58 protein-coding genes (1 of these 58 running past the window's edge) are annotated in these 57,671 nt (G+C 42.6%); 23 read left to right on the top strand and 35 right to left on the bottom strand.

Annotated elements, in window-relative coordinates; genetic code table 11:
• The 4 genes from dsbD to FTT72_RS12240 form a co-directional block, all read right to left on the bottom strand.
• A protein-coding gene (dsbD, locus tag FTT72_RS12255; RefSeq protein ID WP_180178454.1) for a protein-disulfide reductase DsbD crosses the window boundary here: on the bottom strand, positions 1–748 show its 5' portion. Its footprint begins 1,052 nt before the window's first position; only the first 748 of its 1,800 coding nucleotides appear in the window; it begins with the start codon at positions 746–748; its stop codon lies beyond the left edge, outside the window.
• A gap of 54 nt (positions 749–802) precedes the next feature.
• Entirely contained in the window at positions 803–1,573 is a 771-nt protein-coding gene (locus FTT72_RS12250; protein ID WP_168379690.1) for a transporter, read from the bottom strand.
• 14 nt (positions 1,574–1,587) lie between these two features.
• Entirely contained in the window at positions 1,588–2,130 is a 543-nt protein-coding gene (locus tag FTT72_RS12245; RefSeq protein ID WP_078190592.1) for an ankyrin repeat domain-containing protein, read from the bottom strand.
• Between the two features lie 129 nt (positions 2,131–2,259).
• Complete coding sequence (locus tag FTT72_RS12240; protein WP_168379689.1) at positions 2,260–2,625, bottom strand: HPF/RaiA family ribosome-associated protein; 366 nt, start codon at positions 2,623–2,625, stop codon at positions 2,260–2,262.
• Positions 2,626–3,120: 495 nt separating this feature from the next.
• On the opposite strand from FTT72_RS12240, the gene FTT72_RS12235 reads away from it, so the two are divergent.
• Positions 3,121–3,858, top strand: coding sequence for an outer membrane protein OmpK (locus FTT72_RS12235; RefSeq protein WP_078190594.1), 738 nt, complete (start codon positions 3,121–3,123; stop codon positions 3,856–3,858).
• A 101-nt stretch (positions 3,859–3,959) separates the two neighbouring features.
• On the top strand, positions 3,960–4,460 hold the full coding sequence (locus tag FTT72_RS12230) for a GNAT family N-acetyltransferase (protein WP_180178453.1): 501 nt from the start codon (positions 3,960–3,962) through the stop codon (positions 4,458–4,460).
• 17 nt (positions 4,461–4,477) lie between these two features.
• Here the strand turns inward: FTT72_RS12230 and FTT72_RS12225 are convergent, their stop codons facing one another.
• The 8 genes from FTT72_RS12225 to FTT72_RS12190 all read right to left on the bottom strand — a co-directional run bounded on the left by FTT72_RS12225 (position 4,478) and on the right by FTT72_RS12190 (position 13,977).
• Positions 4,478–4,810: a DUF1877 family protein gene (locus tag FTT72_RS12225; protein WP_373686918.1), complete on the bottom strand. Its 333-nt coding sequence runs from the start codon at positions 4,808–4,810 to the stop codon at positions 4,478–4,480.
• A 502-nt stretch (positions 4,811–5,312) separates the two neighbouring features.
• Positions 5,313–6,011, bottom strand: a complete 699-nt coding sequence (urtE, locus tag FTT72_RS12220; protein ID WP_068532840.1) for an urea ABC transporter ATP-binding subunit UrtE — start codon at positions 6,009–6,011, stop codon at positions 5,313–5,315.
• Between the two features lie 10 nt (positions 6,012–6,021).
• Entirely contained in the window at positions 6,022–6,843 is an 822-nt protein-coding gene (gene urtD / locus FTT72_RS12215; protein ID WP_068532837.1) for an urea ABC transporter ATP-binding protein UrtD, read from the bottom strand.
• A complete protein-coding gene (urtC, locus tag FTT72_RS12210; RefSeq protein ID WP_180054174.1) occupies positions 6,840–7,913 on the bottom strand; it encodes an urea ABC transporter permease subunit UrtC in 1,074 nt (357 codons plus the stop codon). The genes urtD and urtC overlap by 4 nt, the downstream gene beginning before the upstream one ends.
• A gap of 4 nt (positions 7,914–7,917) precedes the next feature.
• Entirely contained in the window at positions 7,918–9,552 is a 1,635-nt protein-coding gene (gene urtB / locus FTT72_RS12205; RefSeq protein ID WP_180178452.1) for an urea ABC transporter permease subunit UrtB, read from the bottom strand.
• Between the two features lie 95 nt (positions 9,553–9,647).
• Complete coding sequence (urtA, locus tag FTT72_RS12200) at positions 9,648–10,934, bottom strand: urea ABC transporter substrate-binding protein (protein WP_180078537.1); 1,287 nt, start codon at positions 10,932–10,934, stop codon at positions 9,648–9,650.
• Between the two features lie 374 nt (positions 10,935–11,308).
• Positions 11,309–13,189, bottom strand: coding sequence for a DNA topoisomerase IV subunit B (gene parE / locus FTT72_RS12195; protein WP_180178451.1), 1,881 nt, complete (start codon positions 13,187–13,189; stop codon positions 11,309–11,311).
• Positions 13,190–13,377: 188 nt separating this feature from the next.
• Positions 13,378–13,977, bottom strand: a complete 600-nt coding sequence (locus tag FTT72_RS12190; protein WP_180178457.1) for a YqiA/YcfP family alpha/beta fold hydrolase — start codon at positions 13,975–13,977, stop codon at positions 13,378–13,380.
• 243 nt (positions 13,978–14,220) lie between these two features.
• Here FTT72_RS12190 and FTT72_RS12185 point away from each other — a divergent pair, with 243 nt between their 5' ends.
• Entirely contained in the window at positions 14,221–15,552 is a 1,332-nt protein-coding gene (locus FTT72_RS12185) for an alpha/beta hydrolase (protein WP_180178450.1), read from the top strand.
• A 69-nt stretch (positions 15,553–15,621) separates the two neighbouring features.
• Here the strand turns inward: FTT72_RS12185 and FTT72_RS12180 are convergent, their stop codons facing one another.
• A complete protein-coding gene (locus FTT72_RS12180) occupies positions 15,622–16,149 on the bottom strand; it encodes a disulfide bond formation protein B (RefSeq protein WP_078190602.1) in 528 nt (175 codons plus the stop codon).
• A gap of 21 nt (positions 16,150–16,170) precedes the next feature.
• Positions 16,171–17,748 carry a glutamate--cysteine ligase gene (gshA, locus tag FTT72_RS12175; protein WP_180178449.1) on the bottom strand — a complete coding sequence of 526 codons (1,578 nt, stop codon included), beginning with the start codon at positions 17,746–17,748 and terminating at the stop codon, positions 16,171–16,173.
• 210 nt (positions 17,749–17,958) lie between these two features.
• On the opposite strand from gshA, the gene FTT72_RS12170 reads away from it, so the two are divergent.
• The 4 genes from FTT72_RS12170 (at position 17,959) to FTT72_RS12155 (ending at position 21,152) form a co-directional block, all read left to right on the top strand.
• Positions 17,959–18,498, top strand: a complete 540-nt coding sequence (locus FTT72_RS12170; RefSeq protein ID WP_180178448.1) for a DUF924 family protein — start codon at positions 17,959–17,961, stop codon at positions 18,496–18,498.
• A 59-nt stretch (positions 18,499–18,557) separates the two neighbouring features.
• Positions 18,558–19,115, top strand: coding sequence for a hypothetical protein (locus tag FTT72_RS12165; RefSeq protein WP_180108874.1), 558 nt, complete (start codon positions 18,558–18,560; stop codon positions 19,113–19,115).
• Between the two features lie 26 nt (positions 19,116–19,141).
• Positions 19,142–20,452, top strand: coding sequence for a DUF445 domain-containing protein (locus FTT72_RS12160; protein WP_180178447.1), 1,311 nt, complete (start codon positions 19,142–19,144; stop codon positions 20,450–20,452).
• A gap of 106 nt (positions 20,453–20,558) precedes the next feature.
• Positions 20,559–21,152, top strand: coding sequence for a hypothetical protein (locus tag FTT72_RS12155; protein WP_111885114.1), 594 nt, complete (start codon positions 20,559–20,561; stop codon positions 21,150–21,152).
• A 59-nt stretch (positions 21,153–21,211) separates the two neighbouring features.
• Here FTT72_RS12155 and FTT72_RS12150 read toward each other — a convergent pair whose 3' ends face one another.
• The gene (locus FTT72_RS12150) at positions 21,212–21,499 is read right to left on the bottom strand and encodes a DUF2798 domain-containing protein (protein WP_372491143.1); all 288 of its coding nucleotides are present in this window, start codon (positions 21,497–21,499) and stop codon (positions 21,212–21,214) included.
• A 177-nt stretch (positions 21,500–21,676) separates the two neighbouring features.
• Here FTT72_RS12150 and argS point away from each other — a divergent pair, with 177 nt between their 5' ends.
• Positions 21,677–23,467, top strand: a complete 1,791-nt coding sequence (argS, locus tag FTT72_RS12145) for an arginine--tRNA ligase (RefSeq protein ID WP_180178446.1) — start codon at positions 21,677–21,679, stop codon at positions 23,465–23,467.
• A 302-nt stretch (positions 23,468–23,769) separates the two neighbouring features.
• Positions 23,770–24,369: an SPOR domain-containing protein gene (locus FTT72_RS12140; RefSeq protein WP_180004357.1), complete on the top strand. Its 600-nt coding sequence runs from the start codon at positions 23,770–23,772 to the stop codon at positions 24,367–24,369.
• 146 nt (positions 24,370–24,515) lie between these two features.
• Here FTT72_RS12140 and asd read toward each other — a convergent pair whose 3' ends face one another.
• The 5 genes from asd to FTT72_RS12115 form a co-directional block, all read right to left on the bottom strand.
• Positions 24,516–25,367, bottom strand: coding sequence for an archaetidylserine decarboxylase (gene asd, locus FTT72_RS12135; protein ID WP_078190610.1), 852 nt, complete (start codon positions 25,365–25,367; stop codon positions 24,516–24,518).
• Positions 25,364–26,212, bottom strand: a complete 849-nt coding sequence (locus FTT72_RS12130; protein WP_111885136.1) for a sulfurtransferase — start codon at positions 26,210–26,212, stop codon at positions 25,364–25,366. Before FTT72_RS12130 ends, asd begins: the two co-directional genes overlap by 4 nt.
• Before the next feature lie 153 nt (positions 26,213–26,365).
• Positions 26,366–27,574, bottom strand: coding sequence for a nicotinate phosphoribosyltransferase (gene pncB / locus FTT72_RS12125; protein WP_180163084.1), 1,209 nt, complete (start codon positions 27,572–27,574; stop codon positions 26,366–26,368).
• A gap of 146 nt (positions 27,575–27,720) precedes the next feature.
• The gene (locus FTT72_RS12120) at positions 27,721–28,221 is read right to left on the bottom strand and encodes an ankyrin repeat domain-containing protein (protein WP_078193253.1); all 501 of its coding nucleotides are present in this window, start codon (positions 28,219–28,221) and stop codon (positions 27,721–27,723) included.
• 181 nt (positions 28,222–28,402) lie between these two features.
• The gene (locus FTT72_RS12115) at positions 28,403–29,920 is read right to left on the bottom strand and encodes a catalase (protein ID WP_180178445.1); all 1,518 of its coding nucleotides are present in this window, start codon (positions 29,918–29,920) and stop codon (positions 28,403–28,405) included.
• A 229-nt stretch (positions 29,921–30,149) separates the two neighbouring features.
• Here FTT72_RS12115 and dtd point away from each other — a divergent pair, with 229 nt between their 5' ends.
• Positions 30,150–30,590 (top strand): D-aminoacyl-tRNA deacylase, encoded by a 441-nt coding sequence (gene dtd / locus FTT72_RS12110; protein WP_180036027.1) that lies wholly within the window; start codon positions 30,150–30,152, stop codon positions 30,588–30,590.
• A gap of 81 nt (positions 30,591–30,671) precedes the next feature.
• Here dtd and FTT72_RS12105 read toward each other — a convergent pair whose 3' ends face one another.
• The 3 genes from FTT72_RS12105 to serB all read right to left on the bottom strand — a co-directional run bounded on the left by FTT72_RS12105 (position 30,672) and on the right by serB (position 33,274).
• Positions 30,672–31,151, bottom strand: a complete 480-nt coding sequence (locus FTT72_RS12105) for an SCP2 sterol-binding domain-containing protein (RefSeq protein ID WP_180004346.1) — start codon at positions 31,149–31,151, stop codon at positions 30,672–30,674.
• 156 nt (positions 31,152–31,307) lie between these two features.
• A complete protein-coding gene (aciT, locus tag FTT72_RS12100) occupies positions 31,308–31,640 on the bottom strand; it encodes an AciT family ciprofloxacin tolerance protein (protein ID WP_078193317.1) in 333 nt (110 codons plus the stop codon).
• A gap of 413 nt (positions 31,641–32,053) precedes the next feature.
• A complete protein-coding gene (gene serB, locus FTT72_RS12095; protein ID WP_078193257.1) occupies positions 32,054–33,274 on the bottom strand; it encodes a phosphoserine phosphatase SerB in 1,221 nt (406 codons plus the stop codon).
• Between the two features lie 77 nt (positions 33,275–33,351).
• On the opposite strand from serB, the gene FTT72_RS12090 reads away from it, so the two are divergent.
• A complete protein-coding gene (locus FTT72_RS12090; RefSeq protein WP_168379711.1) occupies positions 33,352–34,608 on the top strand; it encodes a hypothetical protein in 1,257 nt (418 codons plus the stop codon).
• Between the two features lie 49 nt (positions 34,609–34,657).
• Here FTT72_RS12090 and ppk1 read toward each other — a convergent pair whose 3' ends face one another.
• The 5 genes from ppk1 to mhpT form a co-directional block, all read right to left on the bottom strand.
• Positions 34,658–36,721 (bottom strand): polyphosphate kinase 1, encoded by a 2,064-nt coding sequence (ppk1, locus tag FTT72_RS12085; RefSeq protein WP_180178444.1) that lies wholly within the window; start codon positions 36,719–36,721, stop codon positions 34,658–34,660.
• 206 nt (positions 36,722–36,927) lie between these two features.
• A complete protein-coding gene (locus FTT72_RS12080) occupies positions 36,928–37,896 on the bottom strand; it encodes a bile acid:sodium symporter family protein (RefSeq protein WP_180041563.1) in 969 nt (322 codons plus the stop codon).
• A 73-nt stretch (positions 37,897–37,969) separates the two neighbouring features.
• Positions 37,970–38,620 (bottom strand): bifunctional nicotinamidase/pyrazinamidase, encoded by a 651-nt coding sequence (gene pncA, locus FTT72_RS12075; protein WP_078193259.1) that lies wholly within the window; start codon positions 38,618–38,620, stop codon positions 37,970–37,972.
• 70 nt (positions 38,621–38,690) lie between these two features.
• Entirely contained in the window at positions 38,691–39,080 is a 390-nt protein-coding gene (locus tag FTT72_RS12070) for a hypothetical protein (protein ID WP_180004343.1), read from the bottom strand.
• A 152-nt stretch (positions 39,081–39,232) separates the two neighbouring features.
• Complete coding sequence (gene mhpT / locus FTT72_RS12065; RefSeq protein WP_180004342.1) at positions 39,233–40,444, bottom strand: 3-(3-hydroxy-phenyl)propionate transporter MhpT; 1,212 nt, start codon at positions 40,442–40,444, stop codon at positions 39,233–39,235.
• A 723-nt stretch (positions 40,445–41,167) separates the two neighbouring features.
• On the opposite strand from mhpT, the gene dapA reads away from it, so the two are divergent.
• The 3 genes from dapA to purC are packed head-to-tail and all read left to right on the top strand — an operon-like array spanning position 41,168 to position 43,444.
• Positions 41,168–42,067: a 4-hydroxy-tetrahydrodipicolinate synthase gene (dapA, locus tag FTT72_RS12060; protein ID WP_180178443.1), complete on the top strand. Its 900-nt coding sequence runs from the start codon at positions 41,168–41,170 to the stop codon at positions 42,065–42,067.
• A gap of 15 nt (positions 42,068–42,082) precedes the next feature.
• Positions 42,083–42,688, top strand: coding sequence for a lipoprotein-34 precursor (NlpB) (locus FTT72_RS12055; protein ID WP_078193263.1), 606 nt, complete (start codon positions 42,083–42,085; stop codon positions 42,686–42,688).
• A 36-nt stretch (positions 42,689–42,724) separates the two neighbouring features.
• On the top strand, positions 42,725–43,444 hold the full coding sequence (gene purC / locus FTT72_RS12050) for a phosphoribosylaminoimidazolesuccinocarboxamide synthase (protein WP_078190626.1): 720 nt from the start codon (positions 42,725–42,727) through the stop codon (positions 43,442–43,444).
• A gap of 337 nt (positions 43,445–43,781) precedes the next feature.
• On the opposite strand, the gene FTT72_RS12045 is transcribed toward purC, so the two are convergent.
• Positions 43,782–45,056, bottom strand: a complete 1,275-nt coding sequence (locus FTT72_RS12045) for a replication-associated recombination protein A (RefSeq protein WP_180036032.1) — start codon at positions 45,054–45,056, stop codon at positions 43,782–43,784.
• Positions 45,057–45,308: 252 nt separating this feature from the next.
• Between FTT72_RS12045 and FTT72_RS12040 the strand changes: the two genes are divergently transcribed.
• On the top strand, positions 45,309–47,105 hold the full coding sequence (locus FTT72_RS12040; RefSeq protein WP_180004336.1) for an EAL domain-containing protein: 1,797 nt from the start codon (positions 45,309–45,311) through the stop codon (positions 47,103–47,105).
• Between the two features lie 20 nt (positions 47,106–47,125).
• The gene (locus tag FTT72_RS12035) at positions 47,126–47,602 is read left to right on the top strand and encodes a DUF523 domain-containing protein (RefSeq protein ID WP_180022315.1); all 477 of its coding nucleotides are present in this window, start codon (positions 47,126–47,128) and stop codon (positions 47,600–47,602) included.
• Positions 47,603–47,629: 27 nt separating this feature from the next.
• Here the strand turns inward: FTT72_RS12035 and FTT72_RS12030 are convergent, their stop codons facing one another.
• Positions 47,630–48,082 (bottom strand): YcgN family cysteine cluster protein, encoded by a 453-nt coding sequence (locus FTT72_RS12030; protein WP_180178456.1) that lies wholly within the window; start codon positions 48,080–48,082, stop codon positions 47,630–47,632.
• Between the two features lie 167 nt (positions 48,083–48,249).
• Between FTT72_RS12030 and FTT72_RS12025 the strand changes: the two genes are divergently transcribed.
• Complete coding sequence (locus FTT72_RS12025) at positions 48,250–48,408, top strand: DUF1328 domain-containing protein (RefSeq protein ID WP_005006601.1); 159 nt, start codon at positions 48,250–48,252, stop codon at positions 48,406–48,408.
• 171 nt (positions 48,409–48,579) lie between these two features.
• Here FTT72_RS12025 and murJ read toward each other — a convergent pair whose 3' ends face one another.
• Together murJ and ampD are read right to left on the bottom strand one after the other, a co-directional pair.
• A complete protein-coding gene (gene murJ / locus FTT72_RS12020) occupies positions 48,580–50,121 on the bottom strand; it encodes a murein biosynthesis integral membrane protein MurJ (protein WP_078193266.1) in 1,542 nt (513 codons plus the stop codon).
• A gap of 86 nt (positions 50,122–50,207) precedes the next feature.
• The gene (gene ampD / locus FTT72_RS12015; RefSeq protein WP_180024661.1) at positions 50,208–50,780 is read right to left on the bottom strand and encodes a 1,6-anhydro-N-acetylmuramyl-L-alanine amidase AmpD; all 573 of its coding nucleotides are present in this window, start codon (positions 50,778–50,780) and stop codon (positions 50,208–50,210) included.
• Positions 50,781–50,979: 199 nt separating this feature from the next.
• Between ampD and nadC the strand changes: the two genes are divergently transcribed.
• Positions 50,980–51,825: a carboxylating nicotinate-nucleotide diphosphorylase gene (nadC, locus tag FTT72_RS12010; protein ID WP_111885101.1), complete on the top strand. Its 846-nt coding sequence runs from the start codon at positions 50,980–50,982 to the stop codon at positions 51,823–51,825.
• A 73-nt stretch (positions 51,826–51,898) separates the two neighbouring features.
• On the opposite strand, the gene FTT72_RS12005 is transcribed toward nadC, so the two are convergent.
• The gene (locus tag FTT72_RS12005) at positions 51,899–52,072 is read right to left on the bottom strand and encodes a hypothetical protein (protein WP_180049681.1); all 174 of its coding nucleotides are present in this window, start codon (positions 52,070–52,072) and stop codon (positions 51,899–51,901) included.
• Between the two features lie 212 nt (positions 52,073–52,284).
• Positions 52,285–53,001 carry a ribonuclease PH gene (rph, locus tag FTT72_RS12000; protein WP_078190634.1) on the bottom strand — a complete coding sequence of 239 codons (717 nt, stop codon included), beginning with the start codon at positions 52,999–53,001 and terminating at the stop codon, positions 52,285–52,287.
• Positions 53,002–53,177: 176 nt separating this feature from the next.
• Between rph and FTT72_RS11995 the strand changes: the two genes are divergently transcribed.
• Complete coding sequence (locus tag FTT72_RS11995; RefSeq protein WP_078190635.1) at positions 53,178–53,855, top strand: TetR family transcriptional regulator; 678 nt, start codon at positions 53,178–53,180, stop codon at positions 53,853–53,855.
• Between the two features lie 59 nt (positions 53,856–53,914).
• Here the strand turns inward: FTT72_RS11995 and FTT72_RS11990 are convergent, their stop codons facing one another.
• Positions 53,915–54,532, bottom strand: a complete 618-nt coding sequence (locus FTT72_RS11990) for a thiol:disulfide interchange protein DsbA/DsbL (protein WP_078193271.1) — start codon at positions 54,530–54,532, stop codon at positions 53,915–53,917.
• Positions 54,533–54,714: 182 nt separating this feature from the next.
• Here FTT72_RS11990 and ubiG point away from each other — a divergent pair, with 182 nt between their 5' ends.
• From ubiG to FTT72_RS11970, 4 genes are all read left to right on the top strand, one after another.
• A complete protein-coding gene (gene ubiG / locus FTT72_RS11985; protein WP_078190637.1) occupies positions 54,715–55,425 on the top strand; it encodes a bifunctional 2-polyprenyl-6-hydroxyphenol methylase/3-demethylubiquinol 3-O-methyltransferase UbiG in 711 nt (236 codons plus the stop codon).
• Positions 55,425–56,123, top strand: a complete 699-nt coding sequence (locus tag FTT72_RS11980) for an HAD family hydrolase (protein WP_180049679.1) — start codon at positions 55,425–55,427, stop codon at positions 56,121–56,123. The genes ubiG and FTT72_RS11980 overlap by 1 nt, the downstream gene beginning before the upstream one ends.
• A gap of 36 nt (positions 56,124–56,159) precedes the next feature.
• Positions 56,160–56,909, top strand: a complete 750-nt coding sequence (locus FTT72_RS11975) for a YciK family oxidoreductase (RefSeq protein ID WP_078190639.1) — start codon at positions 56,160–56,162, stop codon at positions 56,907–56,909.
• A gap of 170 nt (positions 56,910–57,079) precedes the next feature.
• Positions 57,080–57,499: a hypothetical protein gene (locus tag FTT72_RS11970; RefSeq protein ID WP_180121132.1), complete on the top strand. Its 420-nt coding sequence runs from the start codon at positions 57,080–57,082 to the stop codon at positions 57,497–57,499.
• The last annotated feature ends 172 nt before the right edge of the window (positions 57,500–57,671 follow it).

Below are 57,671 nucleotides of genomic sequence, written 5' to 3'. Positions count from 1 at the left end.
CCATCGCCATACTGGTGACAAAAGTCAGTGCAATCATCCATGCTTTTAAACCTCGGCTGTCGCGGACAATCAGTGAGGTTAAAATCGGCAGCATTGGCAATGAACAAGGGGTAAAAGCCAGCAAAAAACCCAGGCCAAAAAACAGCAAAAGTCCATAAAATATAGAGCTTTGCGCTAATTTTTCAGACCACATTTGGTCGCTTGCGGTATAGCGTTCAGAAGCCAGTGCAGCATTATCTGCCCTCTGCTGATCTAAACGATTCGCCGTAGGCTGTTCAGCATTATTTTCTGCTGCAAAGTCGAGTAAACGTTTGCTTGGAGTGGCTAGATTTTGCTGTGTGACCAAACCAGAAGCATCCGTTTCAAAGCTGATGCTCTGTGGTGGATAACACACCCGATCCTTGGCACAGCCTTGCCAACTGACTTGATAAGTCTGCAGTTTTTGAGTTGGAATTTTAAAACTCAACTGTTGGTAATACACCTGCGTATGACCATAGTTATCGTCTTTTAAATCCTCAGCAGCAGGCAAATCCAAAGCCAAAACTTGATTGCCCTGCTTCACCTCTATTTTGTGCTGATACAGATAATAATGCGCTGGAATATCCCAACTCAGCTCCGCCTGATCTGCACGATCGGAGACGACCGAGAAAGGAAAAGCATCTTCAGCTGAAAGTAATGCATCCTGAGCAGAGACGCCCATACTGAACGACAGCACAGCCGCTGCCGCAACATAAGTCCATTGTTTCATTCAGCTGAATTCATCCTCAGTCTGTATTTATACGTTTTAAAATTTAGGGTTCTTTTAGAACAGGTAAGATACGCCCAAACCGGACTGATAATTTTTATGACCGCCAGTGAGTTCTAGACCGACGCTCGCATCCAACTGCATACGATCCGAAACGGCATACGTCAGACCTGAAGCCAAAGACACTTCCTGATCGGTACTCTCTGCTTTGCGATAAACCAGCTCAGAAAAGCCCGATAAATTACCCGCAATGTGATATTCCATTCCCGGAATTGCACTCACAGCCCAATCACCATCTTGAACCTCATAACGCATGGTCATTGAAGTCCCAATTGTATCGCTATAATCATAAGCCACGGCTGAAGTCAGACTATAAATGTCATCTTCAGCACTAAAGCCTTCATTGCCTGTCGCAATAATAGCTTCAGCAAGAATAGCCATCGACAATTTCTCATCATTCAAATCAATGGCTTTTTTCAGGCCAATGCTGACATCACCCAAACCATCATCTTCAACTGAGCGACCCGCAACTTTGGTTTTAGACCATGCAGGACCTTGCCAACCCAATTGCAATTCCAAATCTTTTGCCAAACCAGTACGGAATAACATGTCTGCATTTAAAGTGGTGTTTTTTACTTTTTCACCATTTTCATCACGACTTTCACTATAGCTCGCTGCTGGCAAACTTTGTTCCCATGCCAAACGACCTACAGGGGTAATGCCTGTGCCCATACCCGCGCCCGGACGATCAAATGAAAAATCCGCCGCAAATGCAGACAGGCTCAAACTGGATAATGTTGCAATGCTTAAAACTTTAAATACAGTCATGTTTTTACTCACAATTATGCTAATTCTTTGGTCATTTTTGCGCCATGGCTACGCAAAAGCTCCAAGGTTTGTTTTTCTTCTTCCAATGCTTCTGACCAATTTACCGCATCAAAATCACAGTCAAAAAATAATTCACTAATCGACGATAAAATGGTTAAACCATCGCTATCAATCATATTTGGATTCACTTTTTCATCCAATAAACGCTGTACCGCAGGGACACATGCTGCACTCGCAGCATCCCATAATGGACCATAAATTTCTTCAGCATCCCATAAATGCACATTGGCTTTGGCTTGAATCAGCGCTTCCAAGATTTGCATATGTACATCTAAATGTTGTGTTTTCTGTTCTGCTGTTAAAGGTTGGCCTGCTTCATACGCTTCGCAAACCATTTCCCACCATTTAAACAAACCATCAGACCATACAGAAACCGCAGGTCCTTTCTCAAAGTCGATAAAATTTGGATTAAGACCATCTGCCAACAGGCGTTGCACCTGTGCAAGATCTTGTTCTTCTAACGCTTGCACAAAAAGCTGTTGTTGCGCTGTTAACATCTGGAAAGCTCACTTCAATTTATTTTGATCTATTATGCCGAATAAAGCTGCGTTTGTTTGAATTTCATGTAAAACAAAATACAAAACACACAAAAAAAGCCCCGCAGGGCTTTTTTTAAATTTTGAGACTTATTCGTCGTCTACGATATCATCCGCTTCAGCAAAAGCAGGTTGCGTACTGCGTGGGTTCTCTTTCTTTTCGAACACATGTTCAAGACTACGTTTAAGTCGATCAATTGCACCGTGAATAGCTGTATCTACATTATGACCACGATGGTTGACCACGACAGGCTTCAAACCTGCTGGACGCGCTTCAATCATACATTTGATGTCGTCGCTGCCGCCCTTGTCCCCATTTTCATCACTTAAATGCACCGAAAAGTGGGTAATGCGTTCACTATGGCGCTGAAATTCTTCATTAAGTTCTGCACGAACGTATGTAATTAGTCGATCACTGTTTATAATGTTTTTATCTGTACGGATTTCAATGTTCATAATATCATCCTCATATCTATCTGTATTAGCTATAAAAATTTGTGCAAAACTTATTATCTTGGCACGTTACATTTGCTGTAAATGTTACAGCAATGACCATCTTCAACTTTGTATGGAACGTCGTCCTCCACATTGAATGATGAACACTTTAGAGTCTGCAGATCCGTGTCCTTATACTTCGAATATCGGTCTTAAGTTAGAATTTTGCAAGTGCTATTTTGATATTTTTTTAATATCCATACAAAAAGTAAGACTTTATTGTAGATTTGCATTGTTTTAATTGATTTGGGTCATATTCTTGTGCAATTCCTCGACGCCCACCTTCTATTTGTACAATTCCATTCAAACTCAAAATCTCGCTTTTACCGTCATCGATCATTCACAGCGTATTTCCCCTTCAAATTACAAAACAATTTTGCCGTTGAGTAAAATTTGGCTTTATTTTTGCTTAATAATCTGTATGCTTTCAGTGCTTCTCGGGGGAGATATTTTTTAATGAAACTTACACAAATCGTTGCATCATGTGCATTAGCATCTGCTGCTGCTTTCACTCAAGCTTCACCTATCGTATGGCAAGATTTCAGCTTAACTGGCTTATATGGTGAAAACTATGAAGTTGGTACTGAAGACCGTACAACGATCACAGCCGAATATGCAGCCAAACTGAAATATTCAGATGTATTCTTCTTCGTTGACCAACAATTGGATGGTAACGATGATCAATCAACTTATGCAGAATTAGCGCCACGTCTAAGCTTAGGTGAAGTTTCTGGTAAAGACCTTTCTATGGGTCCAATCAAAGACGTTCTTATTGCAACGACTTGGGAACATAATGCGGGTTACGATCACCACAACTCTGAATTTAACAACTTCTTGTACGGTGTAGGTTTCTCTCTCGATATTCCATATACACAATATGCAAATGTGAACTTCTATAAAGCGGCTAACGACAAGACTAAAGATGATTATCAAATGACAATCACTTATGCAGTGCCGTTCAAATTAGGTTCAGAAGAGTTTTTAGCAGATGCCTTCCTAGACTGGTCAACTGCTGAAGCAGACCATGCAAGTGAATTAAACTGGACATCTCAGTACAAATGGAATGTGGGTAAACACATTTCACCAAAAACTAAGTTATATGTTGGTATCGAACATTCAGTTTGGAACAACAAATTTGGTATTAAAGGCGTAGACCAAAACGATGTCAGCGCATTGGTGAAATACCACTTCTAAGTTCGACTCAGAACGCTATGAAGAAAAAAGCAAGGTTCATCACCTTGCTTTTTTTATGCCTAAGTTTTTAAATTGACTTTATTTTTATCAGAAATTTGCGCATGTCTTTTCTCATTCGACCTGCAATTCCACAAGACTTAGCGGCCATTCTCGCAATCTATAATCATGAAGTTCTCAACGGCTTTGCGACATGGAATGATCAAGCTTATACCCTTGACTCTTTTCAACAGAAATTGCTGGATTTCCAAAAGCAAAATTTTCCTTTTGTGGTGATTGAAGATCAAGATCAACAGCAAATCGCCGGTTATGCTGACTATGGTTCTTTCCGTCATTTTGCTGGCTATCGACATACTGTTGAGCATTCTGTCTATATTGACCCAAACTATGCTCGACTAGGTCTCGGTCAGCAACTATTGGAGCACCTAATTCAGCATGCCAAAAGCCAAAATATGCATGTCATGATCGCTGGCATTGATCACGGCAATAGCGCCTCGATTGCCCTGCACAAAAAATTAGGCTTTAAGCAAACAGGTTATATGCCTGAAGTGGGACAAAAATTTGGTGAATGGCGAGATCTCGTCCTGATGCAACTTCAGTTATAGCCTGTGTTGAGCTGTGTTTATGGTAATTTATCCAAACGAATACCATCTTGTATCACACTCAGCACCGATAAATTATGACGCACCGCATCACGATAAAGATCTTGTAACTGTAAAAAAAGCAGTTTTAATTCGGCCAATTTAAGCTCTTGCTCAGGTGCGGTTTCTGCAATCGTGACCAAATAACGTTTTTTGATTTCATCCACGCTTAACTGTTGTAATGCCTGATGGATTTCTGCAACGCGAACTACAGTATTGTAATGCACTGCAAGGCTCAGTCCCGGTCGTCGCTCTGACAATGGATGTTCTGCCTGAATGGCATAATTCAGTGCCGCAGCTGAATCCCTGTTCACGCTTAATAATGGATTCAACTCTTGCCACGTTTCCCCTAAAAAAAGGAGTGTTGTACAAAAGGTGAATCCAAGACATCTTGAGGGGTTTCTGCTTCTAAAATCAGAGTTTCCAAATCATTCGGTGGGATCAAATATAATATCGCGTCCATATTCTTATCTTCTTGTTATGTCGTACATTTAGATTAATGTAATCCACACAAAAATAAAGCAGATATTTTGTATATTCGACTGCAGTTGATCGAATACTGATGGATGCCCATTCGCCCTTTACCAAAGTTTCAGTACTGCACTTAGCATCACTGAAGCACGACATGCTGAAGCTTCAAATGACGATACTGAGAACAACTTAAGCTTATGGTTTAAAACAAAAAAAATTTATGCCACTCGTTTTTTTGATGCCATTTCCATGACCAGCAACGATTTTTTGAGCGTAGTAAATTGAATGAAAAGAGTAACGAGCTTGATTGATACAAGCCCGCCACACATCGCAGTCAACTAAATATTAAATCGCCACCAATTCCCGAATGCCTTTTTCAGGCATTTCACTACCGACACCTTGTGCAATCACTTGCCCCCGCGCCATCACGGTATATTCATCTGCCAGTTCTTCTGCAAAATCATAAAACTGTTCAACCAAAACAATCGCCATTTCTCCGCCATCGGCTAACTGACGAATCACACGGCCAATGTCTTTAATAATCGACGGCTGAATGCCTTCGGTCGGTTCATCTAAAATCAATACCCGTGGTTCGGAAGCGAGCGCACGGGCAATCGCCAATTGTTGCTGCTGACCACCAGATAAATCTCCACCTCGACGATGTTTCATTTCATCCAATACGGGGAAAATCTCATAGAGATGTTCTGGCACTTTTCGGGTTTTAGCGCCTTTAAATTTTGCCATCCCAATCAAAATATTTTCTTCAACGGTCAAGGTTGAAAAAATGTCCCGTCCTTGCGGTACATAAGCCAAGCCTTCACGTACACGTTGCTCTGGACTCAGTTTAGAAATGTCTTTGCCATCCAGTAAGATCTGCCCAGACTTGATCGGTAAAATGCCCATTAAACATTTTAAGAGGGTGGTTTTACCCACACCATTTCGCCCGAGCACCACTGAACATGCCCCCACGGGAGCGGCAAATGTCACATCTCTTAAAATATGACTGCCACCATAAAACTGATTGACGTCTTTGACTTCTAACATGGTCTGCTCCTTAACGTCCGAGATATTTTTCAATGACATCTTCATTGGCTTGGACTTCGGCCAATGTACCCTCTGCCAAAATCGCACCTTGCGCCAACACGGTGACTTTTTCACTGATGGTGTCAATAAAGCTCATGTCATGTTCAACCACGATAAGGGTATGGTTCTTTTTCAACTCTAAACATAGCTCTGCGGTACGCTCTGTTTCAGCATCGGTCATTCCTGCTACAGGTTCATCCAGCAGAATCAACTTTGGACGCTGCATCAGTAGCATGCCTATTTCTAACCACTGCTTTTGACCATGTGACAACAGCCCTGCCGGTTTATGGATTAATTCTTCTAAGCGGATTTGTGCTAAAGATTCGTCCAAGGCATTTTGCGCATCTGGATCGAGTTTGCTGAAGAAACTCTTTTTCACCCGTTTATCTTTCGGTGCTGCCAATAACAGGTTTTCCATCACAGTAAAATTTTCAAATACAGTAGGCTTTTGAAACTTACGACCGATCCCAGCTTCTGCAATTTGCTCTGTACTCATTTTTGCCAAATCATAGGTTTGCCCAAAAAAAGCCGAACCTTCTGTCGGGCGAGTTTTCCCTGTAATCACATCCATCAGCGTGGTTTTGCCTGCACCATTGGGACCAATGATGCAGCGCAGCTCACCTTCTTTGATATATAACGACAAATCATTTAATGCACGGAAAGAATCAAACCAGACACTGACTTTTTCTAAATACAAGGCAATGCCGTGACTGAAATCCGCACCCTGCTCCTTTGGTCGTCCATAACCTTCAGCAGCATGACCGCCATGCGGTTGAACCCATTGATCATTCATTCGCTGCGCTCCTTTTTAAACCGCTCTAATAACCCAATCACACCTTTTGGCAAGAATATCGTTACCACAATAAACAGCGCACCTAAAATCAATAGCCATGCCTCTGGATAAGCCACCGTGAAATAGGTCTTCACCCCATTGATTAAACCTGCACCCAAAATTGGGCCAATCAGCGTACCGCGCCCCCCTGCAGCCACCCACACCGCCATTTCAATCGAATTGACAGGGTTCATTTCACTCGGGTTAATAATACCGACTTGAGGGACATACAGAGCGCCTGCAATCCCTGCGATCACAGCGGACAAGACCCATGCAGAGAGCTTGTACCATAAGGTGCGATAACCTAAATATTGCAAACGGTTTTCACTGTCACGAATTGCACCAAGTACGCGACCATAGGGTTTATTCATCAGGTGACGTAAACCGACAAAACAGATAAGCAAAGTCAGTGCCGTGAGGAAACACAAGGTTGCACGCATTGGTGCAGAGGTAATATCCATACCTAAGATGGTTTTAAAACCGGTAAAGCCGTTGTTACCGCCAAAGCCTGTTTCATTGCGGAAAAACAGTAGCGCCGCAGCAAAGGTCATGGCTTGGGTAATAATTGAAAAATACACGCCTTTAATTTTTGAGCGGAAGGCAAAGAAGCCAAAAATGAAGGCAATCAGTCCTGGGACCAAAACCACCAAAGCCAATGCCCACACGATATGTTCAGTACCCATCCAGTACCACGGTAGCTCGGTCCAACTCAAAAAGCGCATAAAGTCGGGTAAGCCATCGCCTGCCGCTTCACGCATGAGATACATACCGAAGGCATAGCCGCCCAAGGCAAAGTACAGACCATGCCCTAAGCTTAAAATGCCGGCATAGCCCCAAACCAAATCTAAGGCCAATGCCACCAAGGCGAGACACATAATCTTGCCAATGAGCGTGACCCAATACGCTGATAAATGCAGTGCTGAATCGGCGGGTAATACATGTAACCAAGGTAAAATCAGTAAAATGGCAAAGCACACGGCAATCGCCATACCGCTATAGGGTTTATCCGATAATAACGAAGTGATTTTCATGCGCTTACTCCACAAAACGGCCTTTGATGGCAAACAAACCTTGTGGACGTTTTTGAATAAACAAAATCACAAGAACCAGTAGAATAATTTTCGCTAAGACTGCACCCATGCCGATTTCCAGCACTGTGCCACTGACACCTAGACCTAAAGCCGCCAATACTGCGCCCCATACTTGGCCAACACCGCCAACCACAACCACCAAGAACGCATCGATAATATAGTTTTGTCCTAGGTCAGGACCGACATTGCCGACTTGTGCTAAGGCACAGCCTGCCAGACCTGCAAGCCCCGAACCTAAACCAAAAGCCATCATGTCAATGCGGCTAGAACGGATACCTACGGCCTGTGCCATTTGACGGTTTTGCGTCACGGCACGAACAAATAAACCAAAGCGGGTTTTATTCAGCAAGTAAACCAGTAATAGGAGTACCGCAACGGTAAAGCCAATAATGGCAATACGGTTATAAGGCAGCATCAGACTCGGTGTCACAGCAATGCCCCCTGACAGCCATGAAATATTCGACACCTCAACGTTCTGCGCACCAAAAACCATACGCACCACTTGCATCAAAATTAAGCTCACACCAAAGGTGGCTAATAGTGTTTCCAATTGACGGCCATACAAGGGACGAATAACGGTACGTTCAATCAACATGCCGATCAAAGCACTTACAATAAATGCGGCAGGAATCGCGGCAATCAAGTACCAATCGACATAGCTACTGAGATGACTCTTAAACAGGCTTTGCACCACATAAGTGGTATAGGCCCCGATCATGATCAGTTCACCATGCGCCATGTTAATCACGCCTAGCAGACCATACGTAATGGCTAAGCCCAACGCCGCCAGTAGTAAAATACTGGCCGTGCTGAGACCTGAAAAGACATGTCCAGTCCATTCACTGGCCTGAATACGAGTTTTAATATTGCTCTTGGCTTCTGTCAGTGCGGCTTTTAACTCAGGATGCAGGTTGGCTTGTTGTAATTCCTGTTCCACCATCGCCAACACATCGGGACGGTTAGAATCTTGCAGCACTTTGGCCGCCTGTATTTTTTGTAAAACATCAGGGTTTTGATAATCCAAGCGTGCTTTGAGCTGCGCTAAATGGGCTTTAACTTTGTTATTTTTTTCATTTAAATACAATTGATTAATATTTTTAACATCCAACTCAGCCAAGTTATTTTCTAAAATATCGATCGCATCTAAACGCTGGTTTAAATCATCCGATTGCAGCTTTTCTTTCGCTTGCGCAAACGTTAAGGCTTTACGAAGGGTATTCACCAAAGTCACTTGAGATAAATCGGCAGGCCAATCCGTCACGGTTTGCAAATCTGGATAGCTCAATAATTTTTCTTCAGTTTCTAAAATATAGGTTTGACCGCTTTGACCACTATATAACTGGTCTTTTTCGACCAATGCTGCCAACTGATCTAAGGATTCAATATCGCCCGGCCATTGATTCAGTAAACTACGTCGCTCGGTAAAACTCCCGCGAACAAATTGCTGAATGGCGTCACCTTGCTGCACAGATTGCACCGTAGGCACGACATTCGCTGCAGTTTCTGCATGCACGATTTGCAGACAGAATAATTGGCTCAGGAATAGAAAAAGGATCGGGAAATTGCGTAATTTTTTCATCTTATAAGCATCCCTATTGAGTAATAGAACAACCCCATCTAGGGATCACATCAAAACATGCCCACTACACAATGGCAGTAGGCATTTGGATTGAATTATTTCGGGATGTACGGGCTCCATGGCTCTGCAGCAATGGTTTTTGCGGTTTTGTGCACCACATCAAACTGACCATCGGCACGGATCTGACCAATCATGACTGGTTTATGCAAATGATGGTTCGACGCATCCATTTGCAAGGTATAGCCCGATGGCGCTTTAAATTCTTGGCCGGCCATAGCTTCACGCACTTTATCGACATCTGTGCTTCCTGCTTTTTCTACCGCTTGTTTCCACATATTGATGCCGACATAGGTAGCCTCCATCGGGTCATTGGTCACAAATTTATCGGCATTTGGCAGTTTGTATTCCACGGCATACTGCTTCATTTTATTGGTGAATTCAGTATTCACTGGATTTTTCACCGACATGAAGTAGTTCCACGACGCCAAGTGTCCTACCAGCGGCTTGGTATCGATACCGCGTAATTCCTCTTCACCCACAGAGAACGCCATCACTGGAATATCCGCAGCTTTGATGCCTTGGTTGCCCAATTCACGATAGAACGGCACATTTGAATCGCCGTTAATGGTCGAGATCACAGCCGTCTTTTTCCCTGCCGCAAACTTCTTCACATTGCCCACAATGGTTTGATAGTTGCTATGACCAAATGGGGTATATTCTTCCATGATGTCTGCATCGGCAATGCCTTTCGACTTTAAGAAAGCACGTAGAATTTTATTGGTCGTTCGTGGGTAAACATAATCCGTACCGAGCAGTACAAAACGCTCAGCTTTACCGCCCTCCTCACTCATCAAATATTCCACTGCAGGAATCGCTTGCTGATTCGGTGCTGCACCTGTGTAGAAAATATTTTTAGACTGTTCCTGACCTTCATACTGAACAGGGTAGAACAATAAGCCATTTAATTCTTCAACCACGGGTAAAACCGACTTACGAGATACCGACGTCCAGCAACCAAAAATCACGGCTACTTTGTCTTGGGTAATCAACTGACGGGTTTTTTCCGCAAATAGTGGCCAGTCCGATGCCGGATCCACCACCACAGGTTCTAGTTTTTTACCCAATACCCCGCCATTCGCATTAATTTCATTAATCGCCATCAAGGCCGTATCTTTTAGAGAAGTTTCTGAAATCGCCATCGTGCCTGACAGCGAATGTAAGATCCCGACTTTAATGGTGTCACCACTTGCTGCAGCGGCTTTTGGTTCAGATGCAGCGCTTTCTGTTTTTTCTTCTGCGGGTTTTGAACAGCCCGTTAAAGCAATCGCCCCAGTCATCGTTGCCGCTAAAATACTTTTAGCAAATACATTGCGTTGAAACATTATTCACACTCCCAACCTAAGCTTGTAAGTCACATTTTTAAAATGCATTTGTTGTCTTTCATCACAACAGAGCAATTCAATAACTGTGCCAAGCCTTATTTTTTATTTTGATTGAGTGCTTTTATTTATTTTTAAATATTATTTTTCATACAGTTACAATCATAAACTTTGCTTGTAATTTTTTATGGTTCGATCCAAACACCGTAAAATCACCGCAAAGATGCATACAAACTTGTATCCAACATTTGACCTATAATTGAACAATTTTGCGACGTTTTTCAAAAAATACGGTGTTTTAGCACACAAATCATGCAGCTTTTCCTACATTTGAAGCAAAAAAAAACCACTTGCGTGGTTTTTTTCTTATTGCAATTTTAAACCACCAAATCGGCCAAATTACCCTTCTGTTCTAACCAATGTTTACGGTCTGAAGAGCGTTTCTTCGCCAATAATTTGTCGAGTAAACCTGAAGTAAACTGTACGTCATCCAAATCCAGTTGCACCAAACGGCGTGTATCGGGATCCATAGTCGTTTCACGCAGCTGACTCGCGTTCATCTCGCCCAATCCTTTAAAGCGTGTGATCTGAGGATTTTTGGTTTTACATTTCTTCAAGATGCTTTCCAACTCATCTTCATCCAAGGCATAGTGCACATCTTTATTGTCATCTATACGGAACAGCGGTGGCATCGCCACAAACAAATGTCCTTCCTCAACTAGAGTATGGAAATGTTTGACAAACAGTGCGCAGAGTAATGTCGCAATGTGCAAACCATCCGAGTCGGCATCGGCTAAGATACAAATCTTGCCATAACGTAGTTCTGACAAGTCGTCACTGCCCGGATCTACACCAATCGCAATCGCAATATCATGTACTTCTTGCGATGCTAAGACCTCATCAGATGACACTTCCCAAGTATTTAAAATCTTACCGCGGATCGGCATGATCGCTTGGAAGTTCTTATCACGTGCTTGCTTGGCAGAACCACCTGCAGAATCCCCTTCCACAATAAACAGTTCTGATTCTTCGAGGGTATGGCCCACACAGTCGGCCAATTTACCTGGTAAGGCTGGACCTGAAACGATCTTTTTACGTTCAACTTTTTTCGCAGCTTTTAAACGGCGACCGGCTTTGGCAATCACCATTTCAGCCAGTTGCATGGCAATATCGGAGTTTTGATTCAGCCACAGTGCAAAGGCATCTTTGGCAATATTTAACACCACACCAGAGGCTTCACGGCTTGAAAGTCGTTCTTTGGTCTGACCTGAGAATTGTGGCTCTTGGAATTTCAAAGACAGAATAAAGTTGACGCCATCCCACACATCTTCGGCAGATAGCTTCATATTCCGTGGCAATAAATTCCGTAATTCACAGAATTCACGAATCGCATCTGTCACACCCGAACGTAAACCATTGACATGGGTACCGCCTTGCGCAGTCGGGATGAGGTTGACATACGACTCTTGAATGGACTCACCACCTTCCACATTCCAACAAATCGCAAACTCAGCGCTGGCACGCTCTGCCTCACCGGTCGCCACAAATGCAGGGGCAGGAACGATGTCACGGTCTTGCAGTTCATCCATCAAATAGTCAACCAGACCATTTTCAAACTGCCATTCAATTTTTTCGTTATTGATTTGATCTACATAAATGATTTGTAGACCGGCTGCCAATACTGCTTTGGCTTTTAAATTATGTTTAAGTGCTTTTAAGGCAAATTTAGGCGAGTCAAAATATTTCGCTTCAGGCCAAAAATGCACGGTTGTTCCAGTCGCACGTTTGGCACATTTACCTTCTAAAACTTCCAGTGGCGCAACTGGCTCACCGTGTTCAAAGGCCATTTTATACAGGTTGCCATGACGTTGAACTTCCACCTCAACACGGTTGGACAATGCGTTGACGACAGAAATCCCCACACCATGCAAACCACCTGAAAATTGATAATTGTCTGTGCTGAATTTACCGCCGGCATGTAGTTTGGTCAGAATGATTTCAATCCCGCTTTGACCATACTCAGGATGGATGTCAACTGGCATCCCACGACCATTATCTTCAACTGACAATGAGCCATCTTTATACACTGTCACGGTAATTTTATTGGCATGTCCTGCAAGCGCTTCATCGACGGCGTTATCTATCACTTCCTGCGCCAAATGGTTTGGTCGTGTAGTGTCTGTATACATCCCCGGACGACGACGTACCGGATCTAGGCCAGATAAAACTTCAAGTGATTGAGCCGTATATTGCGTCACGTTGCAAAATTCCCTGCTTTTTTGGTTAAAACATTTCTTCAAGCGCTACAGTATATGCTTTTTTATTAAAATGCATATCTCTTGCGATCAGCCGCCATTTTCTTAAACAATTTAAACGTCAAATGATGTCGTAACTGCCCATTTTTTGTATGTTAGATCTGGCATGTCAGCATTTGTATTGGATCATTTTATTTAGACATATTTTTGACAGCATCGGACAAAAACTGCAAGAGCATCGGTATTTTTTCTGCAAAATCATCCATGCCATGTGTTCCACCCACCTCAGTGATCAACATGGCCATGCCGGCTTGAGCCGCACTATAAAAACCAGCGGCATCTCGATAATCCAAGGTTTCATCACCTTGTTGGAGCAAGACCAACAGTTGATCTACATTCTTAACCTTAGATACCGCCAAAGCCTGCATTTGATTAAGCTGTGCATCATCCAAGCACCACGTTTCAGTCACCTGATAGGGCAATGCCGTCTCGCCAAATAAATCACGAAATAATTGCCATGGATAGACCGCAGGATTGATGAGCACCGCAGGAATGTGATGGCGTGCCATCAACTGCGTCGCATAAAAGCCACCTAAGCTGCTGCCCACTAAAACCACATCATCTAGACCGTCAATCAGCTCTGACATCTGCTGCATCACCTGTAGCGGTGGCATATTCAAATCTGGCAAATGCACATGCACACCATTTAAGTCTGCGCAATAGCACCGCAATATCTGCCCTTTCACTGAATTTGAGTTACTTTGAAAACCATGCAAATACACAATATTCATCATTTTGATTCCAAATTGATCTTTAAATTGCTTTAAAAGTGGCATATAAGTGCTAACTGCGTCACATTTTCTAAATTTGAATTTTTAGTAAAATTGTCAGACAAAAGGCATTCACCGACAGGTCTGTTATCGGTATTGTAAAAGCTGTTCGTGAGAATTTTATAAAATAAACAATGAAACTTCAGGCTATTCCAGTAATAAATACAATCGAGGGATAGCATTGAATGTAAGGATAGGAACATTATGCCTAGCTTAACACCATTGCATGAAACCTATTGTAAATGGGATCGCACACCACCCAGTCAAGCTGATGTTCTGGAAGGTTTGGCACAGCTCGTGACAATGCGTTTTAGTGATGTCGTGCATGACTTGATCAAAAACATTCAACGTGAAATTTTAATCAGTATTTTTGGAATGAGCGAACAAGGCTCGAAAGCCTTTCATAAGCAGCCGACCATTGCACGGATTTATGAATTTTCTTACAACACCTTTTTCAATTATGGCAATTATTTACTCGCACCAACGCTGCGTAGCATTATTGAAAAATTCCCACGCTTACACGACAAACCGCTCACGCCATCTTTACATTTTTTAGTGGGCGCGCTGAATGGGGTCTTGGGCGACTATTTACTGAAATATCACAACCCGATGGCCTTACCGATGGTGGTTTACGACCATTATGGTGCGGTACAAAAAGGCGAATTAACCGGTCGTATTACCCTGTTGATTCATGGGCTCTGCATGAATCATCTGTCATGGTCGACAGCCAAATATGGCGGCATTGGTGAAAAATTACTTTCTCAACGTGACCATAACACCATGCTGTATTTAAATTACAATACAGGTCGTCGTATCTCGACCAATGGTCGCAGCCTAGCCAATACATTAGAAGATTTGGTCCGTCGCAACCCCGGCATTACCAGTATCGACTTAATTGGTCATAGTATGGGGGGCTTAGTGTCCCGTAGTGCCATTTTTTATGGCAAACAAAATATGTATCAATGGATTCATCAAGTCGAAAATCTAGTCTGCTTGGGTTCACCACATCATGGTGCTGTGCTTGAACGTATCGGATTTCATCTGCAAGATCAATTGGGGCGTTTCCCCTTGGTCAAAATCGTGGGGCATGTGGTGAATATTCGCAGTAACGGCATTTTAGATTTGCGCTATGGCAGCGTGCGTGATGACGATTGGGAACATAATGATGTTCGTATTGGGCTCATGGATGACAACCGTAAACCTGCCCCGATTCCATCACACATCAATACCTACCTCGTGGCAGGGACCATCGAATATGAACATCGTCGCAATAAAACGCGGCATGTAATTGGAGATTACTTGGTCAGCGTGAAAAGTGCGTTGGGGGAACACCCAAATGCACGTTATCAACTGAAAGTGCCAGATTCACATAAAGCAATTTTTTATGGCTTGAACCATTTTGAAATTCAGCATCATCCGCAAGTGGCTGAGCAAATCGTGCATTGGTTCTATCCAAACAATGACGATAAAGCTTGTGATCATATCTATGAATTTATGATGGACTTGGAAAGTGTGGAAGGCATTGCCCTAACCTAGGGTAAACTTCCCCCATGCAGACTCGTATAAAAAAGCCCTCAGTTGAGGGCTTTTTTTTGCATCATAGAATTAAAATTTATCACGTAAACGTGGGACTGGTTTGCTTGGATATTTACGCAATAACTGCCAAAGACTGAGCAAGGTTAATACCGCAAAAAACACCAATGACCAAACCGGTAACGATTGCCCCAAGAACGTCCAATCCACTTTGGCACATTCACCAGAGCCGGTCAGCACTTGCTCAAAGACCGATTTTAACGGCAGCGTTTCTACCCAATAATCCAGTCCCGGGCCACAGCTCGGTACTTTGTCTGGCGGTAAGTTTTGCAGCCAAATATGACGCGCAGCCACCCCAGCAGACCATAAAATCGACAGTGTCCCCAACAATGCGTAAATGCGTTTACCCCAATTCGATGCTGGATTGTGAATCAACGCAATCAATGAAATGATGCCGAGTCCAATCAGACCAATACGTTGGAATACGCACAACGGACAAGGTTCTAAGCCTTGTACATGTTCTAAAAACAGCGCAAAAGACATACCGATCACGCTGGCTAAAAACAACAAACCACTCACGAAGCGGAAACTCCATTTCATGGTAAATCCTCTTAAAATTTTTTATCTAAAGTTTTTCAAATATTCTTCAAAACTCAAGGTGCAGTCTTGCTCAAGTTGCGCCTGTTTTTCTAAAGACTGCTCAGCAGCTTTTGCAAAATATCCTGCAGTTTCAGGGCTCAAGACATGCTGCTCATACACTTCAGCATGTTGTAAGGCCATAAAGCTACCAAAGCCCCAAGTTCCACCTTGTTCTAAAGTATCGCTAATCATACGTGCCGACAATGTTTCATCGACTTCATCGATGCGTGATTGCATCACAGCCATTGCCTGAGTGTAAATATCTGTATTGTAAGAATCATCCAGCAATTCAGCCAACGGTTGCATCGCTGCAACATGTGTACGACACCATGTTTCAATTGGAATCGCCTGACCTTGCTGTAAAATCACCGCGTTTGGCGCACGACCACGGTTCACTACTTCCGCCTGATTTTTCTCAATTTCATTTTGTTCGGCATCTAACAATGCTGGGCTGTCTTGCAATAAACAGTATAAAGCCACCACTTCAAGCAAGCCTGCTGTGTCTTCATTGATCCCAATCGGACTATAAGGATTGACATCTACTGCGCGTAATTCAACATAACCTACGCCACGATTTTGCAGGGCTTTAGATGGTGTTTCACCATCCTGTGGCACTTGTTTCGGACGAACCAAACTGTAGTATTCATTTTCAATTTGCAATACATGGTCATTAATTTGAATCGGTTCGCCCTGTTCATCATTTAAACCTAAATGACTAAATGCGGCATATGGGGTATGCACCGCTTTTTGCAAACCTTCCAAATACGCCTGAATGTCGTTGTAGTGAATCCCTAACTGTTTTTGTGCTGAATTTTGATAGCCAAAATTTCCCATACGCAGTGCCGTTGCATAAGGTAAAAATAACGTGCCTTTTAAGAGCGGTAACAGCTGATGTTCACGTCCAGTCATAAAACATTTACACACCGACGGGCTCGCCCCAACCAAAAACATCACCAATGGCGTTAAACGAATAAAATTACGGATCAGGCCAAAATAACGGTGACTGCGATAATCCTGTAAGCTCAATGCTTTGAGGGCATCGTCAGTTTCGTGCTGTTGCAGTGCTTCAAAGAAATGATCTGGGAAGGATAAATTATAATGCACCCCTGAAATGGTCTGCATCCGGCGACCATAGCGCACCCCTAAACCACGACGGTACAAGGTTTTAAAACGTCCTATATTCGAGCTGCCATATTGCGCTAAACGAATACTGTCTTCGTCTTTATCCAACATGCATGGCATCGACAACGGCCAAAGTTTTTCACCATGTTCTAAATGCGTATGTGCAACAGCGTGAATATCTTGCAGATAGTTCAAAGCCTCGGTAATGGTTTCTTTTGGCGGCGTGATAAATTCCATTAAAGCTTCAGAATAGTCTGTCGTAATATGCGGATGAGTCAAAGCCGCACCCAAGGCTTGGGGGTGGTCGGCCTGAGACAAGAAACCGTTGCTTTGCATACGTAAGCTTTCACGCTCAATACCGCGCAACATTCCTTTAATCAGCGAAGAATCTACCCAAGTCGGTAAAATGTCTTGAGAGGTCGATTCGGGTTGACTCATTGCTATCTCGCTTAAATGGAAGAAACTACTAAAATAAAATCATCAGTTTATATCAGTATAACGCGATTTGAAGTGGGCAAATGACCCACTGTATAGTTTTGAGACAAACCGTGATTTTATTTTGGCAATTTTTTATCACAAACTTACTCTATATGACATTTGAAATTTGTGATTTTATAAACAAATATATGCTAATAATGCTTAAAACTTATGAATTATCAAGATATTCTCGAATTTTGGTTTAACCCAGAAAATCAGCCCAATTGGTTCGCTAAAAGCAATAATTTTGATGTTTTAATCGAAAAAAAGTTTAAAGACATCCATCAAGCAGCCAGTCAAGCAGAACTATGGCAATGGCGTACTAATGCCGAAGGTCGCTTGGCTGAAATTATTGTTTTAGATCAATTTTCTCGAAATTTATTCCGTGATTCTGGCTTGGCTTTTGCCCAAGATGCGCTGGCTTTGGCACTTGCCCAAGAAGCCATCGCACAGGGTTTAGACCTACAATTAAGTCCTGAACAGCGCTCATTTTTATATATGCCCTTTATGCATAGCGAATCGACAAAAATCCATCAAAGCGCGTTAAAATTATTTGAGCAACTAGGCAATCCGATAAACTTAGAATTTGAAAAAAAGCATAAAGTGATTATCGATCGATTTGGACGTTACCCTCATCGCAATTTGGTATTGGGCAGAACATCCACAGCAGAGGAATTGGAATTTTTAACCCAGCCCAATTCTAGCTTTTAATTGACGGCTTTTGGCCAGTATCTCCCCTTGCCAAGAACCGACTGAACAGGAGTATGCGCATGAACAAACTCATTATCGCAGCAGCCATGACCGCAGCACTGGGCTTCACCGGCTGTGCAAGCACCCCATCGAAGCCTTTAACCTTCGAACAATTGGGTCGTTATACTGCAACGCCATTAAATGCTCAAAGCTATCGGATTAGCTTCCAAGCTAGACCCAATATGAGCTATGGCACTGCCGAAGAAATCACCTTGGTTAAAGCCGCTCAAACCACCCTACACAATGGCTTTCAATATTTTAAAGTCATGGATGACCCGAGTAACCGGAGTCAAAAACCGCCACGCCAAGCAGTGATTTACCCAGACCCTATGCCTTATCCATATGGCTATTACCGTCGCCATCCTGGTTTTTGGCCAGGCCCGTTTTATGACGTTCCACAGGTGGTCACACTCGATCCAACTCAAGTTTCCTACAGTATTACTTGCTATAAAGATCGTGCCAAAGCCCCTCAGGATGCCTTTGATGCTCGCTTGATTTTGCAATCACTCGGGGCTAAATATGGTTTAGACAGCCAAGGAAATCCTTTGCCTGTAGCCGCTGAGCCTGCCACCAAATAAGTCAACCCATAGAGACCCGATCATTGATGAACCCAATTGAACAGCCCGCTGTTTCACCCAGTCTGCAACGCAGTAAACGCTTTGCCACCATTGCTTTGGTGGTGGCTGTGCTGGCGTGGATTGCATTGATGATCGCAGCTAAATTGCTGCCCGAATACGTCTGGCTCATTCATATTTTGATGCTTTCAGCAGAAGCTGGCGTGGTTGGTGGTTTGGCAGACTGGTATGCGATAACCGTTTTATTTCGCAATCCCTTTGGTCGGATTCCGATTCCTAAATTTTTACGTGACCACACAGAAATTATTCCTCGTAATAAAGCACGCATTGCCGAGTCAATGGGCCGCTTTGTTCAGGAGAATTTTCTTTCACCACAAGTGGTTGAAAAAAGCTTAGCGGAGACGGATCTCTCTCTTGCCGTCGGGAAATGGTTGGCCAATCCGCACAATAATGCTCAAGTGACCCAAGTCATTCAGCAAACGGTACCGAAAATTTTTGAATTTGTCGGTCAGGAACAAATTGGACGATTTATCCAAAATAACAGCGTGCAATGGGTACGCAATACGCAAGTCAACCATCTTGCCAGTGAAATGCTACGGGCAGTTTTAGAAAATGACTTCCATCAAGATGTCCTGCAACGTGGACTGGATTTAGCCCATGATTGGATGCTACAACACCCTGAACAAACCCGTGATTTATCACGTCAATTGTTTAAAGAACTTGGGGTATGGAAGCTCGCCAAAGGTGCGAGTTGGATTGGTATTGATGTACAACAGCGCACCATTGATTCACTGGTCAGTCGTGTCGAGTCGATGCTTGCCGACCATGAACATCCGTGGCGTCGTAAAATCGAAGACATGGCACAGCAACTCATGCATGAGTTGGCAGACAATCAAAGTGTAGCCAGCCAACGCCTGAACAGTACCAAAGATGCCATGCTCGATAGTCCACAAATGTTGAATTTTATCAGTGGTGCAGTGGTGATTTTATGCGACGCGATTCGTTCTGATTTAGAAAAGCCCAACTCAGGCATTGCACAAAACCTACGCGTCGCCATTCAACAAGTGGGCGAAAATATTGTCTCTAATGTCGCTGTACGCCAATTGCTGAATGAGAAAATGAGTGATATTGCCATCAATCTCTCCGACCAATATAGTGAAAAAGTCATTCGGTTTATCAGTGAACGTATACATGAATGGGACTCACGTGAAATGATCGATAAGATCGAAAACGAAGTCGGTGGCGACCTGCATATGATCCGAGTCAATGGTGTCGTGGTCGGCGGTTTTATTGGCCTTGCACTGGGAATTATTCGTGCCTGTGTAGAATGGCTGCTTTAGCCGCCTGCAGCAGTCCTCCTCAAAGGAGATTGGCCGCAGGTTTGAGCTTTATGCGTAGAACCGTTAAACTTTGCCGATCCGAAAATTTAATAGAACAATAAAATCTATGCATTTACCTGCCATCTATACACTACCATTCATTCTAATCATCAGTAGCTTAAGCGCTTGCCAGACCATTTCCAAAACCAGTAGCACAGTCAGCGACAAAGTGATGGGCATGCTCGGTAAAGAAAAAGCCCCTGAAATCGATAAAAAAGGCACTGTCGATATCAGCAAAAGTACCCAACAACAGTTAGAAACTCTGCTGACCAATATGCCGAAAAATCAGTGGGTCTATATTGAAAATGATCAACAAGGCACATCTACCCTCAAAAATAAATCGGCAGACAATTTCACCTTGAGCCTCAAATTGAATTGCAAAATCAGCACTCAGCGCCCAACTTTCAGTATAAGCAACGCGGATGGCCAAGAGATCCTAAAAGCACATGATACAAATGTGGGGCAAATTCAAATTCTGCTCGACAATAAAAACTTTGGAAATCCGTTTGAGACAGCCCATCAGCAAAAGTTCCAAAGCTTTAAAACCGCTGTCGCTCAGGCCAAAGTCATTAAAGTGTTTAATGCCTCAAAACTCTATACCTTCCAAAACAACAAAGCCGAATTACTCTCTAAAGCCGTAAGTTGTCGCGATAGCCTATAAATATTTAAAGCGAAATGCAGTAAGTCACCGTTTTACTCAACTGTGACTTACATGCAGGCTTATTTTGCAGGTGGCTGTGGTCCTGACATATCAACCAGCAGGCCTGTAAATTTTCGAACAAACGGCAATAAAATCAGCACAATGGGAAAAGCAATTGCCCAAGAAATCATCCAATTATGCAGCCATAGGGTAAGAAAACCCTCAAACCAACCTAAATTTCTGAGCATATTAATAAACGAAATAATGCCGCTCATGAGACAAGACAAAATAAACGGCACGATAATCAGCGCCCAGCGTGCAGCTAACTTCGGCACATTGCCAAAAATTTTAGGGGTGGGTTGTGACATATCCATATACTCAAGCAGTGATCCTGAATCGCTAAACCACTTATATCGTTTTACTTCGATATAAGCAATGCTTCACTTTTATCGAATATTTTTTATTCGCAACAAATGGGTTCACCTAAAGAGCCTGAAATTTGCTATATTTACCGTTTTTCTGCGACATTTATTTTTCGACTGATTATGAATACGGCAATACAAGCAGCGCTCGATCATGCAGTGCAATCCCTTCAAGCTGAAGGTGTACTCCCAAATGACTGGAACAATACTAGCAATTTGACCCGAACCAAAGACCGAAGCCACGGTGACTTTGCGTCAAACATTGCCATGATTGCTTCTAAAGCTGCAGGTATGAAGCCGCGTGATTTAGCCGAAAAAATTCTGGCAAATCTTCCAGAAGTCGCAGATATCAGCAAAGCAGAAATTGCAGGTCCTGGCTTTATTAACTTCTTTTTAAATGCTGACCAACGATTTGCTGTCTTAGACCAAATTCAAGCTCAGAAAGATCAGTTCGGTCGTACACAGGCCAACGCTGAAAAACGTGTTCAAGTGGAATTCGTTTCAGCCAACCCAACGTCTAGCCTACATGTTGGTCATGGTCGTGGCGCAGCTTACGGTATGACCGTTGCCAATCTTCTTGAAGCAACAGGTGCCAAAGTTGACCGTGAATACTATGTCAACGATGCTGGTCGTCAAATGGATATCTTGGCGACATCGACTTACTTGCGTTATTTAGAATTGACCGGTCAACAACTGATCTTCCCTAAAAATGCATACCAAGGCGACTACGTTAAAGAAATCGCACAAAGCATTATCGACAAAGATGGCGATGCTTATGTACGCCCTGTTGCCGACATCTACAAAGATGTTCCAGAAGATGTGCAATATGCCGCTGAACTCGATAGCGAAGGCAATAAAGTCGTTGTTTCAGGCGATAAAGAAAAACACATTGATGGCCTAATTCATAATTCACAAAACCATTTGGCTGCGGGTTACCGTGTGTTCCATCAAGCTGCGCTGAAAGCCATTCTCGATGACATTAAAGATGACCTCGGTGAATTTGGCGTGACTTTCAATCAATGGTTCAGCGAAGCAACCTTGACTGAAAAAATTGATGAAGCATTACAAATGCTCGATCAACGTGGTTTCTTATACGAAAAAGATGGCAACATCTGGTTCAAATCAACTGATTTTGGTGATGAAAAAGACCGTGTTGTGAAACGTCGTAATGGTCAAACTACATACTTCGCATCCGACATTGCTTATCACTTAAATAAACTACAACGCGGCTATACCGATATCATTGATATTTGGGGTTCAGACCACCACGGTTATATTGCACGTGTGAAAGCAGCGATTGATGCGCTTGGCTATGATTCTAAAAAATTGACCGTACTTTTGGTTCAATTTGTGAGCCTATGGCGTGGCGGCGAGATGGTTCAAATGTCATCTCGTTCAGGTCAATTCGTGACTTTACGTGACTTACGTAAAGAAGTGGGCAACGATGCTGCTCGTTTCTACTACGTCATGCGTAAATCAGAACAACACATTGACTTCGACTTAGACCTTGCTGTGTCTCAAAGTAAAGACAATGCGGTGTACTACATCCAATACGCACACGCACGTATCTGCCGTATGCTCGAAAAAGCTGCTGCGACAGACGTTCAATTCTCTGCTGAAGCTGCACGTCAATTTGCAGCTAAACTTGAGTTAGAAGCTGAAACTGAAGTTCTTGCTAAACTTGCGGCTTATCCTGAAATTGTGGTTCGTGCAGCAAACAGCTATGAACCACACCAAGTGGGTAACTACTTGAAAGAGTTGGCGGCGTTGTTCCATGGTTGGTACAACGAAAATAAAGTCTTGGGTGATGATGCAGAACTGACTCAAGCTCGCTTATTACTGTCTGTAAACGTACAGCAAGTTTTACGCAATGGTCTTGAATTATTGGGTGTGAGTGCGCCTGAAAGCATGTAAGCAACCCTTTATGTTGCGAGCACAATAGAAATTCATCGGCATCGCCCATGCACAAACACAGCGCATGGGTTTAAGCGTCATCAATTGCATTGTGCTAAAAAGAATCCTTTTCAATACAGGCTCGAAATGAGCCTGTATTTCGTTTATATTCAGCAATATGTCCGTGTCATCTTGGCTGTGCTGAAATTGTGAAAATTAAACAAATTCCTGATGACACTCATGTAATATATAACAATCAAGACTTGCTACTTTGGGCTGCCCCAAAGTGGTTCGTGACAATTAAAATTAAATGAGGTTTCCACGTGTTTGGAAAAACGCAGCGCGGTGTATCTGATCGGCCAAATAAGCCTAAAAAACCATTGATTCCAGCATGGCTAGGTACACTTGTCATCATTTTAATCGTGTTGAGTTTCTTAGTTGCGCTCATGCTTTGGAAACCTTGGGAGCCTGTGAAGCCAAAAGGTCAAATTACCTCTGAACACTACCAAGAAGAAACCAATAAAGACTATCGTTTCTACGACCTATTGCCTCAGCAACAAGTGACGCCAATTCCTGAACAAGCTGTTCCAGAAACCGAAAATAAAGAAACGGTGGTGATTGTTGATGCACCAGAACAAAAGCCAGTTGAAACCACAGAGCTTGGACTAGAAACCACAGAAACTGCGCCTGTTGCTGCAAGTTATATTCTGCAAGTGCGCAGTTATGATGATCCTGATCAAGCCGATGCACGACGTGCTGAAATTATTTTGAACGGTTTATCTGCCGATGTGATTCAAAGTAATGAAAACGGCAAAGTTTGGTATCGCGTTGTGTCTGGCCCCTATGATTCACAAGAAGCTGCTGTGATTGCACAGCAAACTTTACGTCATAGCAGTATCGACTCGATTGTCGTAAAACGCTAAATTTTGAAATTAAAAAAAAGCGCCTGATGGCGCTTTTTTTTATTCATTCCTTTAATAAAGGGAGGTTAGAAGGGATTCTTTTTTGAATACATCAGCTTAGCTCAAAAACCTCTCCCTAACCCTCTCCTAAAGGGACAGGGAATTCATTAAATGGTATGCCCTAAAGCTTCGCCCATCACCACAGTCGAGTTGGCTTTAAAGGTCGCATCCCATTGCATTTTGTTTTCTTCAAACAACACAACCGCTGTTGAACCTAAATAGAAACGGCCCAATTCTGCACCTTTTTCTAAGAATAAATCGTGTTGATTCAGTTCCAAACGCCCTGTCGGTTTAACTTTACCTGTAGCCACGGTTTCAATACCTGCCACGATCATTGCACCTACCAGTACAACCGCCATACGACCAACTTCTGTATCAAATAAGCAGACCATGCGTTCATTGCGAGCAAATAAACCCGGAATATTTTCAGCAGTGGTTTGGTTTACAGAGAATAATTCACCCGGTACATACAAAGTTTCTGTCAATGTCCCTGCAAATGGCATATGTACACGGTGGTAGTCTTTTGGTGACAAATAAACCGTAGCAAACTGCCCATTTTTAAAGGGTTCAGCCAATTGTGGATCGGCAATTAGGTTTTCAACAGTGAACTTCTGGCCTTTGGCCTGAAATACATCACCATTTTCAATTTTACCCAGTTGTGAAATCGCACCATCTGCAGGTGAAACAACACTGGATGGATCAGCATCGACTGCACGCACGCCTTCTTTTAAAGAGCGAGTGAAAAATTCATTGAAGGATTTAAATTTTAAGGCATTGCTTTGCTCAGCAATCGACATGTCGATGCCATACTGCGCTTTAAATGCGGTAATCACGGCATTTTTCACCACAGGGTTTTCGCTTGCAGCCAATTTACCCACGATACGTGATAATTTGTGCTGTGGAACAACACGCTGAGCTTGAATAAAAATTTGTTTTTTTAACTGAGATGTAAGGCTCAAGACGGCAACTCTCCGGTGATCACAGGACTATCGAGTCGGTTGCCCCACTCGCTCCACGCACCATCATAAGCTCGAATATTCCAACCGAGTAAACGTCCCAGTATATAAGCTAGGCCCGACCGATGATGGGACTGACAATACACCACCACGGGTTCGTTTAAATTGAATCCCAATTGTTCTAAGCGTTGTTGTGTGCGTTCTAAAGGATGCAATTTTAAATGATTTTCTCGGTTAAGGGCAGTACTCCATTCGAAATGTCGTGCCCCCGGAATGTGACCGCCGCGTCGCGCAGCCAAACGTAAGCCTGTATATTCATCTTCGGTACGGCAGTCCCATACTTGGATCTGCTCCTGCTGTACACGAGCCAATAGCTCATCATAGTTTGTTTGATACTGAGCACGCGCCTCTGCACTTACTTCAACCAATGGGCTCACGGGTTCAAATTGCTCAATTTCAGACGAGGTCGGTAAGCCTGCCCCAAGCCAAGCATGGATGCCACCATTGAGGAGACTGGTATTTTCAAAACCGAGGCAATGTAAGTTCCAAATCAGTCGACCAGCCCATGCCCCACCTTCATCGTCATACACTACTACATGATGTTCTGGACTGATATTCAGATAGCTGATGAGCTGTTCTAAACCGGCTTGGTCAGGTAAAAGCCCCATCGCTTGTTCTTCTTGGCGCACTAACAGTTTCGGCTGCACATGCAGTGCATGTGGAATATGCAATTGGTCATACACCGAACGACGACTCAAATCGACGATCCGTAGTTTTTCATTACCAAGATGTGGAACCAATTCTTCCGCTTCAATCAGCAGACCAAAATTCAATGTAGATGCTGTCATCGTTGTTCGTGTTGTATTTTGTGCGATTAAATTCGATCTTAGCATAAGTCATTTTCACTATTATTCTGAATTTTTGCATTCCTTTAGCAATATTTTAGATATAAAAAAGCCGAATCATTGATTCGGCTTTTTTAGTTTTATCTAATGCTGTGTTTAAGCGCTAACTTCAGAGATGTCAAACACCTGACGTAGATACGCTAAGAAAGTATCATTATCCGTCATGGTTTTACCCGGACTATCTGAAATTTTTGCCACAGATTGACCATTACATTCAACCAGTTTCAGTACGATATTCAGCGCAGTTTGCCCCATATCATTGGTCAAGTTGGTGCCAATACCAAAGCTAACTTGGAAACGGTCTTTAAAGTAATTATGCAAATCCCACGCTTTTTCGATATTTAGACCATCACTAAAGGTCAGCATTTTACTTTTGCTATCGACTTTAAGCTTTTTGTAATGTGCATAGGCTTTATCGCCCCATTCATACGGGTCGCCACTGTCATGACGTAAACCGTCGAATAGTTTGGCAAAGTACAAATCGAAGTCACGTAGGAACGCATCCATACCGACAACGTCCGTTAAGGCTATTCCTAAGTCACCGCGGTATTCCTGTACCCATGTTTCTAGCGCAGACTTCTGGAAGTTACGTAGACGAACATCAAGCGCTTGGAATGCTTGTAGGAACTCATGCGCCATTGTACCAATTGGAGTAATGTTCAAGTCTTTGGCAATCAGAACATTACTTGTACCGCGGAAAATATACGGTGAAGCCTGATTTAATTCTTCAATTACATGCTTTTGCCATGCATAACTATAACGACGACGCGTGCCAAAATCAGAGACCAAGAATGGTGGATCATTTGGATTTTGCCGTGCTTCATACTGCTTCAGCAAGGCAATCTTATGTTGCAAACGGCGCTCACCTTCGGCTAAAACTTCTGGTGTACGAATACGTTGGAAATATAATTCATTGACGATGGCTAAAACAAAGATTTCAAACATCATCGCTTGAACCATTGGGCCTTCTACCCAAATATCTAAACGACCTTCTTCATCAATGCCAGCTTTAATAAAACGACGTTTAAGCTGAAATAATTCAAGATAATCAACAAAATCGCTTTTAATAAAACGTAAACTGCGTAAATACTGCAATTCATCTTCTTTAAACTTCAACTGACAAAGCATGTCGAGCTGCATGTTTAAATCATCCAAAATTTCAACCAGTGGATAGGCTGTATCATCCAAGTTACGGCAACGAAAGTGATACACACTATGGGTTTGCGGAAATTTGTGTAACACCACCTGAAGCATGGTGAATTTATACAGATCTGTGTCTAATAAGGATTGGATGATTGGAGACATAAAGACTTTCAGTTTTTATCAACTCTTTGCATTAAAGCATACTTTATTGATAAAAAGCCGATTGATTTAGTGGAATAACTTATAAATCACCGCGATTCATCGACTTTTTTCAATTTTTTTGCTGAAGCTGAGCGCGATCAAGCTCACTATTTTTTGAGTAACTGTCGATATTTTTCTTCTTGACCAAATTCACGCGCAAACTGTTCTGCAGTCTTTTGCCCCATTTTTTTGGCATTTGCATCGCAATCCACTTGGCGTAATTGCTTTGCAATCGCCCATTCTAATTTAAACATGGCACCCATCAATGCGGTGTTGCCTTTATTGTCACGTGCGCAGCGGTCTGCACCTTGTTCTAGCAAACGAGTCACAATATTTTGATGACCATAATAGGTCGCCATCATCAGTGGTGTAAAACCCGAAGCATTGCGCACATCGACCGGAAAACCGTGCTTAAGAAATTCATTGATGACTTCTTCATTGCCAGTTTTGGCTGCAGCAAAGAAGATTGCGATCAATTCCTGTTGTGAGGTCATCTGATCGCTTGCAGTTGCTTTAGCGGGGGAGATATCTTCCGCGATTGCCACGTTTGCGAATGCGGAACCAAACGCTAGAAGACTGGCTAAAGTCAAATGTTGCATAACTTTCATGATGAACTCCAACAGAAATCGAATGTAGAATTGAATTAGAAATAATTCATTTCATAAAAATGAATATTTAAGGAGTGCCTATGAAACTCCCCCTAGGGTGCAGGAAAGGTATGGAGCTTCATAGGACTTTTTTGAGGTAACGTTCTAGACCCTAGTTACCAATCCGTCAGACTGATCGAAATTAGTCTTTCAGTTGTGCTGCTTTGGCTTTTACAGTTGCAAGGTTACCGTTTACTGCTTTGGTCATACGCATACCGTAGTCTGCATCTGCTTTGTAGAAGTAAGACAACATGATGTGCTTGGTTTCAGAATCTTTTACGTTGCCAAGATCCGCAGCCAAGTTCATGATTAAATCGTCTTTTTCTTTAGCAGAGTATGAACGGTAAAGCTCACCCGCTTGCTTGAAGTTTTGCTCTTTCACACCTTTTTGTTGAACTGTGCCAGAAAGCGGCGTTTCAACCGCACGCGCTTTAGCAGTCGCTGGTTTTGGCTCAATACGGCTTGGCTCGTAGTTCACATTTGATGAAGTGCCGCCAACATTCATGTAACCATCTTGGTTGTTGTTGTTTACAGCAACTAATGGACGATTGACTGGAATTTGTTGGTGGTTCGCACCTAAACGGTACATTTGTGTATCTGAGTAAGAAAAGATACGGCCTTGTAATAGACGGTCTTCTGAAGGCTCGATACCTGGAACTAAGTTACCTGGAGCCAATACCACTTGTTCAGTTTCATTGAAGAAGTTTTTCGGCATACGGTTGAGCGTTAAAGTCCCCACTTTGGTTTCTTTCACTAAATCTGTAGGCCAGATTTTTGTTGGATCAAGTGGGTCAAAATCAAAGCTATTTAAATCTTTAGGATCTAACACTTGGATATAAAGATCCCATTTCGGGAATTTACCAGCATTGATGTTGTTATAAAGATCGTTAGTCAAGTGATTGAAATCTTTACCTTGTTGCTCAGCAGCTTCTTTAACGTTCAGACCTTTCACACCTTGTTTAGAGCGGAAGTTGAATTTAACGTATTTGTATTCGCCTTTGTCGTTATAAAGCTTGTACGCATGTACACCAAAGCCGTCTTGTTCACGGTAGCTGGTAGGCACGCCTTGGTTACCATACACATAAGTCAACATGTTGGTTGCCCATGGCTGGCTAGACAAGAAGTCAAATACGCGGTTTGCGTCTTGAACGTTGTTGATTGGGCTAGGCTTCATGGCATGGATGAAGTCTGGGAATTTGATCGCATCACGGATAAAGAATACTGGAGTTTGGTTACCCACTAAGTCCCAGTTGCCTTCTTGTGTATAGAACTTAATCGCAAAACCGTGCGGGTCACGTAAAGTTTCTAGAGAACCTTTACCGTGAATTACAGTAGAGAAGCGTAAGAATACTGGAGTCTTGGTACCTGCTTTGAACAATGAAGCAATGGTTAGATCAGATAAATCTTTAGTTGCAACGAATTCACCATAAGCACCTGTACCACGGGCATGTACCACACGCTCAGGAATACGCTCACGGCCAAAACGTTGTAATTTTTGAACCAATTGTACGTCTTGAAGTAGAACTGAACCATTAGGACCCGCAGTAATCGAGTTTTGGTTATCGCCTACTGGTGCACCATTGTCTTTGGTTAATGGCGCTGCTTGAGTCGCCGCTGTTGCTGTTGCTAACATCGCAACCAATAAAGAACGCTTAAACATCGTCTTAATCTCTCTGTTAAATACCTTTCCTGCCCCGCAAAGATACTGGCATTCAATAAATAGATAAAACAGATTATTTTTATAAATTCAATCGTATTATTGGATTTATAAAAAATATACAGTTCATTTTCAAATATTTGAGCCCAAAATTTTCTAAACATCGCCTCGAAAGAATGCTGTCTTTGCTACAATCCTTGCCCTATGTTCAATTTTCTACTCGGAAGAATTTATGCGGGCCTTGTTACAACGTGTTTTGGAAGCCAAAGTGGTGGTCGATGGTGAGATCACGGGTGAAATCAATCACGGTATTTTAGTGTTTTTAGGACTTGGTAAAGCTGACGATTTAGAAAAGGGCAAAAAACTGATCGATAAGATCTTGAAATACCGTTTTTTTGATGATGAACAAGGCAAGATGGGCTGGAATGTCAGTCAAGCTGGCGGCGGTATCCTCTTGGTGTCTCAATTTACTCTGATGGCACAAACGCAAAAAGGCCTGCGCCCTGATTTTGGCCCTGCCATGCCGCCAAGCGATGCCAAAGCGCTGTATGAACAGTTGGTCGATTACACCAAGCGCCAATATGACCATGTACAAACAGGCATCTTTGCTGCCGACATGAAAGTGCATTTGGTCAATGACGGTCCAGTGACCTTTAATTTAGAAGTTGAATAACCACTGAAGCATTAAAAAAGCCCTCTTTTGAGGGCTTTTTTTAAATTCTCCCCCCTAACGGAGGAGAACACAGAGTAAATCTTACTTACCTGTTTTTTCTTTAATAAACGCACGTGCGATTTTGATTTTTTCTTTAACCGGTTTTGGAAGTTTAGGTGGAATTAACTTCGCCACTTGGTTAAACCAAACCAGTAGACCAAAATCACCTTCCATTTTAATACTGCCATTTTGCATACCCGTCATGAATGCAGTTGGGTCACCTTTCATTAGGGTTTTCACGCCCTGTTCACTGTCCGCAAATTGCAAAATAAAGTCTGCTTGTTCAGCATCGCCTGAAACAGTATCAATCTGTCCGTTATTTACAATAATTTGACGTGCAACACCTAAATCCGTGCCGATTTGAATGCGGAATTGACGTTCATGAACCAATTCAATGAATTTAGGGCTAGTACGTGCAAGCTGTTTCATACGAAGCGCTAAACCTGCCACGAGTAAATCAAGTGGATCCGTACTGACATCAACTAAAGGTAGTTTTACGACAGGAATTGATGATAGTTTCATGACTTAAAGCCTATTGTAATTGTTGGAAAATTGACTGGCTTCATCCTAACATAACTTGGCTTTTGAGAAGTAAGGCTTTGTATCTCAAATCGGACTAATGCGTTCATAAAAAAATGCGCCCCTAGGCGCATTTTCATTGAAATTTTGTTCTGGCACTTATCGGCTCGAACATTGCTGTTCTTCATCATATACAGGCGTGTGCTCTATACATTGGCGCTTTGCCATCGCGCGCTCTGCACGGCGGTCTTCACGTAACAATACTAAAGTGAATACTACCATTGCGGTCATTAATGCCGTTAAATAACTATAAGTCACTGATAATTCAAACATGGTTTGTGTACCAAATCGAATTACTTCAATGAGTCCCCACACCAGCATCCCCGCCAGCATAAAACTTAACCAGCGACGATAAGGCGAGAAGAAAACAGCAATCACAGCCGCCGATACCAAGCTCAGGCCAACGATTGTTGCTAAATTCGCTGTTAACATAAAAACCTCCGTCATTTGACAGCTGACATCTCTTGTCTTACAGGATGCTGAGCCGTCTCACTACTGTATCTTCAGTAAATAGATTTGGTCGATCTCAATCTCTTGCAAGCATTATGCTGAGTTTTTTGCATAAAAAAAGTCTCGTTTTTTGTCCATGCGACACACCTTGTCGCAACATTATTTTGTCATTACATTTTTTCTTTTTAAAGAATTTCTAGAACAATGATGGCATCTCGTTTCGAGTGTCATTACAAAAAAAACAGCTGATTTTAGGCTAAAAAAATTAATTTTTCGAATGCTGTTAATCGTTGTTTTTATCGACAATTTTCTTCTACCGTTCATCGGATGAGCTGAATTCTTGGCATAAAAAACGCAGCCTTTTGGCTACGTTTTTTAGTATGAATTAAATGCTTTTAAGCACGATTCAAATCTTTATCGTGCACACCAAGCAGGTAAAGAACACCATCTAAACCCACACTTGAAATGGCTTGATTGGCATTTTGACGCACCAAAGGTTTCGCACGGAAGGCAACGCCTAAGCCAGCTAAAGACAACATTGGCAAATCATTCGCACCATCACCGACTGCAATGGCTTGTTCTAATGAAATCCCCATTTCTTCAGCGATTTGTGTCAATAAGAAGGCTTTGCGGGCACCATCCACAATATGGCCTTTCACTTCACCGGTTACCGCGCCATCTTGGACGTCCAGTACATTGGCATGGACTTCATCGATACCCAGTTTTGCTTGTAAATATTCAGCAAAATACTGAAAACCACCTGACAAAATAGCCGTGCGATAGCCCAGTGATTTCAGCGTTGAAATGAGACGTTCCGCACCTTCTGTGACAGTCAGACGTTCTGCAATCTTAGGCAATACCGAAGCATCCATACCTTTGAGTAGTGCCACACGTGCACGGAAACTTTGTTGGAAATCGAGTTCACCTTGCATAGCACGTTCAGTGATTTCAGCCACTTGAGCGCCGACACCCGCTTCAATCGCCAATTCGTCAATCACTTCTTGCTCAATCAGCGTCGAGTCCATATCAAAGCAGACTAAACGACGATTACGACGGTAAGCATTGTCTTCTTGAACGGCAACATCTACCCCTAGTTCAGTAGATAGACGTAAACATGCTGCACGCATCGCAGTGGCATCCAACATCTGGCCTTTTAGACCAAATTGAACGCAGGCACGGCGCGGACCTTCACTTGATCCATCTAACTCTGGACGGCCAGATAAACGAGTCACAGTTTCAATATTGAAGCCTTGGCTCGACACAATATTTGTAACTGCCTGTAAATGAGACGCCTGTAATTCTGGCGCAAGTGCCGTAACGATATAGCGTGTGCGGCCTCCCTCATTTACCCATTGTTGATATTCTGTTGTAGAGATTGGTTTAAAGCGCACAGTTAAGCCAATATCATGTGCTAAAATCAACATCTCCTTCATGGCTAATGCTGTCGCAGTCTGGTCTTCCGACGAAACAACAATACCTAAAGTCAGCTGATTGTGGATGACTGCTTGTCCGACATCTAAAATCTGTAAGGAATGTGCGGACAAAACCTGCATTAATCGTGTAAATTGATTAGGTTGGTCAGGTCCTAAAAGTGATATAAGAATGATTTCTCGCATGAATTGACTCGGGTCTGAGCTACAACTAATGTAAGAATCATAATCTAAATTGAATAGAATTGCCTTGGAAGTTTACGTTGAATGCGCCTAGACAAGGGCTATTTGCTAGCCTATTAGTAGTTTGTTTTGCTTTGCATACCTTTTTATTGGTATTGGCAACAACCCACCAATTGAACGAAAACCGTGCCAGTCAGGGACAACTGATGACCAGTCAATTGGTTACAGACAGCCTATCTGAGCTTGAGCCGGCCAATACCGTATCATTAGCCTTACTTGCTGACCGCTATGCAACCAACCCGAGCGTGGCTTCCATCCGCATTTTAAATGCCAATAATCAAGTTTTGGCCACAGGCGGTTTGACCAAAACCCGTGACGGTGAAATCTTTGTTCGTGATGCGCTGCAAAACGAAAAGAAAGTCGGAACGGTTGAAATCACCTTAATTAAACCAAGTATTGGTGAAATCTTACGTACGCAGTGGGCTGCGATTCTATTTTCATTATTCTTACATGGCTTGTTATGGTTGGCGTATCGCGCTATTGCGCGTCCAAGTCGTACTGAATATTTAGCGCGAATCAACAATGAATCACGTCTAAAACATGAAATTCAAACGCTAGCGCAGGCTTTAGAACAAGAAAAACATAATGCCGCTCTGGCGATTGCTCAAGCGCAGCAAAATGCGCAAGCCAAAGCAAAACAGCATAAAGACATGAAACCAGTGGTTCTCGACAGCAACAGCTTGGCATTAAATATTCAATTTTATGATCCGAAACAGTTGCTCGATAGCGTCAACAAAACCGTGTCTGTGCCGTATTTTAATCTCTGCCAAATTTTCTTGAATAAAACCACAGAACTCTGTGTTCAACATTATAAATTGAACAGTTCTGACATCAGTACAGTGCATAAGTTTGATGAACATGGCGCAACCATCAGCATGACTGCTGACACTCCAGATGCGCTGCGTTGCCTCACCATGATCAGCTCAGTATTCCAATTGCTTTCAGATGTTTTATATAAACGCTACCGTGAAGAAAAACGATTCGTTTTACAAACCCGTAGTGCAATTTCAAGCTCTGTCGAAGCTATGCAATTGTCTTCTGTACAAGCGGCTGAACGTTTAGTCCAACAATTGGTTGCCAAAGAAAGTGCCATTCATGTGCCGACAACTTTGCTCAAAGAGATTTCAGATCATTTCCAATTGGTCAGCTTGCCAAATCCGACCAATGTGCTCACTCGTCATGCGTTTATGCTCAATGGTATGGACAGTGATGCCGCTGAATTGGCTCAAAACTTCAGAACTGAAATTTTAAAATCCAAACAGTCAAAAGCCTCTTAAAGGTTTTAGCGAAACCAAAAATCCCGACTTAAGTCGGGATTTTTTTGTCTTAAACAGTCGAAATTTTCTGTGCAATCAAATATTTTTGCGCGTTATGCGATTCGGTACCTGCTTCAACCGTGACTTTCTCCCATTGCCCATTTGACTGCATTTCCCATGCATTTTGATTATCTTCCAAATAGTTAAGTAGACCATCTTTCATAATGCGTTTTTTCAAACGGCTTTCTAAAATGGGAAAACAGGTTTCGACCCGTGAAAATAAGTTACGTCCCATCCAATCGGCACTGGCACAGTACAATCGTTTTTCGCCTGCATGCTCAAAATAATACACTCGAGTATGCTCTAAGAAGCGTCCGACGATGGATCTCACATGAATATTCTCAGACATCCCTTTGACCTGAGGAATCAAACAACAAATCGAACGGATAATTAAATCTACACGCACCCCTGCTTGCGATGCACGATATAAAGCAGCAATCAGTTGCGGTTCCGTGAGTGCATTGACCTTCACAATAATTCGTGCGTATTTTCCCGCTTGTGCAGCAACAATTTCCTGTTCAATTAGTTTCAATAATTCAGTATGCAGGGTAAATGGTGCATGCAATAAAGCTTTCAGCTTCGCCATCTTGCCCATACCGGTCAGTTCCTGAAACATACGATGCACATCCTCGCAAATATCGGGATGCGTCGTCATCAAGCCATAATCGGTATACATCCGCGCATTGCCTGCGTGATAATTACCTGTTCCCAAATGGGCGTAGCGTAGCAGCTGATTATTTTCACGGCGTACAATCAAAATCATCTTGGCATGGGTTTTATAGCCCACGATGCCATACACCACGACAGCCCCAGCTTCTTGCAATATATTGGCCACGGTAATATTGGATTCTTCATCAAACCGCGCCCGAAGTTCGATAACTGCGGTTACTTCCTTGCCGTTGCGAGCAGCCTCCGCCAAAACTTGTACGATGTCCGAATCTGGCCCACTGCGATAGAGCGTCTGCTTAATGGCTAAAACCTGTGGGTCTTTTGCAGCTTCACGTAATAGGTTAATGACCGGTTGAAAGGAGTCAAACGGATGATGTAACAAGACATCTTGTGTTTTTAATACATCAAAAATCGCGGTTTGTTTACGAAAAACTTTAGGAATAATCGGTGTATAGACCGGATATTTCAGTTCAGGTCGATTAAAACTGGTACTGAGACGCGATAAATTGATCGGGCCGTCAATGCGATAGAGCTCCTGCTCACTCAAATCAAATTCATCTAACAAATAATCAATAATGCTTTGCGGACAATCATCTTCAATTTCTAAGCGAACTGCCCGACCAAAACGCCGTGAAGACAATTCATCTTTTAATGCCACCGCCAAGTCATCCACATCCTCAGCCAAAACCAAATCTGCATTGCGTGTCACTCGAAAGGCATAACAGCCCGTCGCTTTCATCCCCGGAAATAAATCATTGATGTGTTGCTGAATAATGGCGGTCAGGAAAATTTGTGTCTCTGCACTGCCTTCAACTTCGATGGGCATTTTGATTAAACGCGGCAACGAACGTGGCGCAGGCACAATCGCCATTTCAATGGCACGACCAAAGGCATCTTTGCCTTCTAGGCTCACAATAAAGTTGAGGCTTTTATTGACCAAGCGTGGAAACGGATGGGATGGATCTAAGCTAATCGGTGTTAAAACTGGTTGAACTTCTTTACTAAAATAATGGCTAATCCACGCCCGATGTTTTTCTAAAATATCTTTAAATTGAATAAAGCGAATGCCTTCACTTTGTAATGCAGGCAATACAGCATGATTGAGGGTCTGGTATTGCTCTGCAACCGTGTCATGAATCACTTGGGAAAGTTCATCTAAGACCACTTCAGTCGGAATGGCATCTGGCGTCCGTGCAATCGCATTCAAATCTCGTTGTTTCATCAGCCCCGCAATGCGAATTTCAAAGAATTCATCTAAATTGCGTGAAAAAATGATGAGAAAATTCAAGCGTTCAAGTAAAGGTAAACTTGAATCGAGTGCCTGAGCCAAGACCCGCCGATTGAAATCTAAAAGTGACAATTCACGATTATAATAGGTCTCTGATGAATGCTGAAAATGTTGCATACCCTCTCAATGCTGTTTGAAACAGTCTATATCTAAAGTGTTTGCCGGCATGTTAGGCAGCGGATATGACACTTATGTTACAAATAGCATTAATCAATTAAAAAAGCATGCAATTCCCTAAAGCCCTGTTCATCAAATCGTAAAATTTATTTTCGACATCAAAAAAGAGGGACATTGCCCTCTATTTTACTGAATTGTTTTTTTGTTTATTGCACAGGCTTGTCTTGTTCCAATGCTTTGGGCTCACTCGTCCGTGCTGCCCAATAGGTTGCCAGTGCGGGACCCGAAATATTGTGCCACAAACTAAAAATCGCACTCGGCACAGCGGTCAGAGGTGAAGCGGCAAAATGGGTCGCCGCCAATGCCACACCCAAACCTGAGTTTTGCATCCCAACTTCAATCGACACTGCTTTACAGTCTGCATAGGGCAATTTAAATATTCGGCTGGCCCAAAAACCCAATAGATAGCCCAAGCCATTATGTAAGGCAACTACCCCAAGAATCAGTAAACCTGATTGCAAAATCTGTGTTCGGCTACCCGCAATGATTGCCGCCACAATCGCCACAATTGCCACAACAGAAACCAATGGCATGACCTGTATATAAGCATCCACTCGATGCTTAAAGACAGTTCGAATCATTAACCCCACAATGATCGGAAATAAAACCACTTGTAAAATTGAAACCAACATCGATGCAGCATTAATTTCAATCCATTGGCTTGCTAACAAATAGAAAATCGCAGGGGTTAAAACCGGTGCGAGTAATGTCGAAACAGAGGTACAGGCAACAGATAATGCGGTATTGCCTTTTGCCATATAGGTGATGACATTAGAGGCCGTTCCACCCGGGCAGCAACCAACAAGAATGACCCCGATCGCGATTTCTGTCGGCAGTTGTAATAATTTACACAAGAAAAAAGCCAATCCCGGCATCACAATAAACTGTGCCAAAACCCCGATCATCACAGCTTTAGGGCTTTGCAATACACTTTTAAAATCTTGCAGTGTCATGGTCATGCCCATACCCAACATAATGATGCCTAGCATCCATGGGATATATGCTTTTAACCAAACAAATACATCGGGAAAAAACATGGCGAGCGCTGCAAACAGCACCACCCAAATCGCAAATGTTTTCTGCACAAATTGAGTGAATTTTAAGAAAGCCGACATAGGCATCTTCCATTTAAAAACAGGGACAAAAAAAGGCACACCCTTGTGCCTTTTCTCAACTGAGCCCACTGGGTCATGCCAAAGATAATGCCTGTGCATGCTGCTGCACAATATCTTTCAGGTAAATACGCTTCACCCCATTCGCCAACATGTCTTGCCATGCATGCTGTAAAGAACCCTGTAAATCGATCCCTTTGGTCAAATCAGCAATCACAAAAGTTTCAAAACCAAGCTTACGTGCATCCATTGCCGTCCATGCAACACAGAAATCCGTGGCAATGCCCACCACAAAGACTGTATCAATACCACGTTCGCGCAAATAGCCCGCCAAACCTGTTGAAGTTTTCTGATCTGCTTCCATAAAAGCAGAGTAGCTGTCGATATGCTGATGAAAACCTTTACGGATAATTAGCTGCGCCGTTGGTAAATTTAAATCAGGATGCAATTCGGCATCCTGTGTGCCTTGTACACAATGCGTCGGCCACAATACTTGCGTTCCATAATTCAGCTCTATGCTGTCATAAGGTACATGCTCAGGATGATTTTCAGCAAAAGAGATATGGTCGGCTGGATGCCAATCTTGAGTCAGCACAATATTCGTAAAGTATTGCCCCAGTTGATTAATCCCTGGAATAATTTGATCGGCATTGGCAACAGCCAACTGACCGCCTGGGGTAAAACCATTTTGTACATCAACCACAATCAGCGCTGTATTTTTTTGCATATCTCTCCATCCGTTGTCATGCATTGTCGGCGACTCTACTGATTCGCTCATATTTTAAAAGCCTTAGTATTCAGTCCTGTGCGTAAAAATAAAATGACTGTCCTTCCTGACAATACCGATACTTGGGCAAATGCTCAACCAAACGTTGTGCAAAGCGTGGGTAAATACGGGCTTTTCGCTGAGTCGAAGCATGAAAATAAAAATATCGCGGTTGATGTTGAAAGATATATTTTAATAAATGGCTGCGTGTCTGTTGCATGACCTCAAATGCATTAATATTTTCAGCAACATCTTCTAGGGTAGGTTCATCGGCAAAGGCCAACCACGCATTTTTTCTCGGCTGTTGGCGATTTCTTTGAAATACAGGTTTGAGTTCCAAGATAAATTCGTATTGATGTAGATACAAACTGAATTCACGTTGATCAACTTTAAAAATTGCGACCAGTTTTCTTGCTGACATAGCCCCTCTACGTTGATTTTTTGTTTTTTCTTTCTGCTGTATTTTTACATAAAATACATTTATTTATATTGGTTTAGAGCATTAGTGCGACTTCTATTGTCGCCATAAAAAAAGCCCGCATGATGCGGGCTTTTTTTGATATAACATGTTTCTTATGATGGAATACGACGTACCAATAACAACATAAATATTGCAGAGATTGCGATACATGGAATTGCCGCGGTAATCACCCCTGCCGCACCAAAACCTGCTGCCAATAACTGACCCGCAATTGCAGGGCCTAACATTGCACCGACACGACCAACGGCTGAAGCTACGCCAACACCCGTACCACGTAACTGTGTCGGATACACGATACCACCGAAGGCATACAATACACCTTGGCAACCAATCACGAATGCACCGACTAAAGCTGACGCCATGTACATTTGAGTCAATGAACCTGCACCATTCAGCGCAAATAGACCTGCCAAAATACCGCCGTACATCAAAATGATCACATAAGCTTTCTTCCAACGATCAGTCAACATACCTAAAATGATCGTACCAATGGTTGCACTCACCATGAAGTAGAACTGCGCAGTTGCACCATCTTTACGAGTGAAACCGAGTTCGGTGAACAACGACGGTAACCAGCTCAACATGATGTACACCACCATCAAGGTGAAGAAGTAGCTCACCCAAATTGAGAAAGTACGTAAACGGTTTTCTGTGTTAAAGAGGTTTTTGAAAGCACCTTGTTGCACTTCGCCATTGGCGGTCGCTTGAACCGCTTGATCTTTGGCTTTCAAGAATTCACGCGATTCGGGCAGGAACCAAATCATCAATGGAATCACAACAATCGGTAATAAACCACCTAAATAGAAAATATTTTTCCAGTTTGCACCGAAGTCCGTCATTGCGACCAATGATAAGATTGCCGCACCCACAGGCATACCACAGTACATCAAACCGACTGCACGACCACGATTTTGTGGCGTTACCGCTTCAGATGCCAAGGTAATTAAAATTGGCATTGCTGCACCTAAACCTGCACCTGCAAGAAAACGTACAGCGAGTAAGCTATGGAAGCTATTTACCCATACCGTACATAAGGTAAAGATGGCGAACATCCCCGTAGACCAAATTAATACTTTTTTACGGCCCATTCGGTCTGCAATCCGACCACCCACCAAAGCACCAGGTAATAATCCTAAAATACCGGCACTAAAAAACACCCCTAGCTGCGAGCTATCCAGCCCGAAATATTCACGAATCCCTGCTGCTGCAATACCTGCAGCCTGAATATCCAGACCTTCGATTACGGCAATAAGGAAGCAGATTGCTACCGTGACAATAGCATGCTTATTATCTGACTTTTCCATTGGAGAATCCTTGTTGTCATCAGCGTTCAAATTAAGTCGCATCATCGCTGAGCCTTATAAAGGATATAACTACCAATAAGTTGAAGCCTTTCGTCCAAAATTGGATTACGTGCATGGTGTAATAGTTTTTGTGCTTTAAGTCACAAAGTCGTAAAAACAATTAAAAATTTAAAATAAAAAAATATGAATCGTGCAATGAACAGTCAAATCAAGCGATCTTTTTAAACACTCATAAAAACATGTCTATTTCTATTAGATATAAAAAAGATTATTACCCAAGTTTTTAACAATCATTTGTAATAAAACCCGAGCGAATTGATATAGTTTTTAAATCTTTAGTCATTGTTATTTAATCTTAAATTCTGATTAAAAAGCACGGAATACACATAGATCAACCTTTTGCTGATGATTTAATCAATCCCATCAACCATGCCAACCCTCTCGATTGAATAAAACATTTTCAAGATTCAGCCCCTGCTGAACAATTTTCAGGCTGCAAAAAAACCGCTATTTTACACTTGATTGTTTTAAGTTTGATTTGTATAAAGAATTTTATGGCTTTGACCAAAGCATATTGTTCTTATGCGTTTGATCAGTCATAATTTGCGTAAGCATTATTCAATTTGGGTATAGCCCAATGAACATGCTACAAATCAAAATTCGAAACCATCCAGAAATCAATATTTCATCTTGTCGGATGGACAAATAGGATAGCTTTTCAAAATGACTCAGCAAGCTCAGACCATTCAAGGTTCAATTGTCGCAATCGTCACCCCAATGTTTGAAGATGGCAGCGTAGATTGGAAGAGCCTCGAGAAGCTGGTTGAGTGGCATATAAAGCAAGGCACCAACAGTATTGTTGCTGTAGGGACTACAGGTGAAGCTTCTACCCTAAGCATGGCCGAACACACTCAGGTGATCAAAGAAATCATCCGTGTGGCGAACAAACGCATTCCAATTATTGCCGGTACAGGTGCAAACTCAACCCACGAAGCGATTGAACTCACCAAAGAAGCCAAAGAATTAGGTGCAGATGCGGCATTATTAGTTACGCCATACTATAACAAACCGACCCAAGAAGGCCTGTATCAGCACTACAAAGCGATTGCTGAAGCTGTTGATTTACCTCAAATTCTATACAACGTACCTGGCCGTACCGGTGTAGATATGCACAATGACACCGTGATCCGTCTTGCTGATATTCCACAAATCGTGGGCATTAAAGACGCCACTGGCGATGTGCCACGTGGTCAAGAACTCATTGAAGGCCTTAAAGGCAAAGATATGGTGGTGTACTCAGGTGATGATGCAACGGCTTATCAGTTAATGGGTTTAGGTGCTAAAGGCAACATTTCGGTTACTGCGAACGTGGCACCAAAAGAAATGAGCGAAGTGTGTGCAAGCGCTTTGGCGGGTGACGCAGTCCAAGCCGAGAAACAAAACAATACTGTTGCAAATTTACATCAAATTTTATTTTGCGAATCGAACCCAATTCCTGTGAAATGGGCACTTCATGAGATGAACCTAATTGAAACAGGCATTCGCTTACCATTAACACCCCTTGCAGAACAATATCGTACTCCGCTTCGTGAAGCACTCATCACTGCGGGCGTTATCAAATAAAGAAGAGCAAACATCATGCAATTACGTTTAGGACTTAGCCTGGCACTTTCAGTATTTACATTAGCCGGTTGTAGTTCACTTGCCTTTAATAATGGCACACTGGACTATAAACAAACCACAGATGTTGAACCGCTGAAATACCCTGAAGGGTCGATGGTTCGTCCTGCAACGCCTTTGTATCCTGCTCCATCTGTTGACCCACTAGCAATTGAGCATGCACCAAAGCTTGAAAATAAGCGCGGCAATCGCTATGCCCTTCCGCGTCCAGCCGCGGAAAAAAATAATGTCGTTGCAGATTCCTCAACAGACAGTACAAATATTAGCCGCCCTCAACTATTGGTGGATGGAAATCAAAATCCACTGATCAAAGTTGAAGGAAATTCTGCTACAATTTGGCAATACACACTTGCTACCCTCAGCAGCCTTAACCATACCATTGTTGGTCAGAGCAAAAACCGTTACGAAGTAACCGTCAAGGTCGATCAGCAGACCTATGTTTTAAGACTTTCTTCTGTAGGTTCAAGCAATAACATCGCTGTGTTCAATGCCGATAACAGTTTTGCAGACAAAGAAAAAGCTGCAGATCTGTTAGCTCAGATTTACCAAAATTGGCCAGCCTAGTCGTACTAGGCATTTTTTCTCGAAAAAGGTTCCCTCATGTTAAAACAAACCTTGCTCTATACTGGTAAAGCGAAATCTGTTTATGAAACAGATAGTTCTGACCACCTCATCCTAGTTTTCCGTGACGATGCTTCTGCATTCAACGGTGAAAAAATTGAACAACTGGATCGCAAAGGTAAGGTGAACAACCGTTTTAACGCCTTTATCATGGAAAAATTGGCTGCGGCTGGTATCGAAACTCATTTCGAAAAACTTCTTTCTCCAACTGAAGTTTTAGTGAAAAAATTAACCATGGTTCCTGTAGAGTGCGTAATTCGTAACTATGCAGCAGGTTCACTTTGCCGTCGTTTAGGCGTTGAAGAAGGTAAAGAACTTACTCCGCCAACTTTCGAATTGTTCTTCAAAGACGATGCGTTAGGCGACCCAATGGTGAATGAATCACAAGCGATTGCTTTAGGTTGGGCGACTGCTGAACAACTCGCTCAAATGAAAGAATTGACTTATAAAGTAAACGAAGTACTTAAAGGTCTATTCGATGCAGGCAACATGCTGCTTGTTGACTTTAAACTTGAATTTGGTGTGTTCCACGACCGTATCGTACTGGGTGACGAATTCTCTCCAGACGGCTGCCGTCTATGGGACAAAGACACTAAGAAAAAACTCGACAAAGACCGTTTCCGTCAAGGTTTAGGCGGTGTGGTTGAAGCTTATGAAGAAGTTGCTGCGCGTTTAGGTATCGACCTTTCTGATATCTAAGTCGTTCATCGATTTGAAAAACCGAGCTCTTTAGCTCGGTTTTTTAATGAAATATTACTCGATTAATCTATGATCGAAAAAACAAATGTTAACCATAAAAATCCTCTGTTTCACATTTAGCCACGTTCACACTAAGATAGCCACATACCAGGCAGCACTAGGATCTATAAGTTTCCAATGTGTATGCCGACCAGATTTTCCATCTACCCTCTAGGATGTATCTCCCCCAAAGACATCCTATTTTTTTCAGCCCAGCTCGCCTTGAGTTGGGCTTTTTTTTGCGTGAAATAGACATAAAAAAAGGCGCCGCAGCGCCTTTCCATTATGATCATTCAAATCATTGTTGCTGTTGTTGTTGCATCCAACGGCGTTGCTGTAAACGCTCACCTTCGACTTCACGTTTATTGCGTGCAGACTCATACAGCTTAGTGCCTTTCAGTTCAGGCGGCATATAGTCTTGCATGACAAAATGTTCAGGATAATTATGTGGATATAAATAGTCCACGCCATAGCCTTGCTCTTTCATCAATTTGGTTGGTGCATTTCTCAAATGCAATGGCACGGGTAGATTCGAGGTTTTTTCTGCCAAATCTAAAGCTTTGTTTATGGCCAAATAAGTGCTGTTACTTTTTGCACTGGTTGCCAAGTACACCGCACATTGCCCCAAAATGATTCGACACTCAGGCATACCAATTGCCTGCACAGATCGGAAGCATTCTCCTGCCAACAGCAAAGCATTTGGATTTGAGTTGCCAATATCTTCTGATGCCGCAATCAACATACGACGAGCAATAAAGACAGGATCTTCACCACCTTTGAGCATTCGAGCCATCCAATACAAAGCGGCATCTGGATCACTACCTCGAATCGACTTAATAAAAGCCGAAACTAAATCGTAATGCTGTTCGCCCGATTTGTCATAGCGTGCAATATTTTGCTGCGCAACTTTGACTACCACCGCATTGTTAATGATATTTTCTAAGTCTGGCTCAAACGTACTGGCGATTAAATCTAAAAGATTTAATGCTTTACGAGCATCACCTGCGGCAAATTGAAATAAAGCTTCATATTCTTCGATTTGAATATAACGCTCTTTTAAAAACGAATCTTGGTGAATGGCTTGATCCAATAAGCGCTGAATTGCGTCATTATCCAGAGCATTTAAGGTATAGACCTGACAACGCGACAATAAGGCATTGTTGACTTCAAATGAGGGATTTTCTGTGGTTGCACCGATCAGGGTAATTTTGCCCTTTTCGACAGCATTCAGTAAGGCATCTTGTTGTGACTTATTAAAACGATGAATTTCATCAATAAACACCACAGGTGTCAGTAAATCTCCACCATCGGCGATGATTTCACGTAATTCTTTCACCCCAGTATTAAGCGCAGATAAACTAATAAATGGTCGGTCAACGGCCTGCGCCAACAACAACGCAATCGTGGTTTTACCTACACCCGGTGGTCCCCAAAAAATAATCGATGGTAAATGCCCTTGGTCAATCATCTGACGTAACGGTGCATCTTCACCTAATAGGTGATCTTGTCCAATAATTTGCGATAAATCATGAGGACGCATGCGTTCAGGAAGAGGAATTTGGCTGTCTGACATCTTATTATTTCGTTTCCGGCAATTGGGGACGTTTTTTCTATTCTAACACTGCCTTGGCAGAATCTTTGCTTTATTCGATATTCAATTTAAGAGGCTGGTTTGATGTCGTTATTTAAGTATCTTGCATGTAAAAATCCTTAGGCGAATGTTAACTATAATGTAACAAGAGATCTTATCCCTTATCGATCAAATTAAAGTATGATCGGCTAGATATCCCATTTTTAGCTTGCCTGACCCAATTGGACAGATTGTATGAAGCAATCATTAAAGCAAAAGCAAATACCTCAAGTTCAACAAGGCATTGATCTATCTATATATTCATTTCAACAAATGCCTCAAGCCAAGAATATACAATTACAACATACCCAATGTGCAGAATTACGCGAAAAACTCGACAGCCGTAATCAAATGTTAGATGCCAGTGTCGACTGTATTAAATTATTAAGCCTAGACGGTCATATTCTGCATATGAACCGCGCTGGTTGCTTAGCTCTCGGTGTGTCGCCGACTGAAACTGAGTTTGGTATGTCATGGCACAAATTATTGCCTGAAGAAGTCCGCGACGCGTGTCTGAATGCTTTTGCAGAAGCCAAACAAGGAAAAACTTCTCGCTTTGTCGGCATGAGCCAAGTGGCCGATGAACCCATGGCTTATTGGGATAACATGCTCAGCCCAGTATTCAACGAATATGGTCAAGTCAAAGAAATTCTCTGTGTCTCCCGTGATATTACGGTACAGCGACTGGCGGAAAATAAACTCCAACGGATCATTGAACAGGATGATTTAACAGGTTTATTAAACCGCCGTGCGTTTAGTCGAGTCTTTAAAAGTCACTTAAGAGTGGCACGAGAACATCAGCAACAACTGGGTTTGTTATTGATCGATCTGGATTATTTTAAGCATATTAATGACACCTTAGGGCATAGTGCTGGAGACCATTTACTGCATACCCTTGGACAGCGTTTTCAGCACTGTTTTGATGCAAATATCGTGGTTTCACGCTTAGGTGGCGATGAATTTGCCATTTCTATTCCGAACTTAAAATCGCAACAACAATTAACAGATATTGCCAGCATCGCCTGTCAGCAAATGGATATGCCGATTTTCTATAATGGACAAAGCATCAATATAGGTATGAGTATTGGCTGTGCGATCTACCCACGCGATGCACAAAATTCCTCGAATTTACTTAAATGCGCAGATATTGCACTGAATGATTTAAAAGGCAGTGGTCGTGGTGGGGTGCGAATGTTCAACCACACCATGTTTAAAATTCTTGAAAACACCACTCGCCAATTAACGCTAGCCCGCAGCCTGATTAAGTCCAATCAAATTATTCCGTTTTATCAACCCAAAGTTCGCCTTTCTGACAGTCAAGTGGTCGGCTTTGAAGCTTTGCTGCGTTGGTACGATAAAGACCAACAATTACAATTACCTTCTCAAATTTTTGCTGCATTTCAAGATTATGAATTGGCTTCACGCATTAGTGAAACAATGCAAATTAAAATCTTTCAAGATATTCAAAAATGGATTGAACTTGGACTGCAACCGCTACCGATTTCAATAAATGCTGCACCTGTCGAATTTTTACGTGATGATTATGCGGAAAAACTACTGAATCGCTTAAAGCAGTTTGGTATATCACCAGATATTATTGAGGTCGAAATTACCGAGCAAAGCCTGTCAGAACGTGGCTCAAATTATGTGATTCGCGCCCTCAATTTATTGAAAGACCATGGCATCCACATTTCTTTAGATGATTTTGGTACAGGTCATTCATCATTAACACGTCTAAGTAACTACCCTGTCGACTGTATTAAAATCGACCGTAATTTTGTGGAACGCATGCATACCGACTGTTCAGCACTTGCCATTGTCAAAGCGATTACACAAATTGGTGCGAGTGTTTCCCTGAATATATTAGTCGAAGGTATAGAGAAACCGGAACAGGTCGATACCTTAAAAGAATGTAATTGTCATACTGGACAAGGTTTTTACTTTTATCGTCCGCTCAGTTATGACCATGCGATGGAACTTTTGAGTCACTAAAACTTGTGGAGCAAGACACGATGACACTGAAGTATTTAGTCAGTGCCTGTCTGGCAGGCCAACCCGTTCGTTATGATGCCAAATCAAATACACAACAAGCAATTTGCCAACTGATGCAGACTCACCAAGTCATTACGGCCTGCCCAGAAATGATGGGCGGCCTGAGCTGTCCACGTTTTCCTGCAGAAATTCAAAATGGTCAAGCCAGTGATGTGCTCAATGGCACAGCCCAAGTCAAAGATGTCTTGGGCACAGATGTCAGTGCTGAATTTATCGCGGGTGCCCATCGCATGTTGGAATTGGCCCAATTGCATAAGGTTGATGTGGTGGTATTGAAGGATCGTAGTCCGTCTTGCGGTAGTCATTATATTTATGACGGCAGCTTTACGCGTACAAAAATTGAGGGCTATGGAGTAACCACAGCACTCCTTAAACAGCATGGATTTCAGGTTCTGTCAGAACAAGACTTTCTGGCCATGATACAAGATCAACTCTAGACCCAAAATTGAGCGTATCTGTGTCCTTTAGCGTACCCAACGCACAATATAATCTTCAATATCATCAGGGTTGACGTCTTCTTCACTGATGCAACGCCCTGCGGCAGACTTTCGTGCCTTCAAAATACTGTCACGACTTCCCGTCACTAGATGATGCCAACGCGGTAAATCTTTCCCTTCAGAAATTCTACGATAAGCACAGCTCGGCGGTAGCCAATGAAATTGGTGAATTTGTTCAGGTGTCAGCTGTATACAGTCTGGAACATGTGATTTGCGATTTGGATAATCGGAACAACTGGCGGTTTCACAATCTAAAAGTTTGCATGCCACTTTGGTGTAAGCCACCTCTTGCGTATCTTCATCTTCAAGCTTGATTAAACAACAAAGCCCGCAACCATCACAGAGGGACTCCCACTCCAAATGGGTGAGTTCAGTCAAAGCATGCTTTTTCCAAAAATGTGGGCGTAGAGTATCGGTCATCTTCTCGCTCGCAACGAAGGTGGCAGGCATATTAACTGAACCCGCACATAAATTCCTCATTTAAGTTACCGAATATTGAACATTAAATAAACAAAAGAATACATAGCATGCTTTCTGTGACTCCTATACTGATGAGACAGAATAAAAAATCACATGGAGATAAAACTATGTTCCGCTGGGCTATTATTTTCGCTGTAATTGCTTTGATTGCGAGTCTGCTAGGTTTTGGTGGTGTGGCAGGCTTATCCAAAGACTTTGCTGTTATTCTTTTGGTTATTGCAGTCATTCTCGCAATTGTTGGTTTCCTCTCTCGAGGAAAAGTTTAGGCGACTGAGTGACTGATTCAATGTCGTTTTAAACTACAAATTACTCCCCTCAGACTCATGAATCAGAAACGTATGTTTTTATCATCTTGAGTCTCAATCAAAAAAATAAGAGCCTATAGGCTCTTATTTTTTTACATCAACGTCAAACGCATTACGCTGTAGGTTTTAGCTTTAAGGTTTTAAGTGACGTGGTCTAAAGCCTGTTGCAATTAAGGCGATACCATAAGCAGCAACACCAATCACACATAAGATGATCACTTCCGCGACACGCATCCACGCAGATACATCACCGTTGTACCATGTTAAGCCATACCACAGTGCAGCAATCATCACAGCATTGGCTATCGCAAACTGAATCACCAACTTTTTCCAATGTGCGCCAAAGCGAAAAATATTGCGCTTATGTAAATAAAAATACAGCATCCCTGCATTCACTAATGCGGAACCAGAGGATGCCAATGCCAAGGCCATATGCTCAGCATGCCAATCAATCAGTTTAAAGAATCCAATAAACACCACGTTAAGAATGGCATTGGCTGCGACCGCCATTAAACCTACACGTACAGGAGTTTTGGTATCTTGTTGCGCATAAAACCCTGGTGCAAACACTTTAATGAGCATGAATGAAATCACACCGGCACTCATACATTGCAATGCCAATGCGGTCATCTGTGTATCTTCAAAGCTAAATTGACCACGTTCAAATAAGGCCTGAATAATAGGTGTAGAGAGCATGAAAAGCGCAATACTTGCAGGCACACCCACCAAGATAATGACCTTAGCTGCCCAATCAATCATACGACGGAATTTTTCTTGATCTTGTTCAGCATGACGCGCAGACAACGAAGGTAAAATTACGGTACCTATCGCGACACCAATTAAGCCCAATGGCAATTCGGTCATCCGTTCGGCACTGTATAACCATGACACCGAACCATCTTGCATGAAAGACGCCCAAATGGTGTTCAACAGTAGGTTGATCTGCGTCACTGAGACACCAAACAGTGCTGGCAGCATCAACTTCATGATGCGATCAACACCTTCGTGTTTGAAGTCAACTTTCGGTGGAATCAGTAATTTTTTACGCCACAGCTCTGGAATCTGAATCGCCAATTGCAAGAAGCCTGCCGCGACAACAGACCAACCCAAAGCCATAATTGGCTCAGCCATATAAGGGGTTAACCATAGCGCACCGGCAATCATCGCGACATTGAGTAACACTGGAGCGAACGCAGGTGTACTGAATGAGCCATAACTATTCAAAATACTGCTGGCAAATGCCGTTAAGGACATAAACAGTAAGTAAGGAATCGTTAGGCGAAACATATCGGTGGCTAACGCAAACTTGTCTGCATCACCATGGAAACCCGGTGCATAGATATAGATAATCGCGGGTGCGGCCACCATCGCGATGAACGTCAAGCTGGTCATCACCAGACCTAAACAGCCAAAAACACGGCTAATCAGAATCTGGACTTCGGCATGGGTTCGACTGGTTTTATATTCAGTCAATACAGGAATAAAGGCTTGTGAAAATGCCCCTTCTGCAAATAAACGCCTAAAAAAGTTAGGAATACGAAAGGCAACCACGAAGGTATCGAAGTCTTTACCTGCACCAAATACATTTAACAGGACAATATCCCGTACCAGTCCCAATACACGGGACAACATAGTCATTGCACTGACAATAACTGTCGAACGCCAAAGCGCCATCGGTATTTCTCACTTTTGAAAGTGCGCCTATTGTAATGAAACTCGTCAAGGAATTTCATTGGTTTATTAAACGCAGTGTGTATTGTTTATTTGTTTTTAAAATGATGCAGCTGCTGACGAAAAACGTTCCACTCAAAAAATGGACCTGGATCAGTTTTACGTCCCGGTGCAATATCTGAATGCCCTGCAATATGTTGTTGAATTTTAGGATAAGCCTGTTGTAAACATGCCACGACCTCGGTCAGCACGGCATATTGTGCAGCTTCAAAAGGTAAATCATCACTTCCTTCGAGCTCAATACCTATCGAATAATCATTACATTCTTTTTGCGCTAAATAGGTTGAACGACCAGCATGCCAAGCCCGATCATTAAAATTGACAAACTGTAGGACTTCGCCTGTACGCAGGATCAATAAATGTGTCGATACCTGCATCCCTTCAATGGTTTGAAAATAAGGATGTTTCGACCAATCCAACTGATTTTGGAAAAATTGTTCGATATAACCACCGCCAAACTGAGAAGGTGGCAAACTAATATTATGAATGACGACAAGCTGAATTTCGGTATCTTCAGGACGCTGGTTAAAATTCGGTGATGGAATTTGACGCGCACCTAGCAATTGCCCATCCTGCACCTGAAATGTTGTTGCTTGTGACATAAAAGAATCCTGTGTCTAAGCCGGCCTGCAATGCTGCAGATCAAAACGCCGAGCCCTACTTGAAAGTTTTAATGCTAAAACTTTCACATTGAAATCTCAATTCAAGTCTGTGAAAGTAGTTAAAAATCGCTCATTTTTCAGGAACAATGCTAATATAACGCGCACATTTTCCTGGGTTAAAAAAGATACGGAACTTCTTATGAGCATATCGCAATCTTTGCTTGAACAATCAATCCAAATCAATATTCAACACGCACTACAAGAAGATATTGGCGAAGGCGATATTACAGCCCTGTTAACTCCAGAAGATGAACAAGCAACTGCAACGATTATCAGCCGTGAAGAGATGATCTTGGCGGGTCAGCCTTGGGTCAATGCACTCATTCAGGCTTATGATGCCGCTGTCCAAGTCACTTGGTTGAAAAATGACGGTGACCGTGTGGCCGCAGGCGAAGCCTTTTTAAAACTCGCAGGTTCTGCGCGTAGCTTACTGACGGTTGAGCGTCCAGCCTTAAATTTTGTACAAACCTTATCTGCAGTAGCGACCAAAACCGCTGCCTATGTCCAGCAGCTTGAAGGTTTGCATACTCGTCTACTCGATACCCGTAAAACCTTGCCAGGCCTACGTATTGCACAAAAATATGCGGTTGCTGTCGGAGGTGGTCAAAACCATCGCTTAGGTTTATTTGATGCGTTTTTAATTAAAGAAAATCACATCATGGCAGCAGGTGGCATCCAACAAGCGATTGCCAAAGCACACCAGATTGCACCGGGCAAACCTGTGGAAGTTGAAGTCGAAACTTGGGATGAACTCAACCAAGCGTTAGAAGCAGGTGCGGATATTGTGATGTTGGATAACTTTAGTCAGCAACAAATGATTGATGCCGTTAAACATGTGAATGGTCGCTGCAAACTTGAAGCCTCAGGCAATATCACTATTGCAAACTTACGTGAAGTGGCAACGACAGGGGTCGATTATATTTCGATGGGTGTGCTCACCAAAGATGTCACAGCGATTGATTTATCTATGCGCTTTAATGCCTAACGCTCTAGACTTGCTCTAAACATAAATAAAGGGTGCTATTGCACCCTTTTTGATGCTTAACCTCTAGCATGACTTAATCATCATCTTGCTGTTGTTTAGCTCGTTCAGTTTCATGTTCAGAATCCTTTTCATGCTCCGCATCGTCTTCATGCTGCTCGCGCTCATCTTGATCATCGTCATGATCTTTTGAGTTTTCACTTTGTTCAGAAAAACGACCACCTTCACGCTCTTGAACCTGATTTCCCAAAAATCACAACCACTGATCAAAAATACGCTGAATAAAGAAAAATGCATCATCCAATTTTTCATTTTTAGTCCTTCAAAGCATCCTGATTCTATTAATTTGAGTCAAAGACACGCTGCTTAATAGGTGATTCTTGTTGGATTTTCTATATTCAGCGCATAAAAAAACGCATCCGAAGATGCGTTCTTTATTCAGTTTGAACTGAATCAAACAACTTACCAGCCTAAAGCTTCTTGTTGTTTTTTGATCAATTCTTGAATGCCTTTTTCAGCCAGTTCAAGCATTTCATTACACTGTGTACGTGTAAATGGTTTGTCTTCTGCTGTACCTTGAAGTTCAATGAACTCACCAGCTTGTGTCATCACTACGTTCATGTCTGTTTGGCAGCTTGAATCTTCTTCATAGCAAAGATCAAGTAATGCTTCGTCTTGATACATCCCTACAGAAATCGCAGCAACTAAACCTTTTAATGGATCTTGTTTAATTTTTTTATTTTCAAGCAAGACATTCATTGCATCGACCAAGGCAACTGCTGCACCTGTGATTGATGCTGTACGTGTACCGCCATCTGCCTGAATCACATCACAGTCGATGCTGATGGTATTTTCACCCAATTTTTTCAAATCGACCATCGCACGTAAGCTACGACCGATCAAACGTTGGATTTCTTGTGTACGACCACTTTGTTTACCACGTGCCGCTTCACGGTCAGTACGTGTATGTGTTGAACGAGGTAACATGCCATATTCAGCAGTCACCCAACCCTGACCTTTCCCTTTAAGGAAACGCGGCACTGAGTTGTCGACACTTGCAGTACAAAGAACTTTTGTATGACCAAATTCAACCAATACAGAACCTTCCGCATAACGTGTGTAGTTACGGGTAATTTTTACTTCACGTAATTGATCTAATGCTCGTTGGTCGATACGCATAATGAGTCCTTAATCTGACAAAATTGATTGCGGCACATTATAACAGAAGGTACAGCCAGATTCGGGACGCATTCGTGTGCATTTACAAAATCCATTCATCCAAGTTTTGATAGGCCCATCGTACGACATCAGGAAATTTGTTAGACTGAAGCCACGCAAAATTCAGGACGAATTGCATGTCGATACGGGAAGAACGTAAGCAACAAAGTCGTAAAGCTATCCTTGATGCAGCGCTTGCATTGAGTACCACAGGCCGTTCTTTTAGCAGTCTGAGCTTACGCGAAATTTCCCGTCATGTCGGCTTGGTTCCTGCTGCGTTTTATCGCCATTTTCAGGACATGGATGAGCTCGGTTTGGAACTAGTCGACCAAATGGCCCTGCACCTTCGCAATGTACTCAATCAACTGAGTCAGCAATGCTTTCAAGCACCCGATGCACGTACACGACAGAGTCTGGATTATTTATTTCATGCCGTTGAGCAATTTCCTGAGGCATGGATGTTTCTCATTGCAGAGCGTTGGGGTGGTTCAGCTTCCTTAAGACAAGCCATTACACGTGAATTTAATTTTCTCAGTACTGATTTGGCCCATGCACTGGCTCAAGTTGAAGCGACTCAACACATTCAATCCGAACAAGACCTCAAAGTATTGGGACAAATTTTGTTTGAATTGGCCTTAAGTTGGGCAATGCAGTGGATTGACTTACATCGACATGTTGAGCTTCCACAACGTACGGATGCGCTACAACAATTTCGCCGCCAAGCTCAGACTCAAGTTCAGCTCTTATTTCGCGGCATCTTACATTGGGATCGATCTTTGGCTCAAATCGCTGATCCACAAAATTTATCGACCTAAAACGCAAAATATGCCTGCATAAAAAAAGCCGCATCGAGTGCGGCTTTTTCAAAACACTGTTATTTCGCTTTACGTTCTTTATCAACAAGGAATTTCACGATTTCAACGGTACGGGCATCTTCACCTTGTACGATGTATTTACCATTGACGGTAATCGCAGGCACGCCGCTCAATTGATATTGAGCTGCTAAGTTTTTCGCTTGAGCAATTTTTGAAGACACAGCAAATGATTTAAATGTGCTGTTAAATTTCGCTTCAGGAACACCATAACGGGTGTAGAACTTCGCAAATGCGCCTTGTTCTAAGATATTTTTCTGACCCACATGAATGTCATGGAACAATTGTAAATGTGCTTTTTGACGAACACCCAGTGCTTCCGATGCATAGTAAGCACGCGCGCCTTGTTCCCAAAGTGGATTCATTGCTGCAGGTGTACGGACAAAACGTACATCTTTAGGCAATTGCTTTAACCACGTTTGCATATGCGGTTCTAATGTAAAACAATGTGGGCAGCCATACCAAAAGAACTCACGGACTTCGATTTTACCCGGACGTTCGACTTTAATCGGTTTTGGAATAACTGTGTAATCAGTCCCCGCGACAAATTGCGCTGCCATCGCACTGCCAGAAAAAGCCAAAATAGCTGTTGTAATCGTGCCTAAAAGGAATTTTTTCATTGAACTTATCGTCCTCAAAATCATTATGATTAGTTTATGGCAACACTATAAATCAAATCTGTCGATTTCGTTTTCATTCTGTGAACTTTTTTAAGGCTTTTATCGCTTTTTTTTCAGGACGCGCTACACTAACTCCCATAAACTTTTTTCTAAAATATAAAGACTTGATTGAGGTGCAACCGATGTCGCAATTGAATGTTGATCCACAAGAAATTGCCAAATTTGAAGCTTTCGCAGCCATATGGTGGGATCAGCATTCTGAGTTCCGCCCTTTGCACATGATTAATCCCCTGCGTTTGAACTGGATTGATGAGCATTCAAATGGTATCACTGGCAAGAAAGTATTAGATGTGGGCTGTGGCGGCGGTATTTTAGCTGAAAGCATGGCACGTCGCGGTGCGCAAGTATTGGGTATCGACATGGGCGAAGCGCCGTTGAATGTTGCACGCTTACATGCCGAACAAGAAAATGTACAAAATATTGAATATCGCCAAGTACCTGTAGAGCAATTGGCAGAAGAGCAAGCAGGTCAATATGACGTCGTCACCTGTATGGAAATGCTCGAACACGTACCCGATCCAGCTTCGATCATTTTAGCCTGTCAAAAGCTGGTAAAACCGGGTGGTCATGTGTTCTTCTCGACCATTAACCGTAATCCTAAAGCCTATTTGTTTGCGATTATTGGTGCGGAATATGTTTTACGCATGTTGGCGAAAGGCACTCATGATTATTCGAAGTTTATTAAACCTTCAGAATTAGCTCATGATATTCGTCAAGCCGAGTTAAAACTCAAAGATATGACAGGTTTACATTATAACCCGATTACCAAACGCTATTGGCTCGCACCGAATGTGGATGTGAACTACATGGTTCATACGGTGAAAGAAGCCTAATGAAAGCTGTACTCTTTGATCTTGACGGTACACTGATTGATACCGCGGCTGATTTTATTCGTATTATTCAAGACATGTGCCGTGACAAAGGCATTGCGGTGGTCAGTGCTGACGACATTCGTGTACAGGTATCTGAAGGCGCGCGTGCCATGGTCAAACTGGTCTATCCAGAGTTAGACGTTGAAGATCCTATCTTTCTGGCACATCGTCAACGCTTTCTAGATCTGTATGGTGCTGATATTGCAGTTGATACCGATCTGTTTGAAGGCATGTATCCACTACTCGCAGAGTTAGAACAACATCAAATTCCGTGGGGTATCGTCACCAATAAGCCGCGTTCACTCAGTGAAGCGTTGCTCAAAGCGTTGAATTTGACTGAGCGCTGCTCGGTATTGGTTTGCCCAGATGATGTCAGTAAAACCAAACCAGACCCAGAGCCGATGTATTTAGCCGCCAAGCACATCCATCTTGATGCTCAAGACTGTATCTATGTCGGTGATCATCCACGTGATATCGATGCAGGTCGTAATGCGCAGATGTATACGATTCTAGCGGCTTATGGCTATTTACCTTTACAACACAAAGATGACTTAACAGCTTGGCATGCAGATTGTATAGTGAAGACTGTTGCTGACCTGCATGAAGCCATTCATGATTTGGTCATCAAACCGAAAACGCTCAACACAGCGACTTTATAACGATAGAACACAACACAATAAAACGAGGAGGTACGGATGAAATATTCAGAATATCAACCTCGCCCCGATCTGCTCAAAGATCGCATTATCCTGATTACAGGTGCGGGCGATGGTATTGGCCGTGCGGCTGCCCTCAGTTATGCCTTACATGGCGCAACCGTGGTCTTACATGGACGCACACTGAATAAACTAGAAGTGATTTACGATGAAATTGAAGGCTTGGGTGCCCCCCAACCGGCGATTTTACCGCTACAACTGTCTAGTGCCTCTCCTCGTGATTATGAGCTGTTGGTCGATACCTTAGAAAAGCAATTTGGTCGCCTTGACGGCATTTTGCATAATGCCGGGATTTTGGGTGAGCGGACTGAACTAGAACATTATCCTGTGGATGTATGGGATGATGTCATGGCGGTGAACCTTCGTGCGCCTTTTGTACTGACTCAAGAGCTAATGCCATTACTGCAAAAATCTGAGCATGCCTCTGTGGTCTTTGCCAGTTCGGGTGTGGGACGTGAAGCCCGTGAACGTTGGGGCGCGTACTCGGTCTCAAAAATTGCCATTGAAGCCGTGAGTACATTGTTCGCCAAAGAAAATGAGCATCCCAATATTCGTTTTAACTGTATTAACCCCGGTGCGACACGTACTGCCATGCGTGCAAAAGCTTATCCAGACGAAGATCCAAAAACTTTGCCTACGCCTGAAAGCATCATGCCTGCGTATTTATATTTGATGGGTGATGACAGCTTGCATTTAACCGGTGCCAGCATTGATGCTCAAGATGAATAGGCCGCAAAGCCGATTTAAAAAAGGAAGCGCGAGCTTCCTTTTTTTATGTATCGAATGCCTACGAGACATCATCAACCGACTGATTTTGCAGTGTCCACGCGAAAGTCGACTTGAGTTTTTAGCAAATTTGCCGATACTTGGGGCATTCTTTAAAAACATTGGATTGATACATGTCTGACTTTAGCAATATTACAGTGACTCCAACTGAGGATGGCATGGTTAACCTACTGGTCGATGGTCAACCCATTTCAGCAAAATATGGCATGAAATTCGACCCGAGTATCGTGGACGATTTAAAAGGCTTAGATGTCGGTCAAAATGCAAAATTATTTGAACAATTTATTTTTTCGCATACTGACTTAAACTTTGAGCATGCCTATTTCTATGTCACTTGCATTCAAAAGCAAGAAGCAGGCTATCAAGTGATCACTAACTTTGTTTATCGCATCATTGCGCAAGATCAAGCGCCGTTTGAGCATGTGATTACCAAACAAGGTGCAGCAATGACACCTGAAGATATTAATGAATTTATCCAAGCTCATATTCAAAAATCATTAACAGATTATACCGACCTGAAATACGCATATTAAGTACGTTCCAAGTGAAAAATTCATGTTTAAAAAGGGCCATTTGATGCCACTGCTGTCCCATAGTTTGCTTTAAATAAAAAAACCTGAGTCCTAACAGTTAAAATATGAGTGCAAACAAACACTTTAACGACCAGGATTCAGGTTTTGTCACATCAGAATACCGTATTTCATG

Origin of the sequence: Acinetobacter sp. YH01005 (genome assembly GCF_013420465.1) — a bacterium.
Lineage (GTDB): Bacteria > Pseudomonadota > Gammaproteobacteria > Pseudomonadales > Moraxellaceae > Acinetobacter > Acinetobacter amyesii.
Note: the sequence above shows the minus strand (reverse complement) of the source record. Positions and strands in the feature narration are given on the sequence as shown.

What these genes read in the sequence shown, in the direction of transcription:
- FTT72_RS12040 (WP_180004336.1), top strand. Translation starts at nt 45,309, where the DNA reads ATGAAGCAATCATTAAAGCAAAAGCAAATACCTCAAGTTCAACAAGGC.
- purC (WP_078190626.1), top strand. Translation starts at nt 42,725, where the DNA reads ATGTTAAAACAAACCTTGCTCTATACTGGTAAAGCGAAATCTGTTTAT.
- FTT72_RS12055 (WP_078193263.1), top strand. Translation starts at nt 42,083, where the DNA reads ATGCAATTACGTTTAGGACTTAGCCTGGCACTTTCAGTATTTACATTA.
- pncA (WP_078193259.1), bottom strand. Translation starts at nt 38,620, where the DNA reads ATGCAAAAAAATACAGCGCTGATTGTGGTTGATGTACAAAATGGTTTT.
- ubiG (WP_078190637.1), top strand. Translation starts at nt 54,715, where the DNA reads ATGTCGCAATTGAATGTTGATCCACAAGAAATTGCCAAATTTGAAGCT.
- rph (WP_078190634.1), bottom strand. Translation starts at nt 53,001, where the DNA reads ATGCGTATCGACCAACGAGCATTAGATCAATTACGTGAAGTAAAAATT.
- FTT72_RS12190 (WP_180178457.1), bottom strand. Translation starts at nt 13,977, where the DNA reads ATGAATATTGTGTATTTGCATGGTTTTCAAAGTAACTCAAATTCAGTG.
- dapA (WP_180178443.1), top strand. Translation starts at nt 41,168, where the DNA reads ATGACTCAGCAAGCTCAGACCATTCAAGGTTCAATTGTCGCAATCGTC.
- urtD (WP_068532837.1), bottom strand. Translation starts at nt 6,843, where the DNA reads ATGAATGATCAATGGGTTCAACCGCATGGCGGTCATGCTGCTGAAGGT.
- FTT72_RS12240 (WP_168379689.1), bottom strand. Translation starts at nt 2,625, where the DNA reads ATGAACATTGAAATCCGTACAGATAAAAACATTATAAACAGTGATCGA.
- FTT72_RS12035 (WP_180022315.1), top strand. Translation starts at nt 47,126, where the DNA reads ATGACACTGAAGTATTTAGTCAGTGCCTGTCTGGCAGGCCAACCCGTT.
- FTT72_RS12025 (WP_005006601.1), top strand. Translation starts at nt 48,250, where the DNA reads ATGTTCCGCTGGGCTATTATTTTCGCTGTAATTGCTTTGATTGCGAGT.
- FTT72_RS12070 (WP_180004343.1), bottom strand. Translation starts at nt 39,080, where the DNA reads ATGTCAGCAAGAAAACTGGTCGCAATTTTTAAAGTTGATCAACGTGAA.
- FTT72_RS12115 (WP_180178445.1), bottom strand. Translation starts at nt 29,920, where the DNA reads ATGTTTAAGCGTTCTTTATTGGTTGCGATGTTAGCAACAGCAACAGCG.
- FTT72_RS12130 (WP_111885136.1), bottom strand. Translation starts at nt 26,212, where the DNA reads ATGACAGCATCTACATTGAATTTTGGTCTGCTGATTGAAGCGGAAGAA.
- murJ (WP_078193266.1), bottom strand. Translation starts at nt 50,121, where the DNA reads ATGGCGCTTTGGCGTTCGACAGTTATTGTCAGTGCAATGACTATGTTG.
- gshA (WP_180178449.1), bottom strand. Translation starts at nt 17,748, where the DNA reads ATGAGTCAACCCGAATCGACCTCTCAAGACATTTTACCGACTTGGGTA.
- argS (WP_180178446.1), top strand. Translation starts at nt 21,677, where the DNA reads ATGAATACGGCAATACAAGCAGCGCTCGATCATGCAGTGCAATCCCTT.
- FTT72_RS12250 (WP_168379690.1), bottom strand. Translation starts at nt 1,573, where the DNA reads ATGACTGTATTTAAAGTTTTAAGCATTGCAACATTATCCAGTTTGAGC.
- urtB (WP_180178452.1), bottom strand. Translation starts at nt 9,552, where the DNA reads ATGAAAAAATTACGCAATTTCCCGATCCTTTTTCTATTCCTGAGCCAA.
- FTT72_RS11975 (WP_078190639.1), top strand. Translation starts at nt 56,160, where the DNA reads ATGAAATATTCAGAATATCAACCTCGCCCCGATCTGCTCAAAGATCGC.
- ampD (WP_180024661.1), bottom strand. Translation starts at nt 50,780, where the DNA reads ATGTCACAAGCAACAACATTTCAGGTGCAGGATGGGCAATTGCTAGGT.
- nadC (WP_111885101.1), top strand. Translation starts at nt 50,980, where the DNA reads ATGAGCATATCGCAATCTTTGCTTGAACAATCAATCCAAATCAATATT.
- FTT72_RS12045 (WP_180036032.1), bottom strand. Translation starts at nt 45,056, where the DNA reads ATGTCAGACAGCCAAATTCCTCTTCCTGAACGCATGCGTCCTCATGAT.
- FTT72_RS12080 (WP_180041563.1), bottom strand. Translation starts at nt 37,896, where the DNA reads ATGTCGGCTTTCTTAAAATTCACTCAATTTGTGCAGAAAACATTTGCG.
- FTT72_RS12230 (WP_180178453.1), top strand. Translation starts at nt 3,960, where the DNA reads ATGTCTTTTCTCATTCGACCTGCAATTCCACAAGACTTAGCGGCCATT.
- FTT72_RS12105 (WP_180004346.1), bottom strand. Translation starts at nt 31,151, where the DNA reads ATGAAACTATCATCAATTCCTGTCGTAAAACTACCTTTAGTTGATGTC.
- FTT72_RS11990 (WP_078193271.1), bottom strand. Translation starts at nt 54,532, where the DNA reads ATGAAAAAATTCCTTTTAGGCACGATTACAACAGCTATTTTGGCTTTT.
- mhpT (WP_180004342.1), bottom strand. Translation starts at nt 40,444, where the DNA reads ATGGAAAAGTCAGATAATAAGCATGCTATTGTCACGGTAGCAATCTGC.
- dtd (WP_180036027.1), top strand. Translation starts at nt 30,150, where the DNA reads ATGCGGGCCTTGTTACAACGTGTTTTGGAAGCCAAAGTGGTGGTCGAT.
- FTT72_RS12150 (WP_372491143.1), bottom strand. Translation starts at nt 21,499, where the DNA reads ATGTCACAACCCACCCCTAAAATTTTTGGCAATGTGCCGAAGTTAGCT.
- FTT72_RS12120 (WP_078193253.1), bottom strand. Translation starts at nt 28,221, where the DNA reads ATGAAAGTTATGCAACATTTGACTTTAGCCAGTCTTCTAGCGTTTGGT.
- urtA (WP_180078537.1), bottom strand. Translation starts at nt 10,934, where the DNA reads ATGTTTCAACGCAATGTATTTGCTAAAAGTATTTTAGCGGCAACGATG.
- FTT72_RS12185 (WP_180178450.1), top strand. Translation starts at nt 14,221, where the DNA reads ATGCCTAGCTTAACACCATTGCATGAAACCTATTGTAAATGGGATCGC.
- FTT72_RS11995 (WP_078190635.1), top strand. Translation starts at nt 53,178, where the DNA reads ATGTCGATACGGGAAGAACGTAAGCAACAAAGTCGTAAAGCTATCCTT.
- FTT72_RS12235 (WP_078190594.1), top strand. Translation starts at nt 3,121, where the DNA reads ATGAAACTTACACAAATCGTTGCATCATGTGCATTAGCATCTGCTGCT.
- urtC (WP_180054174.1), bottom strand. Translation starts at nt 7,913, where the DNA reads ATGAAAATCACTTCGTTATTATCGGATAAACCCTATAGCGGTATGGCG.
- pncB (WP_180163084.1), bottom strand. Translation starts at nt 27,574, where the DNA reads ATGTCTCCAATCATCCAATCCTTATTAGACACAGATCTGTATAAATTC.
- FTT72_RS12165 (WP_180108874.1), top strand. Translation starts at nt 18,558, where the DNA reads ATGAACAAACTCATTATCGCAGCAGCCATGACCGCAGCACTGGGCTTC.
- serB (WP_078193257.1), bottom strand. Translation starts at nt 33,274, where the DNA reads ATGCGAGAAATCATTCTTATATCACTTTTAGGACCTGACCAACCTAAT.
- FTT72_RS12245 (WP_078190592.1), bottom strand. Translation starts at nt 2,130, where the DNA reads ATGTTAACAGCGCAACAACAGCTTTTTGTGCAAGCGTTAGAAGAACAA.
- FTT72_RS12180 (WP_078190602.1), bottom strand. Translation starts at nt 16,149, where the DNA reads ATGAAATGGAGTTTCCGCTTCGTGAGTGGTTTGTTGTTTTTAGCCAGC.
- FTT72_RS11970 (WP_180121132.1), top strand. Translation starts at nt 57,080, where the DNA reads ATGTCTGACTTTAGCAATATTACAGTGACTCCAACTGAGGATGGCATG.
- ppk1 (WP_180178444.1), bottom strand. Translation starts at nt 36,721, where the DNA reads ATGCAACATTTTCAGCATTCATCAGAGACCTATTATAATCGTGAATTG.
- FTT72_RS12170 (WP_180178448.1), top strand. Translation starts at nt 17,959, where the DNA reads ATGAATTATCAAGATATTCTCGAATTTTGGTTTAACCCAGAAAATCAG.
- urtE (WP_068532840.1), bottom strand. Translation starts at nt 6,011, where the DNA reads ATGTTAGAAGTCAAAGACGTCAATCAGTTTTATGGTGGCAGTCATATT.
- FTT72_RS12160 (WP_180178447.1), top strand. Translation starts at nt 19,142, where the DNA reads ATGAACCCAATTGAACAGCCCGCTGTTTCACCCAGTCTGCAACGCAGT.
- FTT72_RS11980 (WP_180049679.1), top strand. Translation starts at nt 55,425, where the DNA reads ATGAAAGCTGTACTCTTTGATCTTGACGGTACACTGATTGATACCGCG.
- aciT (WP_078193317.1), bottom strand. Translation starts at nt 31,640, where the DNA reads ATGTTAACAGCGAATTTAGCAACAATCGTTGGCCTGAGCTTGGTATCG.
- FTT72_RS12155 (WP_111885114.1), top strand. Translation starts at nt 20,559, where the DNA reads ATGCATTTACCTGCCATCTATACACTACCATTCATTCTAATCATCAGT.
- FTT72_RS12030 (WP_180178456.1), bottom strand. Translation starts at nt 48,082, where the DNA reads ATGACCGATACTCTACGCCCACATTTTTGGAAAAAGCATGCTTTGACT.